This is a genomic window from Tritonibacter litoralis (genome assembly GCF_009496005.1).
In the GTDB taxonomy this organism is placed as follows: Bacteria; Pseudomonadota; Alphaproteobacteria; order Rhodobacterales; family Rhodobacteraceae; genus Epibacterium; species Epibacterium litoralis.
Map to the genome: position 1 here is coordinate 284,758 of NZ_WIBF01000003.1, position 51,764 is coordinate 336,521.

The following is a 51,764-nucleotide window of genomic DNA, read 5'->3' on the forward strand; positions in this document are numbered from 1 at the left end:
CGGATCCAAATGTAATCGGCGTTGGTGCGGTCTGGGAGGGAGACTTTGGCAGCATCCAGTGGGGGAGCGGAGCCAAGGACTTCTCTACCGACGTAGATCGTGTGACGTCTTTCAGCCAACGCAGCAACGATCTGGGCATTGTCTTTGCACCAGGTGCTTTGATTGATGGTGCACAGCCAGGCGGTGGCTTTTCGGCGCAGGGCGGAACCAGCCAAGCCACGCCATTTGTCGCGGGTATGGCCGCTTTGGCGCAGGACATTGCAACCGATGTTTTGGGTCGGCGTCTGACCCCTTCTGAATTCCAGCGTCTGTTGCGGGAAACCTCGACGACCATTCGTGATGGCGACGACGAAGACGATAATGTCGCAAACCTCAATGCTGAGATCCCGCGGGTCAATATGTTTGAGTTAGCCCAAGCGATTTATGATTTGGCAGAGGATGATCCCACCCCCGTGCCAGAACCGCGCGAGGATGACTTCAGCTCAGACACATCGACCACAGGTCGTATCGGCAGTAATAGCACGGCGACTGGCGAACTGGAGACCAGCGGCGACACAGATTGGTTCCGTGTACGTCTGCGGGAAGGCCGCACGTATGAGTTGTCCATGCGTGGCGACGATAGCGATGAGGGCACATTGAACGATCCGGTCCTTGCGCTAGTGGATGCCCAAGGCAACATTCTGGCCAGCAACGATGATGGGCCAGCCAACCACAACTCTCTGATCACATACACGGCCCAGTCGACCGGAAACTATTATCTTGTTGCGAGCGGGTATGGTTCAGAAACCGGAACCTATACGGTTGGTATTGAGCGGACGTCCAACCGCAGAGCACGTGACGATTTCTCGGCTGATACATCGACGACGTCCAATTTGGACGGGGACGGCACCATTGTGCGCGGCCGTATCGAGGTTCAGGGCGATCGCGATTGGCACCGTTTGGATGTCGCTGCCGGCGCGGAATACCGGATCGACATGCATTCACGCGGCGGCCCCAATGTGCGCTTGGAAGACAGCTACCTGCGGATCTATGACGAAAACGGCACTTTGCTTGCCAGCAATGATGACGGTGGCAACGGCCAGAATGCACGGCTGTTTTATACGGCGTCCTCAGATGGAACGATCTATGTAGAGACTGCCGCCAGCGGCGATGCCGGAAGCGGACGGTACCGGGTGCGGGTGCAAACCACTGAGGTGGAGGGTGATGTTCCAAATGACGCCAGCACCTCTGCGCGCGTCGAAGTGGGCGGACATTACGATGGCACATTGGAAGCCGCAGGCGACCGCGATTGGGTTGCCGTTTCCTTGGTAGGGGGCGTTGTTTACGATATCGCTCTGTTTGGCCATGGCGACACGCCTGTAAGCGACACTTACCTCCGGCTCTTTGATGCGAACGGATCCTTGATTGCATCCAATGATGACGCCGATGGGCTGAACTCGGCGCTGGACAGCATTTCGTTTAATGCCTCTGGGACGTATTTCATTTCGGCCGGTTCTTATGCTGATGGCGGCGAGGGCGACTACCGCGTCACCGTCGAAGAGCTATCGGGTGATGGCGCGGACATCCCAACGGATACAAGCACCGAGAGCGAGATCACAATCGGGGGCAGCGTTGTTTCTGATTTGGGCTTTGAAGGAGACCGCGACTGGCATCGCGCGACTTTGGTTGCAGGCCATACCTATGAAATCGAAGTCGAAGGTGTTGGGTCTGACGCGCTGGGTGACACCTATCTGCGGGTTTACAACGGGCAATCGTCCTTGTTGGCGCAGGATGACGATGGCGGCGACGGGCTGAACTCGCGCCTGTTGTTCAATGCGGGCAATGGCGGCGATTTCTATTTCTCGGTTGGGGCTTATGCGGACGGCGGAACCGGTGGTTATGAGATTTCTCTGGTCGACACGGGCGCAAGCGATGACTTTGCCGGCGACAGCTCGACCACAGGTCGCCTGACCACATCCGTTGATGGCGAGATCGAGCAGGTTGGCGACACCGATTGGTTCGCTTATCGCGTTCAAAACGGCGGTATCTACCAGTTTGATGCCCGCGGTGCCTCGACAAGTGATGGCACTCTGGGTGACCCGGTTCTGGCAATCCGTGATGAATACGGCAACCTGCTGGGGTATAATGACGACGGTGGTGATGGTCTCAACTCCCAAGCCGTCTTCTCGGCGACCTATTCCGGCACCGTCTATGTTGAGGTTTCCGGCTATGGCAGTACCTCCATCGGTACATATGAGCTGGATGCACAAGTTCTGTCGAACGGGGACGATGACCACGGCGATGCAATTGACCCAAGTCTGTTGTTGCTGGATGCCGATGAATTTGTGTTCGGCGAGATCGAGGAAGAGGGCGATGTCGATTTCTTCCGGCTCGAACTGGATGCTGGCGGGATTTATGACCTGTTTGCCCGTGGTGCGCCAACATCTGATGGATCACTCAATGACCCGATTATGGCGTTGTTTGACACGGATGGAGATGTGCTCGTCTTCAACGACGATGGTGGAACCGGTCTGAACGCGTTGATCGAGGACTTTGAGGCCGACAATTCTGGCACCTATTATCTTGGCGTTGGGGGCTATGGCGGCAACAACAGCGGAACTTATACCATCGGCTATACGCAGACCGGCTCGAACGCATCCAACGACGACTTTGGCCAAAGCGCTGGTTCAGCAGGTGCCTTGGCGTCTGGGTCATCCATCACAGGTACGCTGGAAGAAGCAGGAGACCGGGATTGGATTGCCGTGAACTTGCTGGGTGGGCGCGAGTATGAGGTCGATCTGCGCGGCGTTGCCAGCAACAGCGGCACACTGGTCGATCCATATCTGAACGTCTATGACTCTTCTGGATCCTTCCTCGGCAGCAACGACGATGGTGGCTTGGGCCTGGAAAGCAGCCTGTCCTTTGTGGCACCGTCGACCGATGTTTTCTATTTTGAAGCTGCGGCCTATGCTGACAGATACACCGGGACATGGGAGCTGGAAGTTGGCCTTGCCTAACCAATGCATGCGCGTCTTGGGGGCTCTGGGCTTTTTGGGGGCCAGCAGCCTCGCTTTGGTTGCCTGCGAAACGCAGGTCATCAAAGTCTCGGATGTGTCCAAGGCCTCTATCCTTGCCAGTGAAAATGGGAATAAATCGCATATGCCAGCCACAGACATTGTGACGGTGGGACGGGAAAATGGCGCTAAAGGCCAGGCCATTTTCTCATCCGATCACGTTGAATACATGCTTACAATCATGGCGCCGGACAGCTGTCACGTGGCTGAACCCATGTCGCAGGTGAAAGTTGGTCCAGGGAGCAATGTGCACGTTGGGCGCGTTTTAAACCGCAATCCGGGCTTGTGCGCGCAAGTTATGACACCTGTGGAATTTTTTGGCCAGGTTTCGGATTTGCCGGAGGAACCAGAGCTTCTGGTTCTGACGATCAAAAATGACCAAGGCCGCATATTGGACACGTTTGAGTTTCAGCGGAATAAGGCGCGCTGACGAGTTTTCGACTGGACCCCACTCGGACAAAAAGATCGCCCAGTTGTTGGGCGATCTTTTCCATTAGGGGGCATAGCTGCGAACCAATGCTCCTGCAATCATGCTCCAGCCATCGGCAACCACGAAGAAGGCCAGTTTAAACGGCAGGGAAACCACTGCTGGCGGAACCATCATCATGCCCATCGACATCAAGACGGCTGATACAACCATGTCGATGATCAGGAAGGGCAGGAAGATTAGAAACCCGATCTGAAAAGCACGCGAAATTTCTGACAGCAGAAAGCTCGGCACCAAAGCCGACAAAGGTGCATCGCCGTTCGGGTCTATGTCCGCTGTCTCTGGACGCAGGTCCGCAATCGCATAGAAGGTATCAGGATCAAGCCGCGCGGCCATGAACTCTTTGAACGGGTCCAAACTGCGGGTGAGCGCGGGGATCAAATCCAGTTGCTCTTCCAGCAATGGATTGATGCCAACGGCCCAGGCCTCTTGGAATACCGGCTCCATCACAAAATAGGTCAGGAACAACGCCAAGCTGATAATCAGCATGTTGGGCGGAGCCTGTTGCAGACCGATCCCTTGGCGCAGGATCGACAAAACAGTCACCATAAAAGGAAAGCAGGTGATCATCATCAAAATGCCCGGCGCGATGCTGAGCACTGTGATCAGGATAATAAGCTGAATGGACCGGGCCGAAATGGATTGGCCGTCCGCCAGCGAAAGGCTCAATTCTTGAGCCGCTGCGCCGCCAGGGATTGCCAGAATGGCGATCCCCAAAATTGCGACGCGCAATATGAAATTCGGTGTCATCCCAGCCCGCTTTGTAGATCGGCAATTTCAGTGAGGCGTACCGCCAGCTGCCCAGCCTGGTCGCCCTCCAGTTCTTCCAGTTGCCCCCGCGCCACCAAGCGATCGCCGACGTATAGGTCCACCGGGTCTTCGACTCGTTTGTCCAACGTCAGAATTGCGTTTTCGCCAAGGTTTACGAGGTCGCGGATCAACGGACGGGCTTTGCCGACAGAGACGACGACTTCCACCGGAACGGAGACAAAGGGATTGCCTGCCTCGGTGGCTTTGAAATTCTGGTCGGCTGCGTCATCCATAAAGACTGTCCTCTTTGAAGTGATAAGTGAATGCATCGATTGAATCACGAACCGATTCCAATAATGCACCGCTGTTGAGTTCCCGCTCGGCTGTACCGACGCGTAAATAGGCTTGGCCCGGTTCGAGAAGCGCATCCTCGCGCACGGTCACCGGTACAGAAAAGTTGTCGCCCAACAGGGCCCGCACCGAAGCTCCTTCGCCTGCGGAAACCATGATCTCCATGCCTTGGTCGGTCTGATCCTTGGCCATCTCGGTCAATTGCTCGACCATATGGTGGCCAAAGGACGCCGCCATAGCGTCCGGTAAAACCGCGCTGGTCAAAACTTTGAACATGGGGTCCAAGGATTCGATCAGCTGGTTTTGCGCCTCGGTATAGGTGAAGTTCAGATCCTGCAGAGACGTCGCCAAGGTCGCGGAAATTTTGTTCGTTTCCTGATCCTTGGCCGTGACAGCGTCCTCCCAGCCGGCGCTATAGCCGGTCTCGAAAGACTCTGCCTTGGCTTCATCCAGAACTTCTTCTGACATGGCCATTACGATGGGTTCAGCACTTGGGTTAAACCCAAAATCTTCCAGGAGATGTGCAATGGTCATCAGGCTCTCTCCTCTTTTTCTTCAAGCCAACCGCGCAAAATTTGAACTGTTTCTTCCTGACGCTCGCCAATCATCGAGCGCAGGCGATCCACGGGGTCTCCGCCACCGCCGCCGCCCAGAACGGGCAACCCGCCACCCAGACCGCCAAGCTCGCCCATTGAGTCGAACTGACCGGTTTCGGAGTCTTGGATCTCTCCATCCAATGCGATGCCTTCACCCAGGTTCGGGTTGGCCATAAAGCCGCCGCCGCCGCCCAATGCGGGCAGTTCCGGTAGATCGCCCAAACCACCGGCATCCGCCATATCCGGGCTCGGCAATGCCGCCGTCGCACCGCTACCGCTGGAGGCCAAGATTGGGCGCACAACAAACAGGCCAAGGACCAGGGTCACGATTGCCAGGGCCGCCATTTGGATCAGCGACATCGCGTCAATATAAAGATTGTCAAAGAAAGATGAGGTTGCCGTTGTTCCTTGTGGTTCGATCGTCGGCATTTCCATGGATTTCAGCGTGATAACATCACCCCGTTCCGCGTCAAAACCTACGGCAGCCGCGATCAGCTCATGCAGCGCTTCAAGCTCGGCTGCTGGACGGGCCTGAAACACATCTTCACCCTGGGCATTGGTGGCTGTGGTTCCGTTGACAAGAACCGCAACGGTCATGCGTTTGATTGCACCGGGCCCCCGCACAATTTCGGTTTCGGTTTCGGAAATCTCATAGTTGATTCGTTCCCGTGTCGCGCTGGTGTTGGCATTTGACCCCTCGCCAGAAGAGGCGTCACCGTCCGGAATATTTGAGGCAACAGTGACCTCTCCGGATTGATTCGTGGATGAATCTGCGCGTTCTTCGATGTCGGTGCTGACCGCCACACGGCTTTCGGGATCGACACGTTTCTGACGGATAGATTCCGTGTCAGTGACGGTCTCAACGCTCACCTCGACCACGGCATTGCCCTTGCCGACGCGCGCTTCCACCAGGCGCATGACCCGGTCTTTTACGGATTGCGACCGGTCATCACTGCCTGCGCCCGCTGCCGCAGCTGCTTCGGGCGTACCCACCAGGGTGCCATTGGCGTCAATCACGGCCACATTGTCCACCGGAAGGCCGGTCACCGCCGAAGACACCAAGAAGCGAATCGCGTTGGCCTGTGCCGGGGTGATATTGCCACCCATCGGAGTGATGGAGACCGATGCGGTGGGCTCAATCGAGCGTTGGAACGGGTTGCTGCCAGTATTGGCAATATGCACCCGCGCTTGTGCAATATGCGGGCTCGCAACAATTGTGCGGGCCAGCTCGCCTTCTTTTGCACGCCAATAGGCGGCATCAAACATCTGAGAGGTGGTGCCAAAACCGCTGAGATTATCCAGCAGCTCATAGCCTTTTCCACCGTTTGCTGGCAGCCCTTCGCTGGCCAGCGTCAACCGTAACTCATCTCGGTTGCTCGACGGGACATAAATTGAACCGCCGCGCACTTCATATTCTACACCGCGCTGATCCAGCGCGCTTACCACTTCGCCTGCAGTCCCGCTTTCGAGACCTGCATAAAGCAGTTGCATGGTTGGCCGACTCGCCATTTGCGACATCGCAAATACTGCCACAAACATGAAAACCGTGGCTCCCACGGCTATCAATCGTTGGCGCATCTCCAATCCTGCCCAGACATTCTTGATCTGCTGCACAATAACCTCCGTCATACCGGCTTTCTGTCCGGCGTACCTCCTTTTCCCTGATCGGCCTTAACATTCGGTTAGTCCATGCAGCGTTATGAAGAGGCACACGACGTTTTAGGGATAGCCATGACAGACGCTGTAGTTGATACAGAAGAAGATGCACCGGCCAAGAAAAGCAAACTGCCCTTGATTATCGGGGTGGTGCTTGGACTTGCGGGTGCGGGCGGCGGGTTTTTCGCCGCTCAGTCAGGCCTTCTTCCCTTTGGCCAAGATGACGCGCATTCAGAAGAATCGCACGCGGCCGAAGAGGCGCCAGAAGGCGTGGACACAGGTGAGTCTGCGGAAGAAATCGCAAACCTTGCCTTTATCGATATGGAACCGCTTGTGATCTCTCTGCGTAAAGCGAGTGGTCTAAATCATTTGCGGTTCCGTGCTCAACTTGAAGTCAGCCAGGAACACCAGGCGGAAGTTGAAAAGGTCCTTCCAAGGGTTGTCGATGTCCTCAACAGCTACCTAAGGGCTTTGGAAATCGAGGATCTGACTGATCCTATGGCATTGCCAAAGCTACGCTCGCAAATGTTGCGGCGGATCAATATTGCAACCGGCCAGGGCCGGGTGCGTGATCTGCTGATTATGGATTTCGTATTGAACTAGGAGGGACAGAATGGACCTTATTGCTGATATCCTGCTGGCCGCTGGTGCCATTGGAGCAGGTTTCTATTGTTTTGTACTGTCGCGCCGTTTGAAAAAATTCAACGACCTTGAAAAAGGGGTTGGCGGTGCGGTTGCTGTGCTGTCGTCTCAGGTTGACGATTTGAACAAATCGCTGAAAGAGGCGCAGGCTATTTCCAACGGGTCAAGCCAGAAGCTGCAACAGCTGACCGGGCGGGCCGAATCGGTGGCGCAGCGTCTTGAGCTGATGATGGCATCGATGCACGATATGCCTGAGGCTCAGCCCGCAGCAGCAGCGCCTGCAGCACCGGCGCCTGCCGCTGCTGAAGAAACAGACGCGCTGGCCGAAGCCTATGGGGCCGAAGCGCATGTTGAACCGGAACCGCAGCCCGAACCTGAGGAAGCAAAACCAGCAGGGCTGATGTTCGTGCGTCACAACCGCAGTCAGAATCAGGTGGCATGATGGCTAAATCTGTTAAATCAAAAGCGAAATCAGGCGCGCTATTTGCCTTGGCGTTCCTGTTGGTTGGCTCTGCCGTGATGCGAATTGGTCTGGAAGCGGGACCCGCCATCGCGCGCGAAGTCGCAGGATTGGGCAAAGATGGCCCCGAAAAAGAGATGCATGGAGAGATGGCAAAATCGTCCATCCCTTCCTCTGCTGAAATGGAAGCCATGCTCAAAGCGTTCAAGCAGCGCGAAGACATGTTGGCCAAACGCGAGGCAGAGATCCAGGATCGCATGAAAGCGCTTGAGATCGCGGACAAAGCGATCGAACAAAAGCTGGCTGCCTTGGAAAAGGCCGAGGAAGACCTGCGCGAAACCGTGGCCTTGGCGGATGGCGCCACCGAAGAAGACGTGAATCGGCTGACCTCTGTATATGAACAGATGAAGCCGAAAGAATCGGCTGCCCTGTTCGAGGAAATGGATCCCACTTTTGCCGCAGGTTTCTTGGCACGCATGCGCCCCGAAGCCGCCGCAGGCATCATGGCGGGTCTCAGCCCCGAAGCCGCTTATACCATCAGCGTTGTGCTTGCTGGTCGTAACGGTTCCGTGCCCAAGGAATAACTTGGGCACTGCCGCTTAGCCTTTATTAAGGCGACTCGGGCTACTCTCATTACAGAAACGAACTTTTGGAGTGAACCTATGATCGGCATTGTAGGTATTGCCACCATTTTTGTGATGGTGTTCGGGGGATACCTCGCAGCGGGCGGTAAGATGGGAATCATCATCAAATCGCTGCCGTTTGAAATGATGATGATCGGCGGTGCGGCCGTCGGTGCGTTTCTTATCAGCAATGATATGGGCGGTGTGAAACACACAATCAAAGACATTGGTAAAGTTTTCAAAGGGCCCAAGTGGAAGCCCGATGACTATCGCGACTTGTTGTGCCTGTTGTTTGCGCTGATCCGCATTCAAAAAGCCAATCCGGTTGAGGTGGAACAGCATATCGAAGATCCGGAAAACTCAGCGATCTTCAACAAGTATCCCAAAATCCTGGGAGACAAAGAGGCTGTGAACCTGATCTCTGATACCATGCGGTCGGCGTCCATGAACTATGACGACCCACATCAGGTGGAAGAGGTTCTGGAAAAGCGGATCGAAGCCAATATGCATCATGCGCTGCATTCCAGCCATGCCCTGCAGGCTATTGCCGACGGTCTTCCGGCTTTGGGAATTGTTGCGGCGGTTTTGGGTGTTATCAAAACCATGGCCTCGATTGACCAGCCGCCAGAAGTTCTTGGTACGTTGATTGGTGGTGCTCTTGTTGGGACGTTCCTTGGGGTGTTCTTGGCCTATGGTTTCTTTGGTCCTTTTGCGGGCAAGGTAAAATCGGTTGTCGAAGAAGATGGCCATTTCTACCAGCTGATCCGCGAAGTTCTGGTGGCAAACCTGCACAACCACGCAGCCGCCATCTGTATCGAAGTTGGGCGTCAGAACACGCCTTCTCATTTCCGGCCTGGGTTCTCTGAGCTGGAAGAAGCATTGAAATCGGTGAAACAGGACGCAGCATGAATTGGCGCGCTCTTACAATTGCTTTGTGCACTGTGGCGGCATCTGCCGCCCAGGCCGAAACAATTGTGGCCCGCTCTGGCGAGCATGACGGCTTTTCGCGCCTGGTCATGCGTCTGCCAGAAGGGGTCGACTGGTCGCTTACCCAGAACGGGCAAAGCGGCGTATTGAATATCAACTCGCCCGACGTGGTATATGATACCTCTGAGGTTTTTGGACTCATTCCCCGTACGCGCCTGAAGTCGCTGTCGCAGGTGGGTCCAGGACAGCCGCTAAAGCTGGAAATGGCCTGTGACTGCCAATTGCGCTCGCATGTCATGACCAACGGATATTTGGTCATTGATGTGCGTGACCGGCAAAAGCCAAGCTCGGAAATTGCCCAGCCAGCGCAATACCGGCCAGAGTCCTCGGTCTTGCCACTCTTGCCTGCAGCGCCTCCGACGACCGGCTATCGTTTCTCTCTGAATGAGACCGACATTCAAACGTCGCGACTGGAAAAAACCCTGCAGTCTGCGCTGGCAACAGACGGCAATTTGGTCAAGGCAGCGGTCGAGACACCCGCCCCCGAACCTGAGCCGCAAGACGTCTCAACCGAGGTTAGTGAACCGCTGGAACTGCCTGTGCTGACCGAAGAGGTCGTGCCGACGGCAACCGCCACCGCAGAAGCCGCGTTCGAGAGCGGTTTACTGGCGGATGCGGATCTACTGGATATGGAGGAAGCAGCCCGAACGGCCACGGTGAACGAATCTGAACGCCGTCTGCTGCAGCAGATCGGCCGCGCCACAAACCAAGGGCTGCTGGACCTGCTGGTGACCGAGGTTCAAGACGGAAGTACAGGTGGGATCGTGGACCCGCTGGGGTCACAGGACCGGCCGCTTAACCCGCTGGACCATATCTCGGTGACCACTGCAATTGACCGGGAAACAGGTCTCTTTGCGCGCCAAACGGACGAAGAAGAAACCGATCAGCTTTGTTTTGCGGATGTAGAGATCGCCGTCCATAAATGGGGTACAGAGGATCCTTTCTCTGTCCAGATCTCAAAACTGCGCAATGGTCTGGTAAAGGAATTTGACAAGTTCGACGAAGACAAAGTTGTCGAGCTTGCAAAAACATATCTGTTCTTTGGGTTCGGCGCTGAGGCCCGCGCAATGCTGGCTTTGCTGCCTGAAGGGCCGGGTCGACCAGATAACATTGACGTGTTAGAGGCCTTGGCCGATCTGCTGGATGGACAGCCGATGCCTGTGCACAACCCGTTTTCCGGTCAGCAAGTGTGTGCAGGGCACTCCGCCTTTTGGTCTGCCTTGGCCGAGGGGGAAATCAAAAACAACGCCAACACGGACGCAATTCAACAGGCTTACGCCCTGATGCCGGTTCATTTGCGGGTGCATTTGGGACCGCGGATTTCCACCCTCTTTTCACAGCTTGGCGAAAAACATATGGCCGAAGCGGCACTGCGTTCCGTTGAACGCACCGGCGTCGAACATGTGCCAGAGATCAACCTGGCGGAAGCCGCATTGGCCGAACTTGAAGGCGATACGGAAACCGTCGTCGAGGAGCTTGAGGAAGAGGTTGCAGAGCGGTCAGCTAACACGCCGCAAGCGCTGATTGATTTGATCAACCTGCACTATGAAGAGCGGCGCGCCCTGTCACCTGATGTGCCCGAGCTTGTTGGATCCTACGAGCTGGAAAACCGTGACACAGACCTTGGAACTGACTTGCGCAAAGCCGAAGTGACTTCGCTTGCTTTGGAAGGACGTTTTGATGAGGCGTTTCATGAATTGAATCGTGTGACGGAGCAGGACGGACCAGTTGCGCGCGCCGAGACACTCGAACCATTGTTGGTTTTGCTTACGGAGCGCGCCAGTGATGTGACATTTCTTCACTATGGGTTGACCTTCAGCAAACAAGCGACAACCGCAGAAGCCGCACCGGTAGTGGACCTGATGGCACGTCGGCTGTTGGATCTTGGGTTTGCAGAACATGCGCGATCGCTGATGCAAAAGGATGCGCTTGAAGCGCCCAGCCCCGAACGAAAGCTGATGATCGCGGAAGCTGCTGTTGCTTTGAACGAAGCGGACGTTGCGATTGCAGAGCTTGAAGGACTGCAAAGCTCGGAAGCAAACCGTCTGCGCGCCCGCGCCTATTGGCAGGATGGTGACTATAACAGCGCGAGCCAGGTTCTGTTAAAGGAAGAAGACACCGAAGAAGCTGCGCGCGGGTTCTGGTTGTCAGAAAACTACCAAGCCATCAGCGGTATTGATGGCGCCTCTGAGGCGCGCTTTGGAGCGGTTGCAAATGTGTCAACGGAAATTGACCGGGTTGCCCAAGATCCAGAAGGCATGCCGCCTTTGGCCGAGGCGCGTGCGCTGATGGAAACCAGTGCAGGGACTCGCACAAGGATCGAAGAGCTGCTGTCCCGTGTCGGAACAATCGACACGCAATAGGGTCCTAAAATCTCTATCACAAACATGGGCGTAGCTGTCGTTAATCCGACCGCTGCGCCCTTTCATTGTAACGGTTTGTAAATGATCGCGGCCTATTTTCAGATTGAGGGTGAAACCTGAGTTGGACTGGGCAGAATGCCGTTTTTAAAAACACTCTTTCGTAGAGGTAGACTGGGCTGCCATGCCGTGTGCATGGTGCTTGTGATGTATGGTTTTGCCGCGCCTGCATTGGCGCTTGGCGATCCGACTGTTGCCGGTGTATGCGATCTTGCCGCGCGGCAAGCCGCCCGTGACCAAGACATTCCGTTAAATGTTCTGCGTGCGATCACCCGCACGGAAACAGGCCGCGGTGGCAAAAGCGGCCTGCAGCCGTGGCCCTGGACCGTCAATATGGAAGGCGCGGGCAAGTGGTTTGAGACCGAGGCTGAAGCTAAGAGCTATGTTGCAGCTCATTTCAAGCGCGGCGCGCGCAGCTTTGATGTTGGATGCTTTCAGATAAACTACCGTTGGCATGGACATGCATTTGAATCGGTTGATCAGATGTTTGATCCGATCGTCAACGCGCAATACGCGGCGCGTTTCCTCCGGGAACTGTACGATGAGTTTGGCGATTGGTCCAAAGCGGCGGGTGCCTATCACTCTCGTACACCGACTTATGCTAATAAATACGCTGCGCGGTTTGAACGTGTGCGGGCCGGTCTTGGCCCGGATACAGCCGTTGGAACATTGCCAACCGCGCGTCGCCGGCGCGCGACATTCGGCGCGCCGCTTCCCCTGATTGCTGTTCATAACCCTGCGCCTTTGGTTGCCCAAGGCGCGGTCCAAATGGGGTCTTTGGTACCCCTCCAAGGTGCGGCCAACCGCGCTTTGATTCCCTTGAATTGAGAGAGCTGACCCGTGCCTAAACTAACCATACAACAGGTTTTCAGCCCAACCGTATTGCTGGCCATTGCGCTGATGGCAATCATTGTCATGATGATCCTGCCAGTACCGGCCTGGGTCTTGGATGTAGGTCTTGCCACTTCCTTTGCATTGGCCATTTTGATCTTTACCATCACATTGTTCATTGAACGGCCATTGGATTTCTCTTCCTTCCCGACGATCCTTTTGGCCTCGCTGATGCTGCGCCTGTCGCTTAACGTCTCCTCGACCAAGCTGATCATTGGTCAGGGTCATACCGGCACGGATGCCGCCGGCAACGTGATCCAGGGGTTTGCCCAGTTTGTGATGGGTGGCAGCGTGTTCTTGGGCCTTGTGATCTTTGGCGTGCTGTTGATCGTGAACTTCATGGTCATCACCAAGGGTGCCGCGCGGATGGCCGAAGTGGGCGCACGTTTTGCGCTTGATGGGATGCCAGGCAAACAATTGGCCATCGACGCAGACATGAGTGCCGGTGCAATTGACCACGAAACAGCAAAAGAACGCCGTGAGCTTGAGCAGAAGGAAACCACATTCTTTGGCTCGCTTGATGGTGCCTCTAAATTTGTGAAAGGCGACGCGGTTGCGGGTCTTTTGATCACGCTTCTCAACCTGATTGTCGGCTTGATCATGGGCACGCTTATCCACGGTATGAACGTGGGCGACGCGTTTGAGACCTATGCGATTTTGACCGTGGGTGACGGTCTTGTCTCCCAGATCCCGTCGGTCATTATTTCTATCGCGGCGGCGCTTTTGTTGGCACGGGGCGGTGCGGCAGGCTCTACTGATACCGCGCTTATCACGCAATTCTCTGGCCATCCCGCCGCATTGGCAACCGTCGCCGTTTTGATGGCACTTTTTGCTTTGGTGCCGGGCTTGCCCTTTGTCCCCTTTATGCTTGGTGCGATGGCACTGGGCTATGCAGGCTACAGAATTTACACGAAAAATTTGGCGGACGAAGAAGCCGCGGTTGATGAACAAATTGAGGAAAACGCGCAACCTTCCCAAGAACGCCCCCTTGGTGATGTTCTGGATCTGGATGATCTGCATTTGGAGTTCGCGCCGGATCTTGTGAGCATGGTGTTGGATGCGGGCACGGGCTTGGATGCCCGGATTGCAAATATGCGAACCCATGTGGCCACCTCCTTTGGTTTGATTCTGCCGGAAATTCGTCTCAGCGATCAGGCCGAGCTTGAAAACGGCACCTATGTGATCAAGGTCCAAGGTGTAGAACAGGCGCGTGGCATCCTGCATCCCGACATGGTGCTTGCGTTGATGCCAGACCAGCACGAGGCCCTGCCGCCGGGCACTGATGTGACGGAACCTGTCTATGGCGCGCCTGCGCGTTGGGTGGCAGGTAAACACAGGGAACAGGCCAATATGATGGGGGCAACCGTAGTGGCCCCGGCGGAAATCCTGGCGACCCATTTGCTGGAAGTGATCAAGCTGAACTTCTCCCGTCTTTTGACCCTTAAATCCCTGCGTCGTCTGTTGACCGAAATGACCGAACTCACCGATGGGTTCCGTGCCGAGGCAAACCGCAAACTGCTGGATGAGCTGGTCCCTGACAAGGTTCCGATCGACTCGCTCCATTCCGTGTTGCGCCTGCTTTTGGAGGAGCGCGTCTCGATCCGGAACATGCCGCTGATCCTTGAAGCCATTGCAGAGGCGCGGGTTCACACGACCTTGCCTGAACCGATCTGTGAGCATGTGCGCCAACGGTTGGGCTTCCAGTTGGTCGCGGAAATGAAACGCGACGATGGCACCATCCCGCTGATCCAGCTAGCGCCCGAGTGGGAGGATATCTTCTCAACCTACCAAGTGGATACCCAGGGTTCCGGCCTTGATATTGCGCTGCCGCCGGACCAGTTTAACCGCCTGGCCGAAGGGTTGAATGATCGTCTGGTCCAGGTCACAGAACAAGGGATCAATGCGGCTGTTGTAACCTCTACCCGACGTCGCAGGTATTTGAAAACCATTCTGAAATCGCGTGGTGTCAGCAATCCTGTTCTGTCGTTTGAGGAAATCGGGCTAGAGGCGCAGCCTGCGCTTGTGGGTTTGGTTCCGGCATGAGTTTGGATTTCTTGCCAGTCGAACTTGTGGCGCTGCTTGGCGCTGGGTTCTGGCACGCGGCTATCGTGTTCCTAAGAACGGCGGCAATTGTGTCTACGCTTCCTGCGATTGGCGAAGTCTTTGTTCCCACGCCGGTAAAGCTGGCGATGGCCTTTGTGTTCACAATGATTGTTGCTCCGATGGTGCCCCTGCAGCCGCCGCCGGACACTATACTCAGCTATGTTGGGCTTGCTGTGAGTGAAGCTATGGTTGGTCTGGCTCTTGGGTTTGCGGTCCGCATTTTTGTTCTTACGCTGCAAACGGCGGGTGCAATTGGTGCGCAAGGCACATCACTTGCCCAGGCCTTTGGCGGTCTTGGCGCGGAACCGATGCCAGCAATCGGCAGCATTTTGGTTTTTGGCGGAACTGCGCTAGCGGTTATTATGGGGCTTCATATCAAAGTGATCGAATATATGGCGCAATCCTACCTGATGTTTCCGGTGGGTGAATTTCCACCTGCGTCCGAGTTGTCACGTTGGATTGTACAGCGAGTCTCTCAGAGCTTCTCGATGTCGTTTGCGCTTGCAGCGCCATTTGTGATCACTTCGGTAATTTACAATATCACGCTTGGCTTCATCAACAGAGCGATGCCGCAGCTGATGGTCGCCTTTGTTGGTGCGCCGGTGATCACCTTTGGTGGTATGTTTATCATGTTGGTCGCGAGCCCGATGATCTTGATGCATTGGGTCGAAGTGTTCTTTACTTTCTTCGCGAACCCCACCGGAGGTGCTCAATGAGCGATCAGGACGACGATTCCGATAAGTCATTTGAGCCTACACCCGAAAAACTAAAAAAGGCGCGGGAAAGTGGCGACGTAGCCAAATCCACAGACTTGTCAGTTGCCGCGGCTTACCTGGGTGTTGTTATTGCTTTTTATGCGGCTGGCCGCGGGCCGGTCGAAAAACTGGGTACAACACTTATGGCGTTTCTGGATCAGCCGGACCGCCTGGTAGAACTGTATTTTGAAGGGTCTGCCTCCCAACCGATGATCAATCTTGTTCAATCGGTGATTTTGTCAGTGCTGCCTTGGTTTGCCGTGCCTGCAGTATTGGTATTACTTTCAATTATTGCACAAAAAGCTTTCGTGGTGGCTCCAAGTAAATTGGAGCCGAAACTTTCAAACCTGTCACTCTTAAAAAATGCCAAAAATAAGTTTGGCCGCTCGGGACTGTTCGAATTCGCCAAAAGCTTTTTCAAACTCCTGATTTATTCAATTGGTTTGGGATTTTACCTGTCCTATCGGATGCCTGACATGATCGCATCTGCGGCCACTGGTGCGTTTTCAGTACTGATGCTTCTGGGCAGCTTGGTACTAGAAATTCTGATTTTGGCCACGCTGATCGCAGTATCAATTGGGGTTGTGGACGCGGCATTTCAGCACGCTGAGTATCGCCGGAAAAACATGATGTCCCAGAAAGAGGTCAGGGACGAGCAGAAAAACGCGGAAGGCGACCCCCATTTCAAAGGGAAGCGCCGCCAGCGTGGACAGGAAATCGCACTCAGCCAGATGATCGGCGCGGTGCCCGATGCGGATGTGGTGATTGTGAACCCGACTCACTATGCCGTGGCTCTGAAGTGGACACGCGAACCAGGGTCGGCGCCGTCTTGTGTTGCCAAGGGCGTGGACGAGATTGCGGCTGCAATTCGTGAGAAGGCGCAGGAAAATGCGGTACCTATTCACAGCGACCCCCCCACTGCGCGCGCCCTTTTTGCAACCGTGGAAATTGGCGAAGAGATTTTGGAAGAACACTATGCTCCGGTTGCTGCGGCAATTCGATTTGCGGAAGCCATGCGTGAAAAGGCCAAAGGACGCATCTGATGAAAGACAAAATGCTGCATCAAATGAAACGCGTAACAGAGGCGCAGTACATGCAGGAACACGCGCGGGTGAAACCGATCCTGGACGCTGAAGCCTCGGCACGAGCCAAGCTTGCGCAGCTGGATCAACAAGTGAAGGACGCCCGCGAGCAGTCTGACGGTGATGTGGCCAATGGCGATCTTGCGATGAGGTCTCTGGGCGCGGATCTGTTGTGGGAAGGTTGGCACACCCGCATGCGGCGACAGCTGAACACAGAGCTGGCCCAGGCGACAGCGCAAAAACTGATGGCGATGGACCGCCTGCGAAAATCTTTTGGCCGAAAACACGCGGTCGAAACCATGGCGGAAGATGCAGCAAAACAGAAAAAAGCCGACCAAGCCGCCCGTCTTTATGCGCAGCTTATGAACCAGTGATTGCGCAGAGAGTTTTAACAACACGAAAAAACCGCTGACCTCCGTTCGGGATGTCAGCGGTTTATTTGATTGTCCGGAACTTCAGACGTCCTGGCGAGAGATCTCTACGATCAAAACATCATGAACACCGCCGCCGAGCTGCCGTTGCGCAGCTTCGCGCAATGCCGTGCGCAGGGGATCCAGCATATCGGACCGGGTGAATGCCCCCCGAAAACCGCCCATATTGGCGTGATCAAACAATACCTGCAGGAATACGTCCCGCAGCTTGGGCTCATAGGCGTGGACCATTTCGTTCATGCCGATATCGGTTTCCAAAGACAGGGAGACAACCACCAGCGATGCCAGCTCTTCGTGCTCAACAACCGGAACAACAAACTGATTCTGGATCTTGATGTATTCCACGGTCGGCTCAGCTTCCGGGTCATGCTTTGCCACTTCTTTCTCGTGGTCGTCTTCTTTCATCTCTTCTTTGTGCATGCCGTCTTCTTCGCCATGCATATCCGCCTCGGCATGTTCTTCTGGTTCAGGCTTCAGCATTATGCCGGCCCCGATGCCGCCTGCTGTGCCTACGATCAGCAAAATAACCGGAAGGAGTTTAGCTATCATGGTCTGTCCTTAGAACGGGAGCACTACGTCCAGCAGCTGCTGGCCATAACGCGGTTGTTGTACGTCGGTGATCTGACCACGGCCGCCATAGGAAACACGGGCCGAAGCGATCTTGTCATAAGTGATTTCGTTTTGACGGCTGATATCTTCGGGGCGCACATAGCCAGAGACCAGCAGCTCGCGGATTTCAAAGTTCACCCGCAGCTCTTGTGAGCCATTGATGGCAAGGACGCCGTTGGGCAATACATCCACAATCGTTGCCGCCACGCGCAGTTCCAGTTTCTCGCTTCGGCTGACAGAACCCGAGCCTCCGGATGATGAATTCGATGTCAGATCAACCGCATCTGCGAGGCTGGCCCCTTCGGGCAGGTGACGGTCCAGACGCTGGGGGACACCCAGCAACTGCGGCACCCCTAGGCTTTCGGATCCATTGCGGGAGCGTTGCGTATCGTTGGAAATCTCGGCTTCTTCGTCGATCTCAATCACAACAGTCAGGATGTCACCGCGTTTTACCGCCCGCCGGTCCCCAAGCAGCGATTGGCGTTCACCGCTCCAAAGCGAAGCATGGTCGACAGCGCGTTGTGGATGGTGCTCTTGCGGCAGCCCCTCCCACAGCATAGCCACATGTTCCGGCGTTTCATTTGCCGGGGTAAAAGAAGGCGGTTTGCCAAGGTGATCCATCCGAGCACAGGCACCAGTCGCGATCAGGCCGATCAGCGCCATTTTGGAAACTACTGACATGGGTTTCATTAATGTACCTCAATGGATCCATCGGACCGAACACGGCCGGATACAGTTGTGCGGGATGACAGGTTCATCACCCGAATGGATTCGCCCTCGGCTCCGCGCCCCAGCGCGCGCCCTTCGGTGGCGATGGTCAAAGAGCCGTTGCGAAAGATCAGAGTCACCAGATCATTGCGTTCGACAATGGCAGGAGGCCCAAAATCGCCGCGGCGAATGGGGCGGCCGGTGTAAAGCGCGACGCGGGCCTCTTGCCCGATCAGCTCGTCTACCGAGGCCACGGCGCCTGGAACTTCCACCTGTTTGACCATCAGATCGCTGGGCGCGATGATCTCTTTGGGGCGGATGTTGCGCGCAGGCACCAGGATTTCGGCCACAGCAGCCTGCGCCAGAACGGCAATCACAAAGGCAAGGGCGTATTTCATCAGCGCACCTGTGTTGTTGCACCCATCATCTGGTCAACGGCTGAGATGACTTTGGCATTCATTTCATAGCCCCGTTGCGCAGCGATCAGCTCGGTGACCTCACGTACAGCATCAACGGAGCTGGCTTCCAAATACCCTTGGCGCAGCGTGCCCAACCCATCTTCACCAGCGGTGGAGACATTGGCGCCGCCTGACGCTTCGGTTTCGACAAAGAGGTTGCCGCCAATCGCTTCAAGCCCCTTGGGGTTGGTGAAGTTCGCCAGGCTCAACTGTCCCAACAACTGACCCTCGGTTGTTTCATCGAAATAGGCAAAAACTTCACCCTCGGGGTTGATCGAAATGCTCAACGCATCGTCGGGGATCGTAATTTCGGGTGACACGGAAAAACCGTCAGACGTCACGATCAGACCTTCGGCATCCCGTTTCAATGCACCATCACGAGTATAGGCGGACTGACCAGAGGGGAGGGTGACCTCAAGGAAGCCATTACCATCAATCGCGACATCCAGATCATTGTTGGTTTGTGTCAACGCCCCTTGTTCCAGGTGGATAGAGACGGCAGCTGGACGCACGCCAAGGCCAACCTGAACACCTGTTGGCAGCACGGTGCCATCAGAGGCATTCACTGTTCCCGCACGCGATACCTGTTGGTAGTGCAAGTCCGCAAACTCGGCACGACGCGCGTTATAAGCGGTGGTGTTCATGTTTGAGAGGTTGTTCGAGATGGTTTCAACCCGCAGCTGCTGTGCGCTCATCCCGGTGGCAGCGATCTTAAGAGCCCGCATTGTCCGTCTCCTATGTTTTGATCAGTTTATCGATCGCGTCGCGGACGCGCTGATCTTCGGTTTCAAGGAAGCTTTGCCCCATTTCATAGGCGCGCTGGATTTCGATCATCCGCGTGATTTGATCGATGGAATTGACGTTGGACCCCTCAAGGAAACCTTGATGCACACGAGCATCCAGGCTTGCATCGATTTCGCCGTCAACGCGGAACATGACCCCGTCCTCGCGGATCATTGGGCTGCCTTCACTTGGCTGAAACAGGCCGATTTGCCCCAACGGACGCCCGTCCGCGCTCAGCGTGCCATCGGCGCCGAAACTAATGGATTGTGCGTCGCCTGGGATGAACACGGGTGCCCGGCCTGCGTCCAGCACACGCCGACCATCTGCTGTGACCAAATCGCCAGCCGCATTGGTTGAAAACGCGCCGGACCGTGTGAGACGTTCGCCATCTGGCGTCTCCACCAAAAAGAACGCATCGCCCTCGATTGCCAGGTCGAATGTACCACCTGTTTTTGTCAGCGCCCCTTGTTCCATGGAAGTGTTGCGGATGTTGGCGCGCGACATCGAGATTGATTCAGACCCCGGAGAAGAGGCCACAAATTCTGAGAAAATCAGCCCTTCCTGACGGTAGCCTGTTGTAGCCGAGTTCGCGATATTGTTTGCGACCACCCGCATCTCTCGGACAAGGCCCGTTTGGCGGGACAGAGTAGTAAAGCTTGAAGTATCCATTACAGACCTCCTGTGATCAGCGGCACCACGTGCCCGTCAAAAAACGCAACAAGCGTGTATGTCATGAAGCCCATGGTGGCCCAAAAGACGATAAGGATGGCGACCAGTTTTGGCACAAAGGTCAGCGTCATTTCCTGGATCGAGGTCAGGGCCTGAAAGAGGCCAACGGCAATACCAACCACCAGCGCTACGGCCAACACCGGCGTAGCCATTGTGACGGCCGTAAAGACCGCCTGACGCAACGTGTCAAAAAAGAGCCCGTCATTCATCATGGCGTTAGACCGGCATCCGCATGATTTCTTGGTAGGCTTCCACAACTTTGTTGCGTACTGTCACCGCTGTTTCGACCGCCAATTCGGTTTGGGCGAGGGCCTGCACCAAAGCATGCGGATCTGCGGAACCGGTCATCGCTTGAACCGAGACCTGTTCAGATGTTTGTAAGGTGGTCGCGAATTCCTCAAAATTGGCCTTCAGATGGTTCTGAATACCACCCGAAACATGGTCCGGGTCAGCTTGAGTTGCCGGGCGTGCCGCGGCATAGCCGCTGGTAGCGGACAGAGAGCGAATATCCATTCTGGATCTCCTAATTCAATTTTAGTTGCGCAACAGATCCATCAAGGCGGAGGACATGCTGCGTGTTTGGTCGAACATTTTCAGGTTGGCTTCATAGCTGCGTTGCGCTTCGCGGGCGTCGGCAATCTCGATCATCAGATCGACGTTGGAACCGTCGTAGTGACCACTGTCATCGGCCAGAGGGTGGGTCGGATCATAGATCTGTTCCAGATCGCTGCGGTCCAGGATCACGCGGCCCACGCGCACCTGCTCTGTATTAGTGTTCAGGTTCCGTACCGCTTCAAACGGAACGGATTTCCGGCGGTACCCTGGCGTGTCAGCGTTTGAAATGTTTTCTGCGACATGGCGGAGGCGATTGGCTTGAGCTTTCAGACCGCTGGATGAAACAGACAAAGAGTTTGCAAAATCACTCATTCTTCAAACCTCCGATCAATTGGCGCGAATGCTGGCGCGCAGCACATTCATGGAAGAGCGGTAGATCGCCAGCGCACGGTCGTGTTGGCGTTTGACTTCCACACCTTTCAGAATTTCATCTTCGATCGAAACAGAGTTGCCGTTGGGGCCTGCGCCGGTGTCATCTTCTGTGATTGCCCAATCCACGCCACCGCCTGCGCCGTTCAGATGCGAAGACCGGGTTGAAATCATGTCCCCTGACGATGCGCCACGGCGTGCGAAGACCTCTGAAAAGGGTCTGATATCTTTGGAATGGTAATCAGGTGTATTGGCGTTGGCGATGTTTTGCGACACCAATGCCTGACGGGTCCCTGCATGAGACGCCATCGAGTATGCAATTTTAAAGACGTTCAAATCTGCGAACACCGGGGCTTCTCCCTCGATCAATTTCAATCAAGGCTTAACCCCGATTCCTTTAGAAATTGTTTTCAGAGGCACTATGGAGAAGCCAAACATGATCCCTGCGCTAAAAGCTCTGACGGAAGAACTTGCATCAAAGAAGCTGTCCACGACGGTGGGCCGCGTGAGCGGAGTTGCAGATGGAGTCATAAAAGTCACTGGTCTTGCACACTTAGCCCGCATCGGTGACCGCGCCGAGCTGCGCCGTGGTCCGGACGATACGCTGATGGGTGAGATCATGAAGATCGATGACAACTTGGTCTTTATGTTGCCCGACACCGCTCCGGACCGAATCCGAATCGACGATCCGGTTTTGCTGTTGCCGACGCCAATTTTTGCCCCAAGCGACAATTGGGTGGGTCGTGTGATCGATCCTTTTGGCCAGCCACTGGATGGTCGCCCGCTGTTGCGCGGAGAAGAGGCACGGGATCTGATGGCCGCCCCACCCAAGGCCGCCGCGCGTCGCGGATTGGGGGAACGGTTGTCGACGGGATATGCTGTGACCAACACTTTGTTGCCCATCGTCAAAGGCCAGCGTGTTGGTCTCTTTGCCGGATCTGGTGTTGGTAAGTCGACCCTTCTTGCAAAGCTCGCGCAGAATATGGAAGCCGATGTGGTTGTTATGGCCCTGATTGGTGAGCGTGGGCGCGAGGTAAACCACTTTGTAAAAGACGTTTTGGGCGAAGAAGGTATGCGCCGGACGGTTGTGGTGGCGGCAACATCAGACCAATCCGCACTGGTGCGCAGGCGGTGCGCCTGGGCTGCAATGACTGTGGCCGAACATTTCCGGGACCAAGGCAAACACGTATTGTTCCTGGCTGACTCGGTCACCCGATTTGCCGAAGCGCACCGCGAAATCTCTGCCGCTGCGGGTGAGGCACCGGCGCTGCGGGGCTATCCGCCTTCTGTGACACCGTTGATTACCGGGATGTGTGAACGGTCCGGCCCCGGTCAGGATGAACAGGGCGACATCACGGCTGTTTACAGCGTCCTCGTCGCGGGTTCTGATATGGACGAGCCGATTGCCGATATTCTGCGCGGTGTTCTGGATGGGCACATTGTTTTGAACCGCGAAATTGCCGAACGCGGTCGGTTCCCGGCGATTGACGTGTCGCGCTCTGTCTCGCGAAGCCTGCCCGCTGCGGCCACTCCTGATGAAAACGAACAGATCCTGCAGGTGCGCAAGTTCCTTGGATCGTATGAGCAATCCGAAGTGATGATCCGCGCGGGGCTCTATTCTGCAGGCAATGACCTTGTATTGGATCAGGCGGTGAAGCTCTGGCCCGAGCTGGACGCATTCTTTGGTAAAGAAGAACCGGGAAAACCTGCTGAGAGTTTTTCACGTCTTGGTCTGATGCTGCGGCGGGCGGGACGCTAAATGTCAAAGAAATGCTGCAACTGCAGCATTTCTGCGCAAATCCTAAGCTCAGATCACATTAAATCCAATTTTTATTTAAATAATATCGCAAAAGCATTGAAAAAGCGTCACAGCATGTCTCTAAGTCCAGTGCTAGGGAACGTATTCAATTTCCGATGCCATAACCAAGTTTCAAGCGTTTAATTTCTGTGAGGTGTTGTTGTGCACGAAGCTGTATGTGTCCACGAACGTGAGCTGAATTTCACTGCATCCAAAGTGAGAAAGTCCATTTATCTCCCGATCGGGAAGCGGGTGTTTGATCTTGTTCTTGCGGTGCTGATGTTACCGATTTTGGCACCGGTGATTGCGATTTTGTATCTGATCGCGCGCAAAGATGGCGGACCGGGATTTTTTGGCCATAAACGGGTCGGGCAACATGGTCGCAGTTTCCGGTGCTGGAAAATCCGGACGATGGTTGTGGATGCCGAAGCCAAACTTGCCGCGCATTTGGTGTCCCACCCCGAAGCGGCCGCGGAATGGGCGCGGGATCACAAGCTGACGGATGATCCCCGGATCACGGGTGTCGGCAAATTTCTCCGTGAAACCAGCCTGGATGAGCTACCGCAAATCTGGAATGTTCTCAAAGGCGAGATGAGCTTTGTTGGTGCACGGCCTGTGGTGACAGCCGAACTCGAAAAATACGGTTCGGATGTTCAAGCTTATTACGCACAGAAACCTGGCATCACCGGACTGTGGCAAGTGTCAGGTCGCAACGATGTCAGCTATGAGGAACGGGTATCGATGGATGTCAGCTATTTGTCGCGATGTTCAGCATGGACGGATCTTAAGATCATTGTCAGCACTGGTCTGGAAGTGATTGGCAAGAGCGGGCGCTAAGTTCTAAATTATATGCCTAAAACGTCGCATTTGGTTCAGCTCAAATTTTGATATACTTAAATAAAAATACCGCTTGTTTGTGCATCCGACAGAGCGCAGTCAGGCAAGACGAAACTATGGAGCAGGTTACGTCTACCTCCCTCGATGTCGGTGAGTTTGTCTTTGTGGGAGAGCGACCTGATTTTGTTAGGAGGGTCCCATGAGGGACAAGCCGACCACAACCGCAAATGACTATTTCCCGCCATTTGGAGGATTGAAGGCCTTTTACGCCCTTGGCGTCACTGGCAGTGCGGTTGAGGCTGCCGCGCGTTTGAAAGTGACCCCATCCGCCGTCAGCCACCAACTGAAAGCTCTGGAAACGGAACTGGGCGTGCGTTTGCTCGAAAACCGCAAAGGCAAGCTGCATCTGACTGCGGATGGCAAACAGTTCTTCCAGCAGATCAAAGATCCTATGGCATCTATTGTCCGGGCTACAGATCTGGTGCGCTCTTCTCCTGCGCGAAAACGGGTGACCGTCACCTTGACGCCCTCCTTTGCCGCGGATTGGTTCTTGCACCGGATCGTCGATCTGGAACGGGAACACAGCGATATTGAGGTCAATCTGGTGACCACAACTCGGGTTGTGGATTTGGACCGGGAAGGTGTGGATCTGGCGATCCGCCGTGGCGATGGGCGTTGGACGGGAACAGTGGCCGATCCTTTGATGTCTGAAACCATTGTCCCTGTTATGTCGCAAGCGCTGTTTGAACAAACGGGGTGCACCAATTTGGCTGAATTGTTGCAATCTGCCCGCGTGCTGGAAAATGCAAATGTCGAAGGGGAATGGGACAGCTGGTGCCGCTCTTGTGATCTAAAAACGCCCGATTTGGCGCAGCGCTACAGTTTGCCGACCTACGAGCTGACGCTTCAGGCGGCGCGCGATGGACTGGGCGTGGCATTGGCGCGGCGGCCGCTGGCGGATCCTGATCTGGAAAATGGAACCCTGATCCAACCCTTTGCTGAGCAGGGCGCGCAGGTGGAAACGGGATATTATGTGGTCCGCTCTCCCGATCCTATGACATCCGTGGTCAAGCGGTTCCACAGCTGGTTGCTGAAGCAGGTTGAATGAATCTCATCTTCCAGTGATTTTTATTCATTTCTGACTTTACATTCGACTTCCTACCTTCTGATTACGGAAGAATTAGGAAGACGATTATGGATCAGGACACCACGGCCACATTCACAGGCCCTCTTGCCGGGATCAAGATCATCGATTTGACCACGGTCATCTCGGGCCCTATGTGCACGATGATGCTGGCGGATCAGGGCGCGGATGTGATCAAGGTGGAGCGCGCGGATGGGGATTACACCCGGCATCTAGCAACGCGACGTGGTGGACACTCGGCGTCCTTTTTGAACAACAACCGCAACAAACGCTCTGTTGTTGTCGACCTCAAGGACGCTGATGACCTTACGGCGCTCAAGGCGTTGATTGCGGATGCGGATGTATTCATCCAAAACTTTCGCCCCGGCGTCGCGGATCGTCTGGGCCTGGGATATGAAGCGCTGAGCGCCCTGAACCCGAAGCTGATCCATATGTCGATTGCAGGCTTTGGATTTTCTGGTCCTTTGGCAGGTAAGCCCGTGTATGATCCGCTGATCCAGGCGGTGTCTGCCCTTACAACTGTCCAGGCCGGCTCGGATGAGGAACGCCCCCGTTTGGTGCGCACGATCCTGCCGGACAAGCTGACGGCTGTTCAGGCCAGCCAGGCTGTGACTGCGGCGCTGTTTGCACGAGAACGCAGCGGACAAGGGCAGAAAGTCACCCTGTCCATGCTTGATACTGTTGCCACCTTCCTCTGGGCGTCTGACATGAACGGACATACCTTTGTCGGTGATGAGATGGAGAAGGAAGAAAGCCAGTCCTTCAGCGATCTGATCTACGATGTGGGCGACGGGTATCTGAGCATTTCGATCATGCAGGACAAACATTGGGCTGCCCTGGCCGAGGCGACCGGGCGGCCGGATATCCTGGAAGATCCGCGGTTCACGGATGCGGAGCTGCGCGAGATCAACCGGGATGCGCGGCTGACCCTGACGCAGGATATCGTGCGGGATATGGATCGTGACACGCTGTTGGCGGCGCTGGAACACGCTGGCGTTCCCTGTGCCCCTGTTCTGACACGTCACGAGATGCGCAACCATCCACAGATGGCCGCAAATGAGACGTTCTTTGAATACGACCACCCCACCGCAGGCCGCCTGCGTCAGGCCCGCAATCCGGCCGTGTTTTACGGAACGCCTGCGCAAAACCGTCGTCCGGCCCCAGAACTGGGCGCGCATACGGGCGAAATTTTGGACCACCTGCGTTCGCCAAAAACAGAGGATGAGGAATGATTGATTTCTATTATGCGCCCACGCCAAATGGCTGGAAAATCGCAATCATGCTCGAAGAGACGGGGCTGGAACACCGCACCATCCTGATGCGATTGACCGAGGGCGATCAGCTGACGCCGGCGTTCAAGGCGATCAGCCCAAACGCCAAAATCCCGGCTATTGTTGATCACAACGCCATCGGCGGTCGGATGTCGGTTTTTGAAAGCGGCGCAATCCTTTTGTATCTGGCCGAGAAAACCGGGAAATTTGGCCCAAACGGTGGGCTGGAGCGCAAAGAGTTTTACGAATGGCTCTTTTGGCAGGCCGCAAACCAAGGGCCGATGGCGGGTCAGCTGAGCCATTTTGTCAACTACGCACCCGAAGGGCAGGAATACGCCTTGCGCCGGTATCGTGGTGAATTTGAACGCAGCCTTGCCGTTCTTGAACATCAATTGATTGGCCGCGACTATTTGTTTGATGATTATTCCATTGCGGACATGGCAATCTTTCCCTGGGCCTTTATTTCTAAGCCCTTAGGTGTTGATTTGACCAAATTTCCAAACGTCGCGGCCTGGCGCCAACGGATCAAGTCGCGCCCAGCGGTCCGCGCGGCGATCAATTTGCACAAGGACCAGCAGTTTTCCAATACGGCCTCTGCCACCCAGAACGCCGTGTTGTTCAATCAATCCGCAGATCACATGCGGACGTAATAAAAACGAAAAACAAAAAGTAAATAAACAAAGCAACCAACATGGAGATTAAGACATGCCAAAGATCAAAGGCAGCTGCCTGTGCGGAGAAGTGACGTATTATTCTACCGCAGAAGAACCCACCATGACCGCTGTGTGCCATTGCCCGGATTGCCAAAAACAAAGCGGCTCGGCGTTTTCCACAAACGTTCTGGTGCCGATTTCTTCAGTGGTGTTCGAGGGGGACTGCCGCAAGCAATATGTTGTCAAAGGGGCCTCGGGTGAGGATGTCACCCGTAACTTCTGCGGCAATTGCGGCTCGCCACTGACCACGGAACTGCCCGCGTTCAACGATCTTGCCGCAGTCAAAGCCGGCACCATGGTCGACAGCTCCTGGGTAAAGCCGGATATTCAGATCTGGTGTGACAACACCAAACCCTGGAGCAAGATCGACGAAGATATCAAGAGCGCCGGGGCCAATCCTGGTTAAACACCACGCAGGCCACCATCCCCCGGTGGTATGACCCGGGGGATGTTTCGCCCGCTATCGGGCCGCCAACAAAAGAGAGCCGTACATGAAGATCGCCGCCGTCCAAGCTGCCCCGGTTTTCCTGGATCCCAAAGCCACCACAGACAAGCTTTTGACGCTGTTGCGGCTAGCCGCGAGTGAAGGCGCGCAATTGATCGCCTTTCCCGAGGTGTTTTTGTCCGGCTACCCCATTTGGCTGCGTGCACCCATTGTGTCGTCGTCGGACGAGCTGTTGAAGATCGGTCAGGTGGAATATCTGAAATCCGCAATCACGGTGGGCGGGCCCGAGATCGCGGCGATCTGCAAGGAGGCCCATGACTTGGGCGTCCATGTCTATACGGGAATTGTGGAACGCTCAGGTTCCATGGGGTCGGTCTATGCTTCGCTGGTGGCGATCGATCCGGACAAAGGTGTGGTGAACGTTCACCGCAAGCTCAAACCAACCTTTCACGAACGGCTCTTGTGGGCGGATGGGGATGCACATGGGCTTCAGGTGCAGGACGTCAACGGGTTCAAGGTTGGCGGGTTGAACTGCTATGAGAACTGGCAACCTCTGGCGCGACAAGCGCTTTATGAACAAGGGGAGCAGCTCCATATTGCGACCTGGCCCGGCGATCTGGACGTGACCGATCATATCACCCAATTCATCGCCATGGAGGGGCGGATTTACGTGGCGTCTGTCTCGGGGCTGTTGCGCGCATCCGACATTCCAAACAGCTTTCCGCTGCGCAAATACGTGGCCGAGGGCCGAGATGTCATCATGGATGGTGGGTCCATGATCGCCGCACCGGGGGGAGAGTTGATTGTGCCCCCGGTGCTGGGGGAGGAACATATCCTATATGCGGAACTCTCTATGGATGCGGTGATTGGGGCCCATATGAAACTGGATCCTGCGGGCCATTACAGCCGCCGGGATCTGTTGTCATTGAACCGAAATCCGCAGCGTTTGGACCCTTAGGGTTCCGGGAAACTGAATTCCGGCAGCTGCCCAAAGGCATCTTTGAGCGCGATCCCCCAACCAGACGAAAGCGCCAGGAAATAGGTGTCATTGTCCTGGATCCGAAACAGCCGCCCATTGCGCAGGCTACCGGTTTCATAGACATGCACATCCAAGGGCAGGCTGACCGAAAGATTGGCTTTGATTGTGGAATCAAAGCTGAGGCTCAGAAGCTTGATCGCGTCTTCAAATGACATCTCGGGATCATAGGCGCGCACCAGAATGGGGCGGCCATATTTGGTCTCACCGATCTGGAAAAACGGGGTGTCAAAGCTGGCTTCGATAAAATTGCCTTCGGGATAGATCAGAAACAAACGCGGTTCGCCGTCACCGATCTGCCCGCCCAGGATCATCGTCGCGTTAAAGGTGGAATCCGCGCGTTGCCCTGCCTCGGCATGGGTGGCGATGACCTCTTTCAATAGGTTGCCAACCATGGTTGCGACCTGGAACATCGACTCTTCTTCCAGAATTCCGGGCTGGCGTTCTCCGGGTTCCTTGCTGCGTTCTTCCAGCAGGCTCACCACGGATTGGGTTGTTGCGAGGTTTCCCGCAGTCATCAACGTAATCGAGCGGTCACCGGGCACATCCCAGGTGAACATCTTGCGAAAGGTCGAAATGTTATCAACGCCAGAATTGGTGCGGGTGTCGGACATAAAGACCAACCCTTGTTTCAGCATCAGGCCAACGCAATAGGTCATGTGATTTCCTTCTTTGCAGGCTGTTCAATCAGCCTATTGCTGAACCTGCAAGGAAACATGAAGATTTTCTGCACCAACACCTTGCCGAATGCCCAAGATCGGGGCCGCATCGCTGTAATCCCGCCCCGTCGCCACGCGCACATAACGCCCGTCCGGGGAAATCCCGTTCGAGACATCAAAGCCGACCCAGCCCAGCCCGGTAATCCAGATCTCAGCCCAGGCGTGGGTGGCGTCCTGCTGGTCGTACCCGTCCATAAACAAATAGCCGCTGATATAGCGCGCCGGATAGCCCAGAACACGCGCGGCGGCGATCATGATGTGGCTGTGATCCTGACAGACGCCATGCCCCGCCGACAGCGCCATCTCGGCTGTGGTGGTGCTGTCGGTTTGGCCTGTTTCATATGTGACACGGCTCAAAATCGCCTTGGACAGATGGTGCAGCCGGGCCACGTCGTCCAGATCCGCCGTCTCTTGGCGCACCAAAGACGCCAGATGGCGAATTTGGTTTCCGGCGGCTGTCATCGCGGTCGCCTCTTCAAACAGCCACAAGGGCGCGTAACCGTTGTGTTGGCCAATCACGCCATTTTGGTTGTGCACCTCCACTTCACCGGTGCTGATGATCTCAATCCGGGTGGTGCCGGGGGTGACCTTCACCAATTCGGTGTGGTTCACAAATTGATCGTCAAAGGTAACCTGTTTCTCGCCACCGTTGATTTCGGTCTGCCAGTTCAGCACGGTCTGCCCATGGCCCGTCCGCGGGATCAACCGCAGTTTCTGCAGCGCATAATGCACAGGCGTGTCATAGTCATAGGTGGTTTTATGGGTGATCGTCAGCTTCATGTCGTCACCCATAGTACCGGAAGTTTTCCTCAATCGCAGAGGCAAGCCCCGTGGTGCTTTTGATGAATTCCCCCAGAAACTCATGCAGCCCTTCTTGGAAAATGCCTTCAATCGAATGGCCGCGCATGCGGGCGCAAATTGCATCTGCCTTGTCCCGGCAAGGCTGGCGGGTGCCGTATTCTTCTTGCAGCTGCTTCAGGCATTCGTCGATTTCTTGGTAACAGAAGGCCAATGACCGAGGCATGCGCCGATCCAGGATCAGAAAATCTGCGATCATCATCGGAGAGACGGTGCCGCCATGCAGCCAGCGAAACGACAGCTCGGCTGAGACCGAGCGCAGGATTACCTCCCACTGGGCATTGTCGACATTGCTGCCCACATAGGCCGCCGACGGCAGCAGGACATAGTATTTCACATCCAGAATGCGCGCGGTGTTGTCAGCGCGTTCGATAAATGTGCCAAGCTGCGAGAAGCTGAAGATGTCATTGCGTAACATGGTGCCATGCAAGGCTCCGCGCACGACCGAGGTGCGATACCGGATGGCGGCCAGAACATCGTGCAGATTGCGTTCGCTGACGGGCCGTGCCAGCTCGTCTTTGATGGCCATCCAGCATTCATTGGTGGCTTCCCAAACCTCGCTCGACAGGGCGGTGCGCACCAGCCGTGCATTGGCGCGGGCTTGGTTCAGGGTCTCCATCACGCTTGACGGGTTTTCTTTGTCCCGCAGCAAATAGTTGATCACATTGGCCGCGTTATAGGTGTCGTGTTTTGCCTCAAAACCAATGTTCATCCCGGCGGTGGTGACAATCGATTTCCACTCGCTCTCGCTGTTGGAGGATCGGGTCAAAGCAATGCGCCAACCCGCTTCCAGCAGGCGCGCGGTGTTTTCAGCCCGCTCCAGATACCGAAACATCCAGAACAGACCGCCAGCAGTTTTTCCCAGCATCATGGCTTAATCCCCCAGCACCCAGGTGTCTTTTGTTCCGCCACCTTGGGAGGAGTTCACAACCAGCGACCCTTTCTTGAGCGCGACCCGCGTCAGGCCGCCCGGCGTGATCTCCACCTTGTTGGGCGAGACCAGAACAAAGGGGCGCAGATCCACATGACGCGGTGCCAGCCCTGACTTGGACAGGATCGGAACCGTCGACAGCGACAGCGTCGGCTGGGCGATGTAATTGGCAGGTTTGGCGCGCAGCTTGGCTTCAAAAGCTGCGATTTCCTTTTTGCTGGCGGCAGGGCCCACCAACATGCCATAGCCGCCGGAGCCATGCACCTCTTTAACCACCAGATCCTTGAGGTTGGACAGCACATAAGACAGCGCATCAGGCTCCGAACATCGCCAGGTTGGTACGTTCTTCAGGATCGCCTGTTCGCCCGTATAAAACTCAATTATATCAGGTAAATAGCTGTACAGCGCCTTGTCATCGGCGATGCCGGTGCCGGGCGCATTGGCGATGGTGATATTTCCCGCGCGATAGACGTCCATAATGCCGGGCACACCCAACAGGCTGTCGGGGTTAAAGGTCAAAGGATCCAGGTAATCATCGTCGACCCGACGATACAGCACGTCGATGGTTTGATACCCTTGCGTTGTGCGCATGGCCACGCGGCCGTCGACGATCTGCAGATCATGGCTTTCGACCAGCTCTGCGCCCATTTGATCGGCTAGGAAAGCATGTTCAAAATAGGCGGAGTTGTGGATGCCCGGCGTCAGGACCGCAATCACCGGCGCCGCATTTGGCGAGCTGCCGGGCGCGCTGGCAGAAAGGGAACGCCGCAGGGTCTGCGGATATGAGGAGACCGGGCGCACCTTCAGCTGGGTGAACAGCTCAGGGAACATCTGCAACATGGTCTCCCGGTTTTCCAGCATATAGGACACGCCAGACGGGGTACGCACATTGTCCTCCAGCACATAGAAATCATCTTCGCCTGTGCGCACCAGATCGACGCCGCAGATATGAGTATAGACGCCGCCGGGCGGATTGACGCCAATCATCTCAGGGCAAAAGGCTTCGTTGCCGCTGATCAGGGTGCGCGGAATGCGTCCGGCGCGCAGGATCTCTTGTCCGTGGTAAATGTCGTATAAAAACGCATTGATCGCCCGCACCCGCTGTTCAATGCCCCGTTCCAGTTTGGCCCATTCACGTGCTGCGATAATACGGGGAACGATGTCAAAGGGGATTAACCGTTCGTCGGCCTCTTCCTGACCATAAACATTAAACGTGATGCCGATCTTGCGAAAAAACGTCTCTGCATCCACGGATTTTCGTCGCAATCGTTTCAGGTCTTCGTTTTCGAACCAGTCGTAATAGACCTTGTAAGGATCCCGTGCACCCTCTGCGCCAGAGAGCATTTCGTCAAAGAACGTGGCTGCATGTGTCATGCCACCAGTTTTCCAGCCGACCGTTGCGCCGCAAGCGACCTGCCTCATAATCAAGCTTCTGCACGTCCCAGGTGAATTTGACCGTCTAATTACTGAGCGTGTCGGTTAAAAATTAAGCAGTTGAGAATCTTTAAGATAAGCAAGGCGCGCGCGTTTCGCAAAACCGGTAGGACAGGGAAAGAGATACCAACATTTCAATTTGTTTTTTACGCCGGGTTCACGACACAGGAGGGAACTTTGCCCCATCTTTTACGGCTGAACCAAGGGCGCAACCGCATGCCGGCAAACGACGCATAAATGCAGAGAGCTTCTAAAGAGGGACCAAGCGTCGTCGTAGCTTAAGTATCTGATTAGGATGGGTTTTAAGACCTAGCAGGTGTTGGTGCCCTGAAAAATCAAATGTGCCTACAAACTTAACCGTCCCAGCGGGCGACGTTTATCTCGCGTTAGCCTTTGTTATGCAAATTTTCCGATGTGAACGAGGGTATTGGTATGGTTATTCAGTTTCAAATTGCGGTTTCGCATGCGCGCCAATTGCTTGGCGCTGCAAACAGGCCAAGTGCGACCTGTTTTGCAATGTGGAGGCGTTGTGATGGCTGCTAAGGCACTCTTTGCACGCACGGCGGGCACACAAGTGATGATAAAACGCTTCTGGGGCTTATTGCTTCTGGTTTTGGTTCTGGCGGTGACGTCTTCGGCCATTGCCGTTCGCATGACCGCAACACCCTTTCTAATGCGAGAGGAGTATGAGGCGATCAACGCCCAGGCCAAGGCCGACATGCTGGCGCTGGAGGCCAAACTGGAGCGCTACAAGGCCATTTTGGATATCCTCAGCTACGCCCCCCCTGTTCACGGTGTGGCGACAGGTGCGCAGAACCAAGGTGAGGCGCTGCAGGCGCTGATGCAACAGCTTGAGCCCTCGGACACCGTGTCTTGGGTGCGGATCTATGACCAAGGCGGCAGGCTGATTTCTCACACATCCTTTGCCGAAACCCCCATGGATCCCGCGCTTGAGCCTTCTTTGGATATTCTTGTCGCGCGCACCAATCATGCGGATCAGGCAAAGGCACAGGATCTTGTGTTGTCCTTCAGCCCACAGGGGTTCGGCCTGGCGCTGGCCGCACCAATCCATGAAGGCGGTCAAACCCACGGGGCGGTCGTCGCAGCGCTGGATATTGAATATGCGGCCGTGTTGACGCCCCATGAAACGATCCAGGAAACATTTGTTGTGTCGGATGGCACCGCGGAGCTGCCCGAACACGCCATTTCCTACCCGTTGTCGTCATGGGACCTGACCTTGGTTTCGATACCAGATACAGAAGCGGTGGCGGATGCCGGCCGTCAACTGGTGACATCGACCATCAGTGTCTTGTTTGTGGTGCTTCTGGTTGCCTTTATGCTGTTTGCGGCTTTGGGTCGGGCCGCCCTGGTGGAGCCGCACCGTCGGCTTGAACGTCAAAAGAAATCCCTTTCTGAATTGGCTGCCGTTGCAAAACGGGCCAATGACGCGTTTCTGGTGACGGATGCGGACGGCTGCATTGTCTGGACCAATCCTGCCTTTGAAAAACTGTCTGGCTTTACCGGAATGGAAGCGCGCGGCCAGAAGCCCGGCGACATCTTGCAAGGGCCTGATACCGATCCGGACACAGTGTCAGAAATCCGCGAGGCGCTCCGCCTCAGGCGTCCGATCAAGACAGAGATCCTGAATTACAAGAAAACAGGTGAACCGTTCTGGGTGTCTTTGGGGATTTCTCCGCTGCGCAATGAAGACAGCAAGTTTTACGGCTTTATGGCTATTTCCCACGATGTGACCCAGGAACGCGCCCAGCGTGAGGCGATCCTGGCCGCCAAGAAAGAGATCGAACATCAGGCGCTTCATGACTCGTTGACGGGCCTGCCAAACCGTCGTGCCCTTGACATTGCGCTGTCTGCGCGCGGCGACCAAGCAGGATCAGATGCAACCGTTGTTCGCATCGACTTGGATCACTTTAAATATGTGAATGACACCCTGGGGCACGCAGCGGGGGATTTTGTTCTGTGCGATGTGGCCGACATCCTGCGCGAAGAAACCAAGTCCGAGGACTTGCCTGCCCGTGTTGGTGGGGATGAATTTGTCATCCTTCTGAGCGCCGGAAAATCGTCTGAGGACGGCCGTGTTGTGGCCGAACGCATGTTGAAACGGATCAAACAGCCCAAACAATTTGACAAGAAAACCATCCGAGTTGGCGCAAGTTTTGGGGTCGCCAGCACGTTGGATGGGCTGTTGCCGCTGGATGATCTTATTGTTGGTGCGGATGCCGCGCTGTATGAGGCCAAGGACAGCGGGCGCAACACGGTTCGCCTTTATACCCCGCAGCTGCACCACACCGTCCAAGGGCGCAGATCCCTCGCCTTGGAAATTCGCCGCGCTATCGTGAATGAGGAGTTCACACCCTTTTATCAGCCTCAGTTTGACGCCAAAACACATGAAATTGTGGGGGTTGAAACTTTGGTGCGCTGGCAGTCACCGGAACTGGGCCTGATGACACCAAATGTGTTTCTGCCGATTGCGGACCAATTGTCAGCCGTGGATGAGATCGACGCGTTGATATTTCGCAAGGCCACACAAGAGATCAGCGCATTGCGCAAACAGGGGGTGATTATCCCAAAACTCTCTTTCAATGTGACAGCAGATCGCATCCAGAACCCGGATATGTTCCTGGATTTGCCGAAACAGTCTGAAACCGGATATCAGATCGCGTTTGAAGTTCTGGAGTCCGTGTTGGTCGAAGAGCAATCCGATCTGTTTAACTTTAGCGTGGATCGCCTGCGGGATATGGGGATCTCGATCGAGATTGACGACTTTGGCTCGGGACATGCCTCAATTGTTGGGCTGATGCATTTGCAGCCGGATGTGATGAAAATCGACCAGCAGCTGGTTCTGCCGCTCACCAAATCGGATACGATCCGGGGGCTGCTCAAACAGATTGTGGGCATGGCGGATCTTATGGGGCTCAAAGTCACTGCGGAGGGTGTCGAAACCTGGGAACATGCGCGGATTTTGACGGATCTTGGCTGTGACACCTTGCAGGGCTTTGCCTTTGCACGACCACAAAGCGGAAGAGATCTGTTTCACTTTGCGCAGAATTGGTCGGCCGAACAATCCTTGCGACACAGTTCAAAATAAGTGGCGGCGACCCCACTGCCCGTCGGGCGGTGGGGGGCGCCATTCATGAGCTTGCGCCAAAGCTCTCTGTCTGGATCTGCGCGCTGGGCACGCCAAATTTGGTCAACCCGTCTACCCAATCCATTGTGAAACCATCAGGCCCACAGACAAAAACGGTGGTGTCCGGATCCAATGCCAGCGTGGACAGAAGCTGCGGGGTCAAACGCCCGACCTTCGCAGCTGGGTCGGCAATTGACGGATCCGGGCGGCTGTAACAGGTCACAGTGCTCAACGCTGGGAAACGACGTTCCAGCCGGTTCAGCTCATGGGCAAAGGGGTGATGGAGCGCATCACGGGCCCCGTGCAGGAAGGAGATCTTGCGCGATGGGTTGTCTTTCAACGCGGCCTGCAACAAGGAAATCATCGGCGTGATGCCAATTCCGGCGCTGATCAGCATGATCGGCGTGTCTGGTCCCGGCAGCGCAAAATCTCCGGCCGGTCGGAAGGCGGACAGAAAATCCCCAACCTCCAGAAAATCATGCAAGTAGCGGGACACAATCCCACGCGGGTCACGTTTGACGGTGATACGGTATAGGTTCTCGCCTGGAAGATTGGTCAATGAATAACTCCGGCGCAGCTTTTCGGGCACGCCGGGCAACGAGACCTCGACCGGCAGATATTGTCCCGCCCGAAACTCAGGCACCACACCGCGATCGCGTGCTTCAAACACAAAGGATTTCACATCCGCGCTTTCGGGACGTTTCTCCACCAGACGCAACTCGCGAATGGCATCGCCATCCGCCTGCCACCGCAGGCGCAACGCGCTGGGCAGTTCGACGATTTGTTCGATATCAACTGTCACCAACCGCCGCGCGCCGGGGAAGTGCTCCAGCTCGGATGGGGTGGCATCCACGGCTGCGCGTCCGCTGATTTGCAACAAAGAGCCAGAGGCAAAATCCAAGAACAGCAGCCCCGCGCGTTTGTCATTCAGAATATTGCCCAGCGTATTGTAGTAATTGTTGCCAGGGTAGTCCGGGAACCTCAGTTGGTGCGGCGACACAACCTCCACAAACCCCGGCGCGCCACCCCGATGGGAGGCATCCATGCCGTAACCCGCATGCGTGCCTGCGCCGCGAAAGCCGGTCGCGATGAAAAAGGTGTCCGCGCCGGTGATCCAGCGTTGCTGGTCGGCCGTTAATGCCGTGCTGCGGCTCACTGGACCGGGGGTTGCCTGATCCAGCAGGTGATAGGTTCGCGCATGAATATGTTGCGGACAATTGCCAAAGGATTGGCGCACCGCAAATTGCAAACCGCCATCGGTGGCGGCGGTGATCTGCCCATTGACTCGGTTGCGGCGCCGGGTGGCCAGTTCGATCCCGATCAACCCCAGATCATCACCGGGGTTCAACGCACCGCTCAAGGCATCGCCCGCAACTGTCTGGGTGTTCAGTGTCAGTGATTTATCATCCGAAGACGTGACAAATCCCACATCCCCTTCCAGAATCGTGGCCCACGGACGCCCGTCGCTGTCGCGTGCCGCAGCCACCATAAAGGGCTGGTTCATAAAAAAGTTGCGGTGCTGGTCGGGCATAAAGGGGCGAATGGCGCGACGTCCGACCGCTTCGATCCGGCGCACACCCAGCTGTTCCTGCATCGAGATCTCACCTGCATGAAAGGGCGACGGTGTCGCATCCCATTTTGGGTCAACGGTCATTGTGATCTCCGGCAAAGAATAGAAGTGGGAAACAAAAGGGGGCACAGCCGCGCCCCCTTGGAAACTGTGGGTTTACTCGGCGGCCAGGCCAACTTTGGTAACAGGCATCGCAACAAAGCCGGGCAGGGCTTCGATACGCGCCAAAAGCGCGCGAACATTCGGGTAAGGCTCAAGCGAGACGTTCCCTTCGGGCGCGTGCGCCGTGTAGCTGTAAAACGCAACATCTGCGATTGTTGGACGGGTGCCAACCAGCCATTCTTTGCCGTCCAGATACCCTTCAAGATAGGTGAAGGCGCGTTCAGAAACCGCTTGTGCGCGCTCAGCGTCCAGTTTGGCGCCAAAGACGGTAATCAGGCGCGCCGCACAGGGACCGCTGGCCAGTTCGCCGGCTGCAAAGGCCAGAAACTTGTGCACCAGGGCTTCGTCTTCGATTTCGCTGGGGATCCACTCGGGCGCGTATTTACGGGCCAGATAGACCAGGATCGCGTTGGAATCGGTCACCACGGTATCGGCGTCCTCAATAACCGGAACCAGACCGGCCGGGTTCAGCGACAGGAACGGCTCTTTCTTGTGGGTGCCATTGGCCAGATCAACGTCAATGGTTTCATAGTTGATACCGGTGAGGGCGGCGAACAGCTCAACACGGTGGCAGTGACCAGACAGCGGGTGACGGTGGATTTTGATAGCGTTGGACATCGGTACATTCCATTCAGTTTTACAGGGTTCGCTCAAAGGATCGGGGGATCGGCTTTGATGCCCATAGTATGCGTCTGGAACGCTTAGGCGATAATCTCTCGTTTTGTTCAATGATTATGTCTATGATGTTCATAATCAAGCGGAGAGGCAGATGGACAAGATTGAGACGATGCGCGCGTTCATTTCCGTCGCACAAGAGCATTCCTTTACCGGAGCGGGTCGCAGGCTGGGCATGTCGACCAAGCTGGTCAGCAAATATGTTCAACAGCTCGAAAGCCAGCTGCAGACCCGCCTGTTCCACCGCACCACCCGCAGCGTGACATTGACCGAGGTTGGGGTGGCCTATCTGGGGCGATGCCGCTCTATTCTGGAACAGATCGACGATCTGGATGCCTTGGTGCGCGAACATCAGGTGGAACTGGCCGGCCCCATTCGGATTACAGCCCCCACCGGGTTCGGCAGTACCCGCCTGACCGAAGCTTTGATCCCTTTTCTGCGCGCCCATCCGGATGTGCATCTGGATCTTAAGCTTTCGGACTCACGTGTCGCGCTGGTGGAAGAGGGGATGGATCTGGCGGTCCGCATCGGGGCGCTGCGCGATTCCACGCTGATCGTGCGCAAACTGGCGGATATGCCGTTGATCGTCAGCGCTGCGCCGGAATATCTGGACCGTTACGGCCGCCCCCAAGATCCGCGCGCCTTGGCCACGCACACCTGTTTGGTGGATGAAAACCAGGCCAATCTGAACGTCTGGCGGTTCTGGTCGAAATCCTCGGGTCAGGAACATGTGGCCCGGCTGAACGTGACCACACGGGCCAATGCGCCGGCGGTTCTGGCACGGATGGCCATTGGCGGGCTTGGGATCGCGCGCTCTCCAAAATACGCGATCCAAGAGGCCTTGGAACAAGGCATGTTGGAAGAAATCCTGCCAAACTATCGCACCGATGCCTATGGGGTTTACGCCCTTTATCCTCATAACAGGCATCTGACCCGCAGAGTGCGCGCGCTGATCGATCATCTGAGCCTTGAGTTCAGCCCTAAGCAGCCAGCCGCTCAGCACAGTCAATAAAGGCCTGCACCAACCGCAGACGCGCGCGATCCTTGGGGGCCAGGATCGAAATCTCGTGCTGGGCGCTCAGCTCGCGGATGGGGACCTCGACCAAGGACTGCGCCAGCCGCCCGCTGCGCGACAGAAAGATGGCAACGCCGATGCCGTGCAACACGGCTTCGCACATGACCGGAAATGTGGTCATGCGCAACGTCCGGGGCAAAGTGATCGCGTGGGATTTCAAAGCCGTACTGACAACGCGCTGCGTGAGGGAGCCAAATTCAGGCAAGATCACTGTCTGATGGGCCAGATCGGCAAGGCTCAGCTCCGTCCGCTGGGCCAGCGGGCTGTCGGGATGAACATAGGCCACGTATGAGATCTGTTGCAGCGGCACATGTTCGAAATCCTCCGACATCGGCGCGTCGGTGATTATGCCTACATCCACGTGCCGTTCACGAATTAGCCGCGTCGCGGTGGTCCAATCATGCAAGGCAAAGTCAATTTCAACAAAGGGGTGACGGGCCGCAAAATCGCGAATGGCTTCCAGCGCGGGTTGGGGCGCATTGGCAATCACTTTCAGATGGCCTTTTTCGAGGGTCTCAAACCCTTCCAGCCGTTCGGCAATCGCGCTTTCCAGCGCCACAAGGCGATCTGCAAGATCAAAGAACTCTTGCCCCGTGCGCGTCACACTCACACCGCCACGCCCCCGGATCAACAGTTGCGAACCGACCTGCGCTTCAAGCTTGGCCACATGCTGGGTAATGGTGGATTGCGTCACCCCCAGGCGATTGGCGGCAGCGGAAAAGCTGCCCTCGCGCACGACATAGGCAAAGGCGACAAACTGATGGGGATTGGGACGCATGCTGGGGCTCTGGTTTTGGTCTACGCTCGGATCGTAACCAGTATTAGTTTCACTAATATAACGTCATACAGATGAGGCGTGGCTGGCCTAGCGTGCCCCCAAACCAGGGGGAATCAAATGGCAGAGTTGGCAATCGAGAATGTCACCAAACGCTTTGGTGACACCGAAGTTTTAAAAGGTGTTTCGCTCACGATCCAAGATGGTGAGTTCCTGTCGCTGGTGGGCCCGTCGGGCTGCGGTAAATCCACGCTTTTGCGCCTAATCGCTGGATTAGAGACACAAACAAGTGGCTCTATTCGTCTGGCTGGACAAGACGTGCAGGGCGTCCGGGCGGCAGATCGCAACCTGTCAATGGTGTTCCAATCCTATGCGCTTTATCCGCATCTGAGCGTCCGGGACAATATCGCGGTGCCGTTGCGCATGCGCCGGATGACTGGACGGCAGCGATTGCCAGTGGTTGGCCGTGTCATGCCGGGCGCCCGTGCCGCAACACGGCAGATGGCAGCGGATGTGACCCACGCGGCCAAAACGCTTGAGATCGACCATCTGCTGGACCGCAAACCGGGTCAGCTCTCTGGTGGGCAACGGCAACGGGTTGCCCTGGCGCGCGCTATGGTCCGCGACCCAGCGGCCTTCCTGCTGGATGAGCCTCTTTCCAATCTGGATGCAAAACTGCGCGTACAGACCCGTGTGGAAATCGCCGAGCTGCACCGCAGGCTGGGCGCAACCTTTGTTTATGTGACCCATGACCAGGTTGAGGCGATGACGATGTCCAGCCGGATCGCGGTGATGATGGGTGGCCAGATCCTGCAATGCGCGGCCCCCGATCAGATCTACGAAGATCCGGCCGATATCCAAGTGGCTGAATTCATCGGCGCGCCTAAGATCAATATCCTACCGGTTGCAACGGCACCGGACCTGACGTTGACTCTGTTGGGCCAAAACCTTCCGCTGCGCGTGGCGCGGGCGACCACAGGGCTGCGGTTGGGGCTGCGGCCCCAGGCCCTGCATCTTGCGGGCGCTGACGCACGGCTGACGGGCATTGTCGCACATACCGAAAACCTTGGGGCGGAACTTTTTGCCCAGATCGAGGTGCCGGGGCTTGCGCAGCGGTTGGTCATGCGGGCGGAGCCCACGCAACGCAGCTCTCTGCGACTGGGGGCTCCGGTGGGGATTGATTTCGACTGTCGCGCGGCTTTGGTTTTTGATGGCGCCGGGCAGCGGGTCCGTGAGGTCGAACATCTGGCGCACCTTCCAATGGTCGAGGCGTTGTGAGCATGCAGGCCATTTCTCAAACCGTTGACAGCTTACGCTCGCCCGAGCAGGAAACGCTGCGCCGCCAGCGTCGGACGGCCTGGATGCTGACCTTGCCTGCGCTGGCGCTGATGGTGGTGATCCTCTTGGTGCCAGTGGGCATCGCTGGGGTTCTGTCGTTTACGGATTTCTCGCTGGGCAACAGCAGTTTCAATTGGGTTGGGGTCAAGAATTACGATCGTCTCCTCAGCCGCTCCACCTATGAAAAGATGTTTATCGCCACCTTTACCTATGTGGTGACCGTGGTGCCCCTGTCGGTTGGTCTGGGCCTTGGCGCGGCTTTGTTGGTCCAGTCGCTTGGCCGGTTTCGGGAACTCTACAAGACGATCTATTTCCTGCCGGTGATGGCGACGCTATTGGCCATGGCGATTGCGTGGGAATTTATGCTGCACCCGTCGATTGGTATGATCAACCGCACGCTTGAGCTGGGATGTGGCACCGTTCTGGAACGGATCTGGCCCTTTATGGCCAACGGCTGTGCCAAAACCTTCCCCGTATGGCTGGGTGACAAACGCTATGCCATTTGGGTGATCTGTTTCATCGGCATCTGGCAGGGCTTCGGGTTTAACATGGTGCTGTATCTGGCTGGGCTGACCGGGGTGCATCGTGAGCTGTATCACGCGGCTGAAATGGACGGGGCGAAATCCGGCTGGGAGCGGTTCCGGCTCGTGACCTGGCCTGCGCTGGGCCCGACAACCGTGTTTGTGGTCACCATCAGCTGCATCCGCGCCTTTCAGGTCTTTGACACGGTTGAGGCCTTCTGGCCCCAGGGCGGCGGTCCCAATAAATCCACCTATGTGATGATGTTCGCCATCTTTGAAAAAGGCGTTCAGCAGAACCTGATCGGGGTTGGCGCGTCTATCACCATCGTGTTCCTGGGTTTTGTGATGGTCCTGACCCTGATCCAGCGCTGGCTGGTCGAGCGAAAGGTACATTACGGATGACACGCGACTGGTGGAAACATCTGATCCTGACCTTGGGCGCGCTGATCGTGATTGCGCCGTTTTACATGATGGTCAGCTATTCGTTCAAATCGCCTGGTGAAATCGACCGGGGCGAGGGCGGCTTCTTCGGTCGCCAAGAGATGATGGTAGATGAGCGCTGTGTCAAACTGCGCGACCCCAATCGGGATGATATCGCGGCGGCTTTGCTGCGCTTTCCAAACCAAACGGATGCACAGATCCGCGACGCGCTGCTGGCTGAGGCCACCGCCGACTGTTCGATGCGCCCCGTGGTGTTCAACTACACCAAAGCTTTCACCGAGGCACCGCTGCTGCGGTATCTGCTGAACGGCGTCATTGTCACCGCCTCGATCTTTTTCATTCAGGTGCTGGTGGCGGTGCCGGCGGCCTATGCCTTGGCCAAGCTCAAATTCTGGGGGCGCGAAGCGGTGTTTTCCCTGGTTCTGTTCTGCCTGTTGATCCCGGTCCATGCCATCGCGCTGCCGCTTTACATCATGCTCGCGAAGCTGGGGTTGACCAACACCTATGCCGCGCTGGTGGTGCCCTGGACGATCTCGGTCTTTGGGATCTTCTTGATGCGGCAATTCTTTATGACCGTGCCAGATGACCTGATCGATGCTGCGCGCATGGACGGAATGGGTGAATTTGCCATCGTCTGGCGCGTGATGCTGCCCACCGCGATCCCGGCGCTGCTGGCCTTTGCGATCTTCTCAGTTGTGGCCCATTGGAACGACTATTTCTGGCCCCGCATCGTGGTGACTGGCAACCGTGACCTGTTCACCCCGCCACTGGGCCTGCGGGAATTCAAAGGCGACGGCGATGGCAGCTTCTTTGGTCCGATGATGGCCACAGCCACCGTGATTGTCATGCCGCTGATCGTGGCGTTCCTTCTGGCGCAGAAACGCTTCATCGAAGGGATCACGCTCAGCGGTATGAAATAACGAATTTCGGGTGCGGACACGCCGCACCCGACCCCGGATCCCGACAGGGATGAACCAGAAGCGCCGGATCGGCAAATCAGCGCGCTTTGAAGCTCAGGAGTGAGAGGTAAGAACCATGAAAACCACCGTATCCGCAATAGTTTTGTCCGCAATCGCCACCGTCGCGGCGGCCGAGGACAAAGTCACCATTGAATTCGCCTATCCCTACAGCCACCTGTTTGACGTGACCTATGAGGCGATGATGCCTGCTTTTCAGGAAGCGCACCCAAACATCGAGGTCAAGTTCCGCTCGACCTATGAATCCTATGAAGATGGCACCAACACCATCCTGCGCGAGGCCGTATCTGGCAACCTGCCTGATGTGACCATGCAAGGTCTGAACCGCCAGCAGATCTTGGTCGAAAAAGGCATCGCACAGTCGCTTGAGCCGTTTATTGCCAAGGAAGCTGATTTCGCCAAGGACGGCTACCACGATGCGATGCTGTCACTGTCAACCTTCGACAACAGCGTACACGGCCTGCCGTTCTCGGTTTCTTTGCCGGTTGGATATTACAACATGGACGTTCTGCGTGCCGGTGGCATCGAAGCGCTGCCCACCACCTGGGACGAGGTGATCGCGGCCTGTGAAACCATGAAAGCCAATGGCGTCAAGAACCCGATCTTCTGGGGTTGGAACATCACTGGCAATTGGTTCATGCAGGCGCTGATGTGGAGCCAGGACAAGGCGATCGTAGAAAACGCCGCCGTGACCCTCGACAGCCCTGAGGCGCTGAATGCGTTGACCCAAATGCAAGAGATCTTCACCAAATGTGAGATGCAGAACCTGGAGTGGAAAGCCGCTCTGGCGTCGTTTTCTGCAGGTGAGATCGGCATGATGTTCTGGTCGACCTCTGCGCTGGGCGCTGTTGAACGGTCGCAAGGTGATTTTGAACTGGTGACCGGCCCGTTCCCGGGCATGGGTGAAAAACCCCAAGGTCTGCCAGCGGGCGGCAACGCAGCCATGCTGACCTCCACCTCGGACGATCCGCGCGTGCAAGAGGCGGCCTGGGCTTGGCTCAAATTCATCACCTCGGGTGATGGCGCGGCTGAAGTTGCCAAAACCACCGGTTACATGCCGCCGAACAAGGCTGCAAACGAAGTAATCCTGGCAGACTTCTACACTCAGAACCCGAACAAACAGACCGCCGTGGACCAGCTGCCGCTACTGCGCGACTGGCTGGCTTATCCGGGCGATAACGGTCTGGCGATCACCCAGGTGATCTATGACGGGATCGAGCGTATCGTCACCGGTGACGCAACCGACATGCAGGAACTTCAAGAAGAGCTGGTCGAAGAAGTCAACGACCTCTTGCCAAACTCCTAAGACAACAACACCTTTGGGCCGCCCATCATACCGGGCGGCCCTCTTTTAAACTGAGGCAGAACATGAAAATCATCCATATCTCTGATATTCACCTGACCATTCCCGGTGAGCCGATGGGTGGGCTGAACCCGCACGCCCGCTTCGCCAAGGCGCTGGCGGATGTTGCAGAAAACCACAGTGACGCGACCCGGATCATCATCACGGGCGATCTGACCCATTGGGGTGAGATCGAGGCCTATGAGGCGTTGAAACAGGCGATTTCGGATGTGGATGTGCCGGTGCGGCTTCTGTTGGGCAACCACGACAACCGTGGCAATTTCCTTGCGGTGTTTCCCGACCACCCGGTGGATGCCAATGGTTACGTAAATCACGCTGAAACGATTGATGGCGTGCGCTACATCTATCTGGACACGGTTGGCGATCAGACGCACGCTGGCCATTTCGGGGCCGACCGGATTGAATGGCTGGCATCTCAGCTCGCGGGCTGCACGCGCGCGCGCCTGTTCCTGCATCACAATCCCATGCCAATTGGCCTGCCAGCCGAAGATCAGATTGCGCTGGTGGACCAAGATCAGCCCGCTTTTCATGCGCTGTTGTCGGAATATGCCGACCGGATTGAGTATTTCCACTTTGGACATGTGCATGCGCCAATACACGGCATCTTTCTTGGCGTTCCCTTTGCCTCGGTGCCGTCAACCGGCAATCAGTCCTATCCGGATCTGAGCGAGCAGACATGGCTGAAAGGCGGCGCGATGGAGCCTGCCTATTTTGTGCTGACGATCCATGGTGACAATACGTTGATTCATCAGATCCCTTTTGCTTGGGAGGGCGAGCTTGGCCAATACGGGACCCAGTGGGAAGACTGGGCCAAAGAGGATGCTGCGCCGTAAACGCCTCCCGTTTGTTCAACACCCATCAGCTGATTGGCTGCTTGCGGTTTGTGGCAAAATCATGTCGGCCATAAGGGAATTCTTAGTGCCCGCATCGTAAAAAGGATGAAGTCCCCGAACAGGGGCTTCTCTTTTGCCAGAATGCGCAGACCGAACATGACGTTGAGACTTCAGATCGTGGGATTGGTCCGGTTTTCGGTGCTAAGCCCTACGTTCTATACCCAGCGATTTCAGACAGTGGATGAAATCGCGGCCCATCTTTATGCAACTGACCGGATGGAACTGCGGTTTCGTCTGTTCGAAGCCTTGTGCCTGCCGTCTTTGGTGGGTCAAAACGATGATGGGTTTCAGGCGGTTGTTCTGACGTCCAAGCGGTTGCCGAAACCCTATTGGGAGCGTCTTCAGGCTTTGGTGGAACCCTATCCTCACATCACCTGCCAGCAGTTTTGGCCCAGCAAACATTATCGGTTGCTGAAACGGGGATTTGACAGCATTTCGCCTGGGGATGCGACGCACCGGGTGCAGTTCCGGCTGGATGATGACGATTGTCTGGACAATGATTTTATCGCGCGCCTGCGTCGCACGGCCGAAGGGCTCATCCCGTTACAGGGGGATGCGGAACCCTTTGCCTTGTGCGGTAACCGGGGGTTTTATGCCCATCGCACACGCATGGGGGTTCAGGTCTATGACAGTTGCGAACATATGCCCCTGTCTGCAGGTGCGACAATCGTGGGCAAGGTTGGTCAGCGGTTGAACCCTTATCGGTTCAATCACCGCAGATTTGCCCAGCACTATAACACCTATTCCGACATCTCGGTGCCGTCCTTTGTGCGCACGGTACATGGCGACAATAAGTCTGACGCGACGCAAATGGGCTTGACCCGCAGGTGGTCGCGGGCGCAGATCGACAAAGCGCTGCGAAAGCACTTTGATCTGACCCCCGACTTCCTGAATGAGCTTCTTGCATGACATCCAACCAAATTGGCGCGGTTTATATGATGGTGGCCATGACGGCCTACACCTTAAACGACGCAATGGTGAAACTTCTGGGCGCGGATCTGCCCCTGTGGCAGATCATGCTTTTGCGCGGCGTTTTGGCCTCGGTGCTGCTTTTCGCCCTTGCGCGGGTCTTGCGTGAAAAAATCTGGGTCTCTGGTCGGCGGGAATGGGGTTTTGTACTGCTGCGTGCCGCATTTGAGGTTGGCGCGACCTATTTCTTCCTGACCGCGCTTTTGGCGATGCCAATTGCCAATGCCACGGCGGTGATGCAGGCGATCCCCCTGACGGTGACTTTGGCGGCGGCGCTGTTCCTGCCAGAAAAGGTCGGGTGGCGCCGGTCGCTGGCGATTGTGGTTGGTTTTCTGGGCATGTTGCTGATCGTGCGTCCGGGGACTGCGGGGTTTGGACAAGGCACCGTCTTTGTCTTGATTGCGGTCTTGCTGATCACCGGGCGGGATATACTGACACGTTTTGTGCCCGCAGGGGTTCCATCGATGGCGATGGCGATCACAACAGCGGTTGGTGTTGCCCTGTTTGGCGGCGTCTCCGGTGTGGGGCAGGACTGGGTGGCGGTCACGCCGTTCCAATTGGGCCTGTTGCTGGCAACCTCTGGCCTGATCCTTTGTGGTTATGTGTTCTCCATTCTGTCGATGCGCGGCAGCGAGGTCTCGTTTACGGCGCCGTTTCGATACAGCGGCCTTGTGGTTGCGCTAATGGTGGGCCTTCTGGTGTTTGACGAATGGCCGGATGCAATCACCCTTGTGGGGGCGGCCATTGTTGTGGGGGCAGGGCTGTTCACCTTGGCCCGCGAAAATCAGCGCAAACGCGAAAGGGCGCGCAGCTGATCAAGCTGCGCATCGCCTATGGCAAAACAGCGTTGAAACAGCTGCCGGTCCTTGGCGGTGATCGGCTGCATCTCTTCCTTGGCCACATTCTGTCGGGAATCGTTGAACTGATTGTGGCTGCGCACATACATCGCCCGCTGGTTCAAAGTGACGGTTGGCATGTTCTGGTAGACTTTGTTGTGGCCGAAATTCATCACCGACTTTGTGTCGCCGCCGCTGATATAGATGCCCAAGGCGGCGGTTTGATAGGGGCGGCTGACTTCGGCGACCAAGACCTCACCCGCTTCAGGCCGCACCAAAAAGCCCGTGTTAAAGTCAATGGCAACCTGTGGATGCTGTTTCAACAGACCCGCACAGGTTTGAGTCGCCGCGCGCAGATGTTCGACAAAATCAACGGCAACCGCGTCGTCATCGTCCAATCGGAATTGCAGACAGGGGGCTGCAGGATCGCGACGCGCTTTGTTCAGGATCTTGCGCATGATCGGGCGGTGGCGGGCCGGAGCTTCGCTGCGGATCTGGATCTGGCGAACCCCTGCGCACAGGTCCCGCAGGCGTTGCTCATAATGGGCAGGCAGGCTGTCACCGATCACCACAATCAGATCAAAATCCGGATCGGTCTGGGATTTAAGCGCGGGCAGGGTAATCGCCTCAAACAGGGCAAACCGTTCTTCCATCCGCTCCGGCGCATACAGGTAGTCGATCCGCTCTTGGATCGTTTCATGCTCCACCTGAAAGCCGCCCAAAGCAGGATAGGAAAACCGGCAAAGACCGAGGACTTGCATAACGACGGATTTCCCTGTTTTTGGTGTTTTGTGAGTTTGAGCACAGCACCGGCACCGCCACAAGTCCTCACACAGGGGTGGGATGTTGACAAGCCTGGCGACTCCCCCTATACGCCCGCTATCCGGCTATGGGGGAACTCCCTTTGATGCCGAAATCAAAAGTTAAGTGGATCAAGGTTCAGGCACTTTTATCACCTGAATCCTCTGTTAACACACCGCGACGTTTACCTCGGAATGGAAACGTTTGCGGTTTTTGCGCTTGTTTAAGGGCCAGTTCCTGAGACCCGCGCAAAAAGAAATGAGCCGCACAGCCCGAGGGTTTGTGCATGACGAAATGTTGCAAAACGGGGAAATAACCGGAATGCCAACGATCCAACAGCTGATCCGCAAACCGCGGCAGCCGAAAGTAAAACGCTCCAAATCCATGCACCTGGAGCAGTGCCCTCAGAAGCGTGGCGTTTGTACCCGCGTTTACACCACCACACCAAAGAAACCGAACTCTGCGATGCGTAAAGTTGCGAAGGTTCGCCTGACCAACGGTTTCGAAGTGATCTCCTACATCCCGGGTGAAAGCCATAACCTTCAGGAACACTCTGTGGTTCTGATTCGTGGCGGTCGTGTAAAAGACCTTCCGGGTGTCCGTTACCACATCCTGCGCGGTGTTCTGGATACCCAAGGTGTTAAAGATCGTAAGCAACGTCGTTCGAAATACGGCGCAAAGCGTCCCAAGTAAGAAGGAGAGGCCGAGATGTCACGTCGTCACGCCGCCGAAAAACGCGAAGTTCTGCCCGACGCCAAATTTGGCGACAAAGTTCTGTCAAAATTCATGAACAACCTCATGATCGATGGCAAGAAGTCGGTTGCAGAAAAAATCGTCTACAACGCGCTGGATCGCGTTGAAAACAAGGTCAAGCGCGCCCCTGTGGAAGTCTTCCACGAAGCGCTGGACAACGTAAAACCGTCTGTCGAAGTTCGCTCCCGCCGTGTGGGTGGTGCAACTTACCAGGTTCCGGTTGAAGTGCGCCCCGAGCGCCGCGAAGCATTGGCCATTCGTTGGTTGATCACCGCTGCACGTGGTCGCAACGAGAACACAATGGAAGAACGCCTCGCCGGTGAGCTGCTTGACGCTGTACAAAGCCGTGGCACTGCCGTTAAGAAGCGCGAAGACACGCACAAGATGGCTGAGGCAAACAAAGCCTTCTCGCACTATCGCTGGTAAACCTTCAGAGGCTGATTCCAAATGGCACGCGAATATCCGCTCGACCGCTACCGTAACTTCGGTATCATGGCGCACATCGATGCAGGTAAAACTACCTGCTCCGAGCGCATCCTGTATTACACTGGTAAATCCCACAACATTGGTGAGGTGCACGATGGTGCGGCCACCATGGACTGGATGGAGCAGGAGCAGGAACGCGGCATCACCATCACTTCGGCTGCGACCACCACATTCTGGGAACGCACCGAAGACGGTAAGACCGCAGACACCGAAAAGCACCGTCTGAACATCATCGACACCCCTGGCCACGTTGACTTCACCATCGAAGTTGAACGTTCGCTGGCGGTTCTCGACGGTGCAGTCTGTGTTCTGGACGCCAACGCTGGCGTTGAACCCCAGACCGAAACCGTGTGGCGTCAGGCTGACCGCTACAAGGTTCCGCGTATGGTTTTTGTCAACAAGATGGACAAAATCGGCGCGGACTTCTTCAACTGTGTCAACATGATCGAAGACCGCACCGGCGCACGCGCTGTTCCGGTTGGTATTCCGATCGGCGCAGAGAACGAGCTGGAAGGTCTGCTGGACCTCGTGACCATGCAGGAATGGGTCTACGAAGGCGAAGATCTGGGTGCGTCCTGGGATAAACGCGACATTCGCCCTGAACTGCAGGACATGGCGAACGAGTGGCGCGAAAAGATGGTTGAAGCTGCGGTCGAGCAAGACGAAGCCGCAATGGAAGCCTATCTGGAAGGCGAAGAGCCTGACGTTGCAACTCTGCGCGCTCTGCTGCGCAAAGGTACTCTGGCGCTGGACTTCGTTCCGGTTCTGGGTGGCTCCGCGTTCAAAAACAAAGGTGTTCAACCTCTGCTGAACGCTGTGATCGACTATCTGCCGAGCCCGCTCGACGTTGTTGATTACATGGGCTTTAAGCCTGGCGACGAAACAGAAACACGTAACATTGCCCGCCGCGCGGATGATGACATGGCGTTCTCTGGTCTGGCGTTCAAAATCATGAACGACCCCTTCGTTGGCTCGCTGACCTTTACCCGCATCTACTCTGGTGTCCTCAACAAGGGTGATACCCTGTTGAACTCCACCAAAGGCCGCAAAGAGCGTGTTGGCCGTATGATGATGATGCACTCGAATGACCGTGAAGAGATCACGGAAGCATTCGCGGGCGACATTATCGCGCTGGCAGGTCTGAAAGACACCACCACTGGTGACACCCTGTGTGCAACCAACGAACCGGTTGTTCTTGAAACCATGACCTTCCCGACACCGGTTATCGAAATCGCTGTTGAGCCCAAGACCAAAGCGGACCAAGAGAAAATGTCTCAAGGTCTGGCGCGTCTGGCTGCCGAAGATCCGTCCTTCCGTGTTGAGACTGACCTGGAATCCGGTCAGACCATCATGAAAGGCATGGGCGAACTTCACCTGGATATTCTCGTCGATCGTCTGAAGCGTGAATTCAAGGTTGAAGCGAACATCGGTGCACCGCAGGTTGCCTATCGTGAGACCATCGGTCACGAAGTTGAACACAGCTACACCCACAAGAAACAGTCGGGTGGTTCTGGTCAGTTCGGCGAAGTCAAGATGATCATCTCTCCGACAGAAGCCGGCGAAGGCTACTCCTTCGAGAGCCGCATCGTTGGTGGTGCTGTTCCTAAGGAATACATCCCGGGTGTTGAAAAGGGTGTTAAATCGGTCATGGACTCCGGTCCGCTGGCTGGCTTCCCCGTGATCGACTTCAAAGTTGCTCTGATCGACGGTAAGTTCCACGACGTGGACTCCAGCGTTCTGGCCTTTGAAATCGCAGCTCGCATGTGTATGCGCGAAGGCATGAAAATGGCCGGCGCGAAACTTCTGGAACCGATCATGAAAGTAGAAGTGATCACTCCTGAAGAATACACCGGTGGCATCATTGGTGACCTCACCTCTCGCCGTGGTCAGGTGTCTGGCCAGGAAACACGCGGCAACGCGATTGCGATCGACGCAAACGTACCGCTGGCGAACATGTTCGGCTACATCAACACTCTGCGTTCGATGTCTTCTGGCCGCGCCCAGTTCACCATGCAGTTCTCGCATTACGATCCGGTTCCGCAGAACATCTCTGACGAGATCCAGGCGAAATACGCGTAAGCGTTTCAATAATTGGGGGGTGGGCAAGGGTGCCTGCCCCTCTCAACGAAAAGGAGGCCTCTCATGGCTAAGGAAAAGTTTGAACGTACAAAACCGCACGTCAACATCGGCACCATCGGCCACGTTGACCACGGTAAAACCACGCTGACCGCAGCGATCAC

At 56.0% G+C, this 51,764-nt stretch carries 53 protein-coding genes and 1 pseudogene (1 of these 54 running past the window's edge); 33 read left to right on the top strand and 21 right to left on the bottom strand.

Annotated elements, in window-relative coordinates; genetic code table 11:
• Together GFB49_RS07640 and GFB49_RS07645 are read left to right on the top strand one after the other, a co-directional pair.
• Positions 1 to 2,996, top strand: the 3' portion of a protein-coding gene (locus GFB49_RS07640; protein ID WP_153215256.1) for a S8 family serine peptidase. Its footprint begins 1,189 nt before the window's first position; 2,996 of the gene's 4,185 nt are visible here — the last part of the coding sequence; the start codon falls outside the window, past its left edge; the stop codon is at positions 2,994 to 2,996.
• Positions 2,983 to 3,483 (top strand): hypothetical protein, encoded by a 501-nt coding sequence (locus GFB49_RS07645; protein ID WP_194269286.1) that lies wholly within the window; start codon positions 2,983 to 2,985, stop codon positions 3,481 to 3,483. Before GFB49_RS07640 ends, GFB49_RS07645 begins: the two co-directional genes overlap by 14 nt.
• A 63-nt stretch (positions 3,484 to 3,546) precedes the next feature.
• On the opposite strand, the gene fliP is transcribed toward GFB49_RS07645, so the two are convergent.
• The 4 genes from fliP to fliF are packed head-to-tail and all read right to left on the bottom strand — an operon-like array spanning position 3,547 to position 6,866.
• The gene (fliP, locus tag GFB49_RS07650) at positions 3,547 to 4,290 is read right to left on the bottom strand and encodes a flagellar type III secretion system pore protein FliP (RefSeq protein WP_153215258.1); all 744 of its coding nucleotides are present in this window, start codon (positions 4,288 to 4,290) and stop codon (positions 3,547 to 3,549) included.
• On the bottom strand, positions 4,287 to 4,583 hold the full coding sequence (locus tag GFB49_RS07655) for a FliM/FliN family flagellar motor switch protein (protein WP_153215259.1): 297 nt from the start codon (positions 4,581 to 4,583) through the stop codon (positions 4,287 to 4,289). The genes fliP and GFB49_RS07655 overlap by 4 nt, the downstream gene beginning before the upstream one ends.
• Complete coding sequence (locus GFB49_RS07660) at positions 4,576 to 5,175, bottom strand: FliH/SctL family protein (RefSeq protein ID WP_153215260.1); 600 nt, start codon at positions 5,173 to 5,175, stop codon at positions 4,576 to 4,578. The genes GFB49_RS07655 and GFB49_RS07660 overlap by 8 nt, the downstream gene beginning before the upstream one ends.
• Positions 5,175 to 6,866: a flagellar basal-body MS-ring/collar protein FliF gene (gene fliF, locus GFB49_RS07665; RefSeq protein ID WP_153215261.1), complete on the bottom strand. Its 1,692-nt coding sequence runs from the start codon at positions 6,864 to 6,866 to the stop codon at positions 5,175 to 5,177. Before fliF ends, GFB49_RS07660 begins: the two co-directional genes overlap by 1 nt.
• Positions 6,867 to 6,968: 102 nt before the next feature.
• On the opposite strand from fliF, the gene GFB49_RS07670 reads away from it, so the two are divergent.
• The 10 genes from GFB49_RS07670 to GFB49_RS07715 all read left to right on the top strand — a co-directional run bounded on the left by GFB49_RS07670 (position 6,969) and on the right by GFB49_RS07715 (position 17,230).
• The gene (locus tag GFB49_RS07670; RefSeq protein WP_153215320.1) at positions 6,969 to 7,496 is read left to right on the top strand and encodes a flagellar basal body-associated FliL family protein; all 528 of its coding nucleotides are present in this window, start codon (positions 6,969 to 6,971) and stop codon (positions 7,494 to 7,496) included.
• Between the two features lie 10 nt (positions 7,497 to 7,506).
• On the top strand, positions 7,507 to 7,977 hold the full coding sequence (locus tag GFB49_RS07675; protein WP_153215262.1) for a hypothetical protein: 471 nt from the start codon (positions 7,507 to 7,509) through the stop codon (positions 7,975 to 7,977).
• Positions 7,977 to 8,579 carry a MotE family protein gene (locus tag GFB49_RS07680; protein WP_153215263.1) on the top strand — a complete coding sequence of 201 codons (603 nt, stop codon included), beginning with the start codon at positions 7,977 to 7,979 and terminating at the stop codon, positions 8,577 to 8,579. The genes GFB49_RS07675 and GFB49_RS07680 overlap by 1 nt, the downstream gene beginning before the upstream one ends.
• A 78-nt stretch (positions 8,580 to 8,657) precedes the next feature.
• Positions 8,658 to 9,527, top strand: a complete 870-nt coding sequence (gene motA, locus GFB49_RS07685; RefSeq protein ID WP_153215264.1) for a flagellar motor stator protein MotA — start codon at positions 8,658 to 8,660, stop codon at positions 9,525 to 9,527.
• On the top strand, positions 9,524 to 11,968 hold the full coding sequence (locus tag GFB49_RS07690) for a hypothetical protein (RefSeq protein WP_153215265.1): 2,445 nt from the start codon (positions 9,524 to 9,526) through the stop codon (positions 11,966 to 11,968). The genes motA and GFB49_RS07690 overlap by 4 nt, the downstream gene beginning before the upstream one ends.
• 204 nt (positions 11,969 to 12,172) lie before the next feature.
• Positions 12,173 to 12,853 carry a lytic transglycosylase domain-containing protein gene (locus GFB49_RS07695; protein ID WP_246149648.1) on the top strand — a complete coding sequence of 227 codons (681 nt, stop codon included), beginning with the start codon at positions 12,173 to 12,175 and terminating at the stop codon, positions 12,851 to 12,853.
• Between the two features lie 72 nt (positions 12,854 to 12,925).
• Entirely contained in the window at positions 12,926 to 14,959 is a 2,034-nt protein-coding gene (gene flhA, locus GFB49_RS07700) for a flagellar biosynthesis protein FlhA (protein WP_153215321.1), read from the top strand.
• Entirely contained in the window at positions 14,956 to 15,735 is a 780-nt protein-coding gene (locus GFB49_RS07705; protein ID WP_153215267.1) for a flagellar biosynthetic protein FliR, read from the top strand. The genes flhA and GFB49_RS07705 overlap by 4 nt, the downstream gene beginning before the upstream one ends.
• Positions 15,732 to 16,817, top strand: a complete 1,086-nt coding sequence (locus GFB49_RS07710; RefSeq protein WP_153215268.1) for an EscU/YscU/HrcU family type III secretion system export apparatus switch protein — start codon at positions 15,732 to 15,734, stop codon at positions 16,815 to 16,817. The genes GFB49_RS07705 and GFB49_RS07710 overlap by 4 nt, the downstream gene beginning before the upstream one ends.
• Entirely contained in the window at positions 16,817 to 17,230 is a 414-nt protein-coding gene (locus GFB49_RS07715) for a hypothetical protein (protein ID WP_153215269.1), read from the top strand. The genes GFB49_RS07710 and GFB49_RS07715 overlap by 1 nt, the downstream gene beginning before the upstream one ends.
• An 81-nt stretch (positions 17,231 to 17,311) precedes the next feature.
• Here GFB49_RS07715 and GFB49_RS07720 read toward each other — a convergent pair whose 3' ends face one another.
• The 9 genes from GFB49_RS07720 to GFB49_RS07760 are packed head-to-tail and all read right to left on the bottom strand — an operon-like array spanning position 17,312 to position 21,906.
• Positions 17,312 to 17,836, bottom strand: coding sequence for a flagellar basal body-associated FliL family protein (locus GFB49_RS07720; RefSeq protein WP_153215270.1), 525 nt, complete (start codon positions 17,834 to 17,836; stop codon positions 17,312 to 17,314).
• 9 nt (positions 17,837 to 17,845) lie between these two features.
• Entirely contained in the window at positions 17,846 to 18,577 is a 732-nt protein-coding gene (gene flgH / locus GFB49_RS07725) for a flagellar basal body L-ring protein FlgH (protein ID WP_425505192.1), read from the bottom strand.
• Positions 18,578 to 18,585: 8 nt separating this feature from the next.
• On the bottom strand, positions 18,586 to 19,002 hold the full coding sequence (gene flgA, locus GFB49_RS07730; RefSeq protein ID WP_153215272.1) for a flagellar basal body P-ring formation chaperone FlgA: 417 nt from the start codon (positions 19,000 to 19,002) through the stop codon (positions 18,586 to 18,588).
• Positions 19,002 to 19,787 carry a flagellar basal-body rod protein FlgG gene (gene flgG / locus GFB49_RS07735; RefSeq protein ID WP_153215273.1) on the bottom strand — a complete coding sequence of 262 codons (786 nt, stop codon included), beginning with the start codon at positions 19,785 to 19,787 and terminating at the stop codon, positions 19,002 to 19,004. The genes flgA and flgG overlap by 1 nt, the downstream gene beginning before the upstream one ends.
• 10 nt (positions 19,788 to 19,797) lie before the next feature.
• On the bottom strand, positions 19,798 to 20,514 hold the full coding sequence (locus tag GFB49_RS07740; RefSeq protein WP_153215274.1) for a flagellar hook-basal body complex protein: 717 nt from the start codon (positions 20,512 to 20,514) through the stop codon (positions 19,798 to 19,800).
• On the bottom strand, positions 20,514 to 20,786 hold the full coding sequence (locus tag GFB49_RS07745) for a flagellar biosynthetic protein FliQ (RefSeq protein ID WP_153215275.1): 273 nt from the start codon (positions 20,784 to 20,786) through the stop codon (positions 20,514 to 20,516). The genes GFB49_RS07740 and GFB49_RS07745 overlap by 1 nt, the downstream gene beginning before the upstream one ends.
• A 4-nt stretch (positions 20,787 to 20,790) precedes the next feature.
• On the bottom strand, positions 20,791 to 21,087 hold the full coding sequence (gene fliE, locus GFB49_RS07750; RefSeq protein ID WP_153215276.1) for a flagellar hook-basal body complex protein FliE: 297 nt from the start codon (positions 21,085 to 21,087) through the stop codon (positions 20,791 to 20,793).
• 21 nt (positions 21,088 to 21,108) lie between these two features.
• Positions 21,109 to 21,501: a flagellar basal body rod protein FlgC gene (gene flgC, locus GFB49_RS07755; protein WP_153215277.1), complete on the bottom strand. Its 393-nt coding sequence runs from the start codon at positions 21,499 to 21,501 to the stop codon at positions 21,109 to 21,111.
• Positions 21,502 to 21,516: 15 nt separating this feature from the next.
• Complete coding sequence (locus tag GFB49_RS07760) at positions 21,517 to 21,906, bottom strand: FlgB family protein (RefSeq protein WP_343032515.1); 390 nt, start codon at positions 21,904 to 21,906, stop codon at positions 21,517 to 21,519.
• 88 nt (positions 21,907 to 21,994) lie between these two features.
• Here GFB49_RS07760 and GFB49_RS07765 point away from each other — a divergent pair, with 88 nt between their 5' ends.
• The 7 genes from GFB49_RS07765 (at position 21,995) to GFB49_RS07795 (ending at position 28,724) form a co-directional block, all read left to right on the top strand.
• Complete coding sequence (locus GFB49_RS07765) at positions 21,995 to 23,317, top strand: FliI/YscN family ATPase (RefSeq protein WP_153215279.1); 1,323 nt, start codon at positions 21,995 to 21,997, stop codon at positions 23,315 to 23,317.
• A 234-nt stretch (positions 23,318 to 23,551) separates the two neighbouring features.
• Positions 23,552 to 24,193: a sugar transferase gene (locus tag GFB49_RS07770; RefSeq protein ID WP_246149652.1), complete on the top strand. Its 642-nt coding sequence runs from the start codon at positions 23,552 to 23,554 to the stop codon at positions 24,191 to 24,193.
• A 199-nt stretch (positions 24,194 to 24,392) separates the two neighbouring features.
• Entirely contained in the window at positions 24,393 to 25,301 is a 909-nt protein-coding gene (locus GFB49_RS07775) for a LysR substrate-binding domain-containing protein (protein ID WP_153215281.1), read from the top strand.
• A gap of 86 nt (positions 25,302 to 25,387) precedes the next feature.
• A complete protein-coding gene (locus GFB49_RS07780) occupies positions 25,388 to 26,569 on the top strand; it encodes a CaiB/BaiF CoA transferase family protein (RefSeq protein WP_153215282.1) in 1,182 nt (393 codons plus the stop codon).
• The gene (locus tag GFB49_RS07785; RefSeq protein ID WP_153215283.1) at positions 26,566 to 27,258 is read left to right on the top strand and encodes a glutathione S-transferase family protein; all 693 of its coding nucleotides are present in this window, start codon (positions 26,566 to 26,568) and stop codon (positions 27,256 to 27,258) included. Before GFB49_RS07780 ends, GFB49_RS07785 begins: the two co-directional genes overlap by 4 nt.
• Positions 27,259 to 27,313: 55 nt before the next feature.
• Positions 27,314 to 27,727 (top strand): GFA family protein, encoded by a 414-nt coding sequence (locus GFB49_RS07790; protein WP_153215284.1) that lies wholly within the window; start codon positions 27,314 to 27,316, stop codon positions 27,725 to 27,727.
• An 85-nt stretch (positions 27,728 to 27,812) separates the two neighbouring features.
• Positions 27,813 to 28,724, top strand: a complete 912-nt coding sequence (locus GFB49_RS07795) for a carbon-nitrogen hydrolase family protein (protein ID WP_153215285.1) — start codon at positions 27,813 to 27,815, stop codon at positions 28,722 to 28,724.
• Here GFB49_RS07795 and GFB49_RS07800 read toward each other — a convergent pair.
• The 4 genes from GFB49_RS07800 to GFB49_RS07815 are packed head-to-tail and all read right to left on the bottom strand — an operon-like array spanning position 28,721 to position 32,684.
• Complete coding sequence (locus tag GFB49_RS07800; protein WP_153215286.1) at positions 28,721 to 29,461, bottom strand: proteasome-type protease; 741 nt, start codon at positions 29,459 to 29,461, stop codon at positions 28,721 to 28,723. The genes GFB49_RS07795 and GFB49_RS07800 overlap by 4 nt on opposite strands.
• Positions 29,462 to 29,494: 33 nt before the next feature.
• Positions 29,495 to 30,301, bottom strand: a complete 807-nt coding sequence (locus GFB49_RS07805; RefSeq protein ID WP_153215322.1) for a transglutaminase family protein — start codon at positions 30,299 to 30,301, stop codon at positions 29,495 to 29,497.
• 4 nt (positions 30,302 to 30,305) lie between these two features.
• A complete protein-coding gene (locus GFB49_RS07810) occupies positions 30,306 to 31,247 on the bottom strand; it encodes an alpha-E domain-containing protein (RefSeq protein WP_214644947.1) in 942 nt (313 codons plus the stop codon).
• Positions 31,248 to 31,253: 6 nt separating this feature from the next.
• Positions 31,254 to 32,684, bottom strand: a complete 1,431-nt coding sequence (locus tag GFB49_RS07815) for a circularly permuted type 2 ATP-grasp protein (RefSeq protein WP_246149649.1) — start codon at positions 32,682 to 32,684, stop codon at positions 31,254 to 31,256.
• Positions 32,685 to 33,276: 592 nt separating this feature from the next.
• Between GFB49_RS07815 and GFB49_RS07820 the strand changes: the two genes are divergently transcribed.
• Positions 33,277 to 35,850 (top strand): putative bifunctional diguanylate cyclase/phosphodiesterase, encoded by a 2,574-nt coding sequence (locus GFB49_RS07820; protein WP_194269287.1) that lies wholly within the window; start codon positions 33,277 to 33,279, stop codon positions 35,848 to 35,850.
• A 43-nt stretch (positions 35,851 to 35,893) separates the two neighbouring features.
• Here the strand turns inward: GFB49_RS07820 and GFB49_RS07825 are convergent, their stop codons facing one another.
• Positions 35,894 to 37,543 carry an FAD-binding oxidoreductase gene (locus tag GFB49_RS07825; RefSeq protein WP_153215289.1) on the bottom strand — a complete coding sequence of 550 codons (1,650 nt, stop codon included), beginning with the start codon at positions 37,541 to 37,543 and terminating at the stop codon, positions 35,894 to 35,896.
• Between the two features lie 72 nt (positions 37,544 to 37,615).
• Positions 37,616 to 38,239, bottom strand: a complete 624-nt coding sequence (locus GFB49_RS07830) for a glutathione S-transferase family protein (RefSeq protein WP_153215290.1) — start codon at positions 38,237 to 38,239, stop codon at positions 37,616 to 37,618.
• 151 nt (positions 38,240 to 38,390) lie between these two features.
• Here GFB49_RS07830 and GFB49_RS07835 point away from each other — a divergent pair, with 151 nt between their 5' ends.
• On the top strand, positions 38,391 to 39,308 hold the full coding sequence (locus GFB49_RS07835) for a LysR family transcriptional regulator (RefSeq protein ID WP_153215291.1): 918 nt from the start codon (positions 38,391 to 38,393) through the stop codon (positions 39,306 to 39,308).
• Here GFB49_RS07835 and GFB49_RS07840 read toward each other — a convergent pair.
• Positions 39,277 to 40,149, bottom strand: coding sequence for a LysR family transcriptional regulator (locus GFB49_RS07840; protein ID WP_153215292.1), 873 nt, complete (start codon positions 40,147 to 40,149; stop codon positions 39,277 to 39,279). The genes GFB49_RS07835 and GFB49_RS07840 overlap by 32 nt on opposite strands.
• Positions 40,150 to 40,350: 201 nt before the next feature.
• Between GFB49_RS07840 and GFB49_RS21465 the strand changes: the two are divergent.
• The 8 genes and pseudogenes from GFB49_RS21465 to GFB49_RS07875 all read left to right on the top strand — a co-directional run.
• A pseudogene (locus GFB49_RS21465) lies at positions 40,351 to 40,743 on the top strand (ATP-binding cassette domain-containing protein); the annotation flags it as partial.
• 198 nt (positions 40,744 to 40,941) lie between these two features.
• A complete protein-coding gene (locus tag GFB49_RS21470) occupies positions 40,942 to 41,424 on the top strand; it encodes a TOBE domain-containing protein (protein WP_425505193.1) in 483 nt (160 codons plus the stop codon).
• Positions 41,425 to 41,507: 83 nt separating this feature from the next.
• Positions 41,508 to 42,407, top strand: a complete 900-nt coding sequence (locus tag GFB49_RS07850) for a carbohydrate ABC transporter permease (protein ID WP_153215324.1) — start codon at positions 41,508 to 41,510, stop codon at positions 42,405 to 42,407.
• Positions 42,404 to 43,366, top strand: a complete 963-nt coding sequence (locus GFB49_RS07855; protein WP_153215294.1) for a carbohydrate ABC transporter permease — start codon at positions 42,404 to 42,406, stop codon at positions 43,364 to 43,366. Before GFB49_RS07850 ends, GFB49_RS07855 begins: the two co-directional genes overlap by 4 nt.
• Before the next feature lie 115 nt (positions 43,367 to 43,481).
• Positions 43,482 to 44,729, top strand: coding sequence for an ABC transporter substrate-binding protein (locus tag GFB49_RS07860; protein WP_153215295.1), 1,248 nt, complete (start codon positions 43,482 to 43,484; stop codon positions 44,727 to 44,729).
• A 62-nt stretch (positions 44,730 to 44,791) separates the two neighbouring features.
• On the top strand, positions 44,792 to 45,619 hold the full coding sequence (locus tag GFB49_RS07865; RefSeq protein WP_153215296.1) for a metallophosphoesterase: 828 nt from the start codon (positions 44,792 to 44,794) through the stop codon (positions 45,617 to 45,619).
• Positions 45,620 to 45,775: 156 nt separating this feature from the next.
• A complete protein-coding gene (locus tag GFB49_RS07870) occupies positions 45,776 to 46,588 on the top strand; it encodes a glycosyltransferase (RefSeq protein WP_153215297.1) in 813 nt (270 codons plus the stop codon).
• Positions 46,585 to 47,463, top strand: a complete 879-nt coding sequence (locus GFB49_RS07875; RefSeq protein ID WP_153215298.1) for a DMT family transporter — start codon at positions 46,585 to 46,587, stop codon at positions 47,461 to 47,463. The genes GFB49_RS07870 and GFB49_RS07875 overlap by 4 nt, the downstream gene beginning before the upstream one ends.
• Here GFB49_RS07875 and GFB49_RS07880 read toward each other — a convergent pair.
• Positions 47,433 to 48,245, bottom strand: coding sequence for a putative rhamnosyl transferase (locus tag GFB49_RS07880; RefSeq protein WP_153215299.1), 813 nt, complete (start codon positions 48,243 to 48,245; stop codon positions 47,433 to 47,435). The genes GFB49_RS07875 and GFB49_RS07880 overlap by 31 nt on opposite strands.
• 361 nt (positions 48,246 to 48,606) lie before the next feature.
• Here GFB49_RS07880 and rpsL point away from each other — a divergent pair, with 361 nt between their 5' ends.
• From rpsL to GFB49_RS07900, 4 genes are all read left to right on the top strand, one after another.
• On the top strand, positions 48,607 to 48,978 hold the full coding sequence (gene rpsL, locus GFB49_RS07885) for a 30S ribosomal protein S12 (RefSeq protein ID WP_005621086.1): 372 nt from the start codon (positions 48,607 to 48,609) through the stop codon (positions 48,976 to 48,978).
• Between the two features lie 15 nt (positions 48,979 to 48,993).
• Positions 48,994 to 49,464, top strand: coding sequence for a 30S ribosomal protein S7 (gene rpsG / locus GFB49_RS07890; RefSeq protein WP_153215300.1), 471 nt, complete (start codon positions 48,994 to 48,996; stop codon positions 49,462 to 49,464).
• Between the two features lie 21 nt (positions 49,465 to 49,485).
• Complete coding sequence (gene fusA / locus GFB49_RS07895; protein WP_153215301.1) at positions 49,486 to 51,603, top strand: elongation factor G; 2,118 nt, start codon at positions 49,486 to 49,488, stop codon at positions 51,601 to 51,603.
• Positions 51,604 to 51,666: 63 nt separating this feature from the next.
• The coding region (locus GFB49_RS07900) for a GTP-binding protein (protein ID WP_038034850.1) at positions 51,667 to 51,764 on the top strand (98 nt) is incomplete at its 3' end.

Coding starts and splice junctions, on each gene's coding strand:
- flgH (WP_425505192.1), bottom strand. CDS start 18,577: ATGTCAGTAGTTTCCAAAATGGCGCTGATCGGCCTGATCGCGACTGGT.
- GFB49_RS07840 (WP_153215292.1), bottom strand. CDS start 40,149: ATGCGTCCCAATCCCCATCAGTTTGTCGCCTTTGCCTATGTCGTGCGC.
- GFB49_RS07705 (WP_153215267.1), top strand. CDS start 14,956: ATGAGTTTGGATTTCTTGCCAGTCGAACTTGTGGCGCTGCTTGGCGCT.
- GFB49_RS07860 (WP_153215295.1), top strand. CDS start 43,482: ATGAAAACCACCGTATCCGCAATAGTTTTGTCCGCAATCGCCACCGTC.
- GFB49_RS07680 (WP_153215263.1), top strand. CDS start 7,977: ATGGCTAAATCTGTTAAATCAAAAGCGAAATCAGGCGCGCTATTTGCC.
- GFB49_RS07795 (WP_153215285.1), top strand. CDS start 27,813: ATGAAGATCGCCGCCGTCCAAGCTGCCCCGGTTTTCCTGGATCCCAAA.
- GFB49_RS07850 (WP_153215324.1), top strand. CDS start 41,508: ATGCTGACCTTGCCTGCGCTGGCGCTGATGGTGGTGATCCTCTTGGTG.
- flgA (WP_153215272.1), bottom strand. CDS start 19,002: ATGAAATACGCCCTTGCCTTTGTGATTGCCGTTCTGGCGCAGGCTGCT.
- rpsG (WP_153215300.1), top strand. CDS start 48,994: ATGTCACGTCGTCACGCCGCCGAAAAACGCGAAGTTCTGCCCGACGCC.
- fliE (WP_153215276.1), bottom strand. CDS start 21,087: ATGGATATTCGCTCTCTGTCCGCTACCAGCGGCTATGCCGCGGCACGC.
- GFB49_RS07710 (WP_153215268.1), top strand. CDS start 15,732: ATGAGCGATCAGGACGACGATTCCGATAAGTCATTTGAGCCTACACCC.
- flhA (WP_153215321.1), top strand. CDS start 12,926: ATGGCAATCATTGTCATGATGATCCTGCCAGTACCGGCCTGGGTCTTG.
- GFB49_RS07825 (WP_153215289.1), bottom strand. CDS start 37,543: ATGACCGTTGACCCAAAATGGGATGCGACACCGTCGCCCTTTCATGCA.
- GFB49_RS07670 (WP_153215320.1), top strand. CDS start 6,969: ATGACAGACGCTGTAGTTGATACAGAAGAAGATGCACCGGCCAAGAAA.
- GFB49_RS07780 (WP_153215282.1), top strand. CDS start 25,388: ATGGATCAGGACACCACGGCCACATTCACAGGCCCTCTTGCCGGGATC.
- fliP (WP_153215258.1), bottom strand. CDS start 4,290: ATGACACCGAATTTCATATTGCGCGTCGCAATTTTGGGGATCGCCATT.
- GFB49_RS07875 (WP_153215298.1), top strand. CDS start 46,585: ATGACATCCAACCAAATTGGCGCGGTTTATATGATGGTGGCCATGACG.
- rpsL (WP_005621086.1), top strand. CDS start 48,607: ATGCCAACGATCCAACAGCTGATCCGCAAACCGCGGCAGCCGAAAGTA.
- GFB49_RS07810 (WP_214644947.1), bottom strand. CDS start 31,247: ATGCTGGGAAAAACTGCTGGCGGTCTGTTCTGGATGTTTCGGTATCTG.
- flgG (WP_153215273.1), bottom strand. CDS start 19,787: ATGCGGGCTCTTAAGATCGCTGCCACCGGGATGAGCGCACAGCAGCTG.
- GFB49_RS07690 (WP_153215265.1), top strand. CDS start 9,524: ATGAATTGGCGCGCTCTTACAATTGCTTTGTGCACTGTGGCGGCATCT.
- GFB49_RS07745 (WP_153215275.1), bottom strand. CDS start 20,786: ATGATGAATGACGGGCTCTTTTTTGACACGTTGCGTCAGGCGGTCTTT.
- GFB49_RS07765 (WP_153215279.1), top strand. CDS start 21,995: ATGATCCCTGCGCTAAAAGCTCTGACGGAAGAACTTGCATCAAAGAAG.
- GFB49_RS07655 (WP_153215259.1), bottom strand. CDS start 4,583: ATGGATGACGCAGCCGACCAGAATTTCAAAGCCACCGAGGCAGGCAAT.
- GFB49_RS07870 (WP_153215297.1), top strand. CDS start 45,776: ATGACGTTGAGACTTCAGATCGTGGGATTGGTCCGGTTTTCGGTGCTA.
- GFB49_RS07740 (WP_153215274.1), bottom strand. CDS start 20,514: ATGGATACTTCAAGCTTTACTACTCTGTCCCGCCAAACGGGCCTTGTC.
- GFB49_RS07660 (WP_153215260.1), bottom strand. CDS start 5,175: ATGACCATTGCACATCTCCTGGAAGATTTTGGGTTTAACCCAAGTGCT.
- fusA (WP_153215301.1), top strand. CDS start 49,486: ATGGCACGCGAATATCCGCTCGACCGCTACCGTAACTTCGGTATCATG.
- GFB49_RS07855 (WP_153215294.1), top strand. CDS start 42,404: ATGACACGCGACTGGTGGAAACATCTGATCCTGACCTTGGGCGCGCTG.
- GFB49_RS07865 (WP_153215296.1), top strand. CDS start 44,792: ATGAAAATCATCCATATCTCTGATATTCACCTGACCATTCCCGGTGAG.
- GFB49_RS21470 (WP_425505193.1), top strand. CDS start 40,942: ATGGGTGGCCAGATCCTGCAATGCGCGGCCCCCGATCAGATCTACGAA.
- flgC (WP_153215277.1), bottom strand. CDS start 21,501: ATGAGTGATTTTGCAAACTCTTTGTCTGTTTCATCCAGCGGTCTGAAA.
- GFB49_RS07675 (WP_153215262.1), top strand. CDS start 7,507: ATGGACCTTATTGCTGATATCCTGCTGGCCGCTGGTGCCATTGGAGCA.
- GFB49_RS07695 (WP_246149648.1), top strand. CDS start 12,173: ATGTATGGTTTTGCCGCGCCTGCATTGGCGCTTGGCGATCCGACTGTT.
- GFB49_RS07830 (WP_153215290.1), bottom strand. CDS start 38,239: ATGTCCAACGCTATCAAAATCCACCGTCACCCGCTGTCTGGTCACTGC.
- GFB49_RS07815 (WP_246149649.1), bottom strand. CDS start 32,684: ATGACACATGCAGCCACGTTCTTTGACGAAATGCTCTCTGGCGCAGAG.
- motA (WP_153215264.1), top strand. CDS start 8,658: ATGATCGGCATTGTAGGTATTGCCACCATTTTTGTGATGGTGTTCGGG.
- GFB49_RS07790 (WP_153215284.1), top strand. CDS start 27,314: ATGCCAAAGATCAAAGGCAGCTGCCTGTGCGGAGAAGTGACGTATTAT.
- GFB49_RS07880 (WP_153215299.1), bottom strand. CDS start 48,245: ATGCAAGTCCTCGGTCTTTGCCGGTTTTCCTATCCTGCTTTGGGCGGC.
- GFB49_RS07800 (WP_153215286.1), bottom strand. CDS start 29,461: ATGACCTATTGCGTTGGCCTGATGCTGAAACAAGGGTTGGTCTTTATG.
- GFB49_RS07775 (WP_153215281.1), top strand. CDS start 24,393: ATGAGGGACAAGCCGACCACAACCGCAAATGACTATTTCCCGCCATTT.
- GFB49_RS07785 (WP_153215283.1), top strand. CDS start 26,566: ATGATTGATTTCTATTATGCGCCCACGCCAAATGGCTGGAAAATCGCA.
- GFB49_RS07820 (WP_194269287.1), top strand. CDS start 33,277: ATGGCTGCTAAGGCACTCTTTGCACGCACGGCGGGCACACAAGTGATG.
- GFB49_RS07715 (WP_153215269.1), top strand. CDS start 16,817: ATGAAAGACAAAATGCTGCATCAAATGAAACGCGTAACAGAGGCGCAG.
- GFB49_RS07720 (WP_153215270.1), bottom strand. CDS start 17,836: ATGATAGCTAAACTCCTTCCGGTTATTTTGCTGATCGTAGGCACAGCA.
- fliF (WP_153215261.1), bottom strand. CDS start 6,866: ATGACGGAGGTTATTGTGCAGCAGATCAAGAATGTCTGGGCAGGATTG.
- GFB49_RS07835 (WP_153215291.1), top strand. CDS start 38,391: ATGGACAAGATTGAGACGATGCGCGCGTTCATTTCCGTCGCACAAGAG.
- GFB49_RS07805 (WP_153215322.1), bottom strand. CDS start 30,301: ATGAAGCTGACGATCACCCATAAAACCACCTATGACTATGACACGCCT.